Raw genomic sequence first — 54,942 nt, forward strand, 5'->3', positions numbered from 1 at the left:
ACGGCAAGCTGCTCACCAACCTGAGCGCGCGAGAAATCGACGACCTGTTCGCCGACGGCACGATCTCGGGCGGCATGCTGCCCAAGATCGAAGGCGCGCTCGACGCGGCCAAGAGCGGCGTGAACGCGGTGCACATCATCGACGGCCGGGTGCCGCACGCGATGCTGCTGGAGATCCTGACCGACCAGGCTTACGGGACGATGATTCGGGCGCGCTGAACGGGACGGCGCGTGCTCACAGCCCTGTGCGAGAATCAATTGATTACATCTTTGCACGCGCTCCCATGCAGAACGAAGAGACGACCAGTGCTTCCGGCGTAGAGACCTCTGCGGACACGCTTACCCCCCCGACGCGCAAGCGCCCCAAGCCGGGTGAGCGGCGCGTGCAGATCCTGCAGGCGCTCGCCGCCATGCTCGAGCAGCCCGGCGCCGAGCGGGTCACCACCGCTGCGCTGGCTGCGCGGCTCGAAGTGAGCGAGGCCGCGCTTTACCGCCACTTCGCCAGCAAGGCCCAGATGTTCGAGGGCCTGATCGACTTCATCGAGCAGAGCGTCTTCACGCTGGTCAACCAGATCCTGGAGCGCGAGGGCGCCACCGGCGCTCAGCAGGCCGCCAAGATCCTCGCGCTGCTGGTCCAGTTCGCCGAGCGCAACCCCGGCATGACCCGCGTCATGGTGGGCGATGCGCTGGTCTACGAAAACGAGCGCCTGCAGCAGCGCATGAACCAGTTCTTCGACAAGATCGAAGCCACGCTGCGCCAGGTGCTGCGCGGCGCCGCCGCGGCCGACGGCTCGGCCACGCCCAGCGTCGACGCCCAGGTGCGCGCCGCGGCGCTCACGGCCTTCGTGGTCGGGCAGCTCCAGCGCTTTGCGCGCTCGGGTTTCCGCCGTGCGCCGTCCGAGCACCTCGAAGCAACGATCGCCTTGATCGTTTGATTCGTCCCTGTCGGGGCGATGGCTGATCGAACTGCGAGCCCACAGGGTACCCAGGTGACGGCGCGGAGCCCGGCACCGCGCTCGACTTGCTTCGTTGCGAAGCGTAGGATCAGCGCCCCTTGCCGCCCCGTCGCGGCGACAAGTCCGTGTTCGTGTGGCTTCTTGAACGGAGGTTCGTATGAGCTATCACCTGGAAGGTCGCCTGCTCGAGGTATGCAACTGCAACGTCCTTTGTCCCTGCTGGATCGGCGAGGATCCTGACAACGGCACCTGCGACACGATCGTCGCGTGGCGCATCGACAAGGGAACGATCGACGGCATCGACGTCGGCGGCAATACCATCGCGGCCGTGGCGCATGTGCCCGGAAACATCCTGGAAGGCAACTGGACGGCGGCGATCTTCGTCGACGAAAGCGCCTCCAAGGAGCAGGAAGAAGCGCTGCTCAAGGTCTACACCGGGCAGGCCGGCGGACCGATCGCCGACCTGGCCAAGCTCATCGGCCAGGTCGTGTCGGTCGAGCGGGCGCCGATCCGCTTCACCGTGAACAACGGCAAGGGCGAGCTGGAGATCGGCAAGGACTACTACGCCGAACTCGAGCCCTACCGCGGCGCGACCGGCGGCCAGACCACCCTTTCCGACACCGTGTTCTCGACGGTTCCGGGCGCGCCGGTGTTCGTCGGCAAGGCCCCGACCTACCGTTCGAAGAATGCCGCGCTGGGCATCGACCTCGACATCAAGAACCACAACGCGCTGCAGAGCACCTTCGTCTTCGACGCATGAGCGCCGCGCGGGGCCGCCCCAAGCAAGTTCGCACCGCAGTGCGAAGCACGAAGGTTGCCCAATGAACCCGGCGGCCGGCTCGCCGCCGCGCAACGTCTCGCGCCACCGCCGTGTGTTCCTGCCGGTGCTTGCTGCGCTGATCACGCTCGCGTGGATGGCGTTGTGGGCCTGGGCGCGCAGTCCCTACGGACGCTATCTCGAACACGGCGACTGGACCGCCTCGGGGCCGGCCGCGTTCCTGTGCCAGGTCGTTCCCGCCGGCGACGTGGTCGTGCCCATGGTGCTCTACGCCGCTTCGTGGATTCTCATGACGGCGGCCATGATGCTGCCGACGACGCTTCCGTTGTTCAACGCCTTCGACCGGTTGACCGAGGGGCGCCCGGACCATGGACGCCTTCTCGTGCTGCTGGGGCTGGGCTACATGGCGGTGTGGGGCGCCTTCGGGTTGCTGGCGCACGCACTCCACAGTGCGGTGCTGGCCCTGCTCGCCAGCGCGCCGACCCTGGCCTGGCACGGCTGGGTGATCGGTGCCGCGACCATCGCGCTGGCTGGAGCCTTCCAGTTCAGCCGTCTCAAGCACCGGTGCCTGGAGAAGTGCCGCACGCCGCTGAGCTTCGTCGTCGAGCATTGGCGGGGGCAGGCGCAGGCCAGGCATGCGTTCGCGCTGGGCACGCACCACGGCCTGTTCTGCGTCGGCTGCTGCTGGGCGCTGATGTTGTTGATGTTCGCGCTCGGCACCGGCAGCCTCGGCTGGATGCTTCTGCTCGCGGCCGTCATGGCGGTAGAAAAGAACGTTCCCTGGGGCCATCGTCTCAGCGCGCCGCTTGGGTTCGCGTTGCTGGGCTGGGCCGCCTTCATGGTGGCGATGCATGTCTGAAGCCATGTCTGAAGGGCGCCGCGGCCCGTCCCTCCTGCAGACCATCGCCCTTACCGCTGTGGCCATGGTCGCGTTCGCAGCCAATTCGCTGTTGTGCAGGCTCGCGCTGCAGCAACGGGGCATCGATCCCGCCAGCTTCGGCAGCATCAGACTGGTTTCCGGGGCAATCACGCTCGCGCTCGTCGTGCGGCTCAGGGTACGGCCGTCTGTGGCCGGGCGGGCCGACTGGCTTGCCGCCGCCATGCTGTTCGCCTATGTCGCGTTCTTCTCTTTCGCCTACCTCAGCCTGCCCGCGGGAACGGGTGCGCTGATCCTGTTCGGTGCGGTTCAGCTCACGATGCTTGGTGCGGGTCTGGGCTCCGGCGAGCGCTTCGGGCCTGCTGCATGGTTCGGTTTCGCCCTGGCGGTGGTCGGACTCGTGTACCTGGTGTCACCGGGGATTTCCGCGCCGCCGCTCTTCGGCGCCGTGCTGATGGCGGTGGCGGGCGTGGCGTGGGGCCTGTATTCATTGCGCGGCCGCGGCGTGGCCGACCCGCTGGCCGCCACTGCGCGCAACTTCACGCGGGCGGTGCCGCTCGCGCTCGCGCTGAGCCTGGGCTTCGTGGCAAGCGCTCATGCGGACGCGACCGGCGTCGCCCTGGCCGTGGCTTCCGGTGCGCTGACCTCGGGTCTCGGCTATGTCGTCTGGTATGCGGTGCTGGGCCGCCTTTCGGCGATGCGGGCAGCCACCGTGCAGCTGTCGGTGCCGCTGCTGGCCGCATTTGGTGGCGTGCTGTTCCTGTCCGAGGCGATCACGCCGCGGCTGGCGGCCGCCTCCGTGGCGATCCTGGGAGGCATCGCGCTCGTGCTGAGCCAGAAGTCGCAAAGCGCGCGCCGTTAGCCGTCGTCAAGCCCTTACGCGATGGCAATGCCCACCTTGGCACCCGCCGCGACGATCTCCCCCCACGTCGCCTCATCGACCCAGATCCCGTCCCGCCGCCGCGCAGCCCGCGCCTTGCGCTCCGGTTCGCCGGCAATCTGCACCTCGTCGAAGCCCTGTCCCGGCGGGCTCTGCCGCAGCCATTCGACGAACTCCCGCGCCTCCTGGTCGAACGAAGTCTGCGTGCCCAGGCGTGCCGGGTCGATCAGCACCGTCAGCATGCCGTTGAGCACCGTGCGGGCCGTGTCGGCCGGCCGGTGCCATGTGCCACCGCCCGTGAGTGCACCGCCCAGCAGCTCGCACGCCACGGCCATGCCGTAGCCCTTGTGCTCGCCGAAGGTCATGAGCGCGCCGAACAGGCCGTTGCCCTGCGGCACGACCACCACGCCGGGGTCGTTGGTCGGTGCGCCGTTCTCGTCGATCAGGTAGCCGTCGGGTACGCGCTCGCCCTTGTTGTGCGCCACGCGCATCTTTCCCTGCGCGACGCGGCTGGTCGCGTAGTCGAGCACGAAGGGGGCCGCGCCCGCGAGCGGAATGCCGATGCAGCACGGGTTGGTGCCGAAGCGCCCGTCGCCGCCGCCCCAGGGCGCGACCACCGGACGCGACAGCACATTGACGAAGTGCATCGACACCAGTCCCTGCGCCGTCGCCATCTCGGCGAAATGCCCGATGCGCCCCAGGTGGTGCGCATGCGAGAGCGTGAAGATGCAACTGCCGTGCTGCTTCGCCCGCGCAATGCCGAGCTCCATCGCCTGCACGCCGACGATCTGGCCATAGCCGTGCTGGCCGTCCAGCCCCATCAGCGTGCCGATGTCGAGGTTGACGCGCACGGCGGCGTTCGGCTTCAGCCCGCCCTCGGCCACCGCGTCGACGTACCGTGGCAGCATGCCCACGCCGTGCGAGTCGTGGCCGCTGAGGTTCGCCAGCACGAGGTTGGCGGCCACCTGTTGTGCTTCGGCCGGCGTGCTGCCTGCGGCTTCGAGGATGCGGGCGACGGTGGCTTGCAGGCCATCGGCCTCCAGTGTTCTGGACATGGATCAGACTCCCTTCGCGTTCAGCGTGATGGCATAGAGCGACGTGGTCGCACAAATGAAAAGGCGATTGCGCTTCGGCCCGCCGAAGCAGACGTTGGCCACGCGTTCGGGCAGCAGGATCTTGCCGAGCAGCGTGCCGTCGGGGTGGTAGGCGTGCACGCCATCGAGCGCGCTGGTCCAGATGCGGCCTTCGGTGTCGAGGCGGAAGCCGTCGAACAGGCCGCTGGTGCATTCGGCAAACACTTCGCCGCCGCTCAGGGTGCGGCCGTCGGCGCCCACCTTGAAGCGGCGAATGTGCCGCGGCCCGTCCGCCGCATGGCTCGCGCCGGTGTCGGCGATGTACAGCAGCGATTCGTCGGGCGAGAACGCCAGCCCGTTGGGCTTCACGAAGTCGTCGGCCATGCGCTCGACCTCGCCGCTCGCGGGGTCGATGCGGTAGACGTGGCAGGCGCCGATCTCGCTGTCCGCCTTCAGGCCTTCGTAGTCGGAGAGGATGCCGTAGCTCGGGTCGGTGAACCACACGCCGCCGTCCGAATGCACGACCACGTCGTTCGGTGAATTGAGCCGCTTGCCCTGCCAGTGCGAAGCCAGCACGGTGATCGATCCGTCGTGCTCTGTGCGCGTCACGCGCCGCGTGAGGTGCTCGCAGCTCACGAGCCGGCCCTCGCGGTCGACCGTGTGGCCATTGGCGTTGTTCGACGGCTCGCGGAAGACGCCGACCGTGCCGTTGACCTCGTCGTAGCGCAGCATGCGGTTGTTGGGAATGTCGGACCACACCAGCGTGCGGTGCGCGCCGAACCAGGCGGGGCCTTCGCACCAGCGCGCACCGGTCCACAGGCGTTGCACCCGCTCGGGGCCGGGAATGCAGGTCTTGAAGCGAGGGTCCAGGTGTTCGAAGCCGGTGCCGTCGAGGAAGCCGAAGGGGAGTGTGGCCATGGGGTTCCTTGTCGATGGATTCACATCACGGCGCCGACCTGCCACGGAACGAACTCGTTCTGCCCGTAGCCGTGCTGCTCGCTTTTCGATTGCGCGCCCGAGGCGGTCGCGAGCACCAGTTCGAAGATTCGCTGGCCCATCTCCTGGATCGACGCGGCGCCGTCCACGATCTCGCCGCAGTTGATGTCCATGTCTTCTTCCTGCCGCTGCCACAGCGCCGAGTTGGTCGCGAGCTTGAGCGAGGGGGAGGGCGCGCAACCGTACGCCGAGCCACGCCCGGTCGTGAAGCAGATCAGGTTGGCGCCGCCGGCCACCTGGCCCGTGGCGCTCACCGGGTCGTAGCCCGGCGTGTCCATGTAGACGAAGCCGTGCGCGGTGACGGGCTCCGCGTATTCGTACACCGCTTCGAGGTTGCTCGTGCCGCCCTTGGCGACCGCGCCCAGCGACTTCTCGAGGATGGTGGTGAGCCCGCCTGCCTTGTTGCCCGGCGAAGGGTTGTTGTTCATCTCGCCCTCGTTGATGGCGGTGTAGTGCTCCCACCACTTGATGCGGTCCACCAGCTTCTGGCCGACTTCGCGCTTCACGGCACGGCGCGTCAGCAGGTGCTCGGCGCCATACACCTCGGGCGTTTCGCTGAGGATGGCGGTGCCGCCGTGCGCCACCAGCAGGTCGACCGCCGCGCCCAGCGCCGGGTTGGCGCTGATGCCCGAGTAACCGTCGGAGCCGCCGCACTGCAGCCCGATGGTGATGTGCGCAGCGCTGCATGGCTCGCGCTTCACCGCGTTGGCGCGCGGCAGCATCTCGTTGATGAGCGCCACGCCTTTCTCCACCGTCTTGCGCGTGCCGCCGGTGTCCTGGATGTTGAAGGTGCGGAAGTTCTCGCCCTCGGCCAGGTGGCCGGTCGCGAGCCAGGCGTTGATCTGGTTGGCCTCGCAGCCGAGCCCGACGACCAGCACGCCCGCGAAGTTCGGGTGCGTGGCGTATCCCGTGAGCGTGCGCTCCAAAATCTGCATGCCCATGCCCTCGGTGTCCATGCCGCAGCCGGTGCCGTGCGTGAGCGCGACCACGCCATCGACGTTCGGGAACGCCGCAAGTGCTTGCGGATTGGTCTTGCGCGAGAAGTGATCGGCAATGGCGCGCGCGGCCGTGGCCGAGCAGTTCACGCTGGTCAGCACGCCGATGTAGTTGCGCGTGGCCACGCGGCCGTCGGCGCGCTTGATGCCCATGAAGGTGGCCTCGCGCTTGGCGGGCGCGGGCTTCACGTCGGCGCCGAAGGCGTAGTCGCGTTCGAAATCTCCCTTGTCCGGACCCATGTCGAGGTTCTGCGTGTGCACGTGCTCGCCGGCGGCGATGGGCTTGCTCGCGAAACCGATGATCTGGTTGTAGCGGCGCACAGGCTCGCCCGGCGCGATGGCGCGCATGGCGATCTTGTGGCCCGGCGGGATCAGGCCGCGCACGGCCACGTTCTCGACGACGGTGCCGCCGAGCAGTTGCGAGCGCGCGATGACGACGTCATCGGCGGGGTGGAGTCGGATGTAGGGAGTCATCGTGAGTGTCTGCCGGCGCTTGTTTGTTTGTCAGGAGGCCTTGGTGCGGCGCCAGCTCGCGCTGAACCGCTGGTGGAACTTGTCCATGTGATGGTGCATTGCGTCGCGCGCCGCGGCCGGATCGTGCGCCGCGATGGCGTCGAGGATGGCTTCGTGCTCGCCGATGGCGGCCTGCCACGAGTCCATGGTCTCGAAGTAATCGATCATCCGGGCGAAGATCGGCCCATGCCGCGACTCCCAGAAGCCCTGCACCGTCTCGGTCAGCACCACGTTGTCGCACGCGTTGACGATGGCCAGGTGGAAGGCGCGGTCGCCCTCGTGCGGCACCTCGTTGCGTGCAGCCATCTCGCGCATCATGCGGATCGCGCGGCGCATGGCGTCCACGTCCTTGCGCTTGCCGTACTGGGCCGCGGTGGCGGCGGTCTCGCCTTCCACCAGGCGGCGCGCGCGGATGATTTCGAGCGGGCCCCATTCGACGCCGGCTGCGCCGTTGGCTGGCGGGGCCGCTCGGTGCGACCTGTCGAGCACGTACACGCCCGAGCCGGTGCGGATCTCGACCCAGCCTTCGACCTCCAGCGCAATCAGCGCCTCGCGCACCGAAGGCCGGCTCACGCCCAGCTGCGCGGCCAGGTCGCGCTCGGCGGGAATGCGCGCGCCCACCGCGAACTCGCCCTTGCCGATGAGCACGCGCAGCTGCTCGGCAATCTGGCGGTAGAGGCGCTGGGGTTCGAGGGTCTGGATCGGCACGGGAACGAAAAGAGGAAATCGAACGGGTTAAGGGTTGTCCTGAATTGGACAAGTGGTAAGGCCAATTCAGAATACGATACACCGCCCGGATCAACATCGGGCCTAACCCGAGGAGACACCCATGAGATTGAAGGGAAAGACCGCGCTGGTCACCGCCGCAGGCCAGGGCATCGGCCGTGCCAGCGTGCTCGCCATGGCGGCCGAAGGCGCGCAGGTCTGGGCCACCGACGTCAACGAAAAGCTGCTCGAACGCTACGCCGGCATGCCCAACGTCACGGCGCTCAAGCTCGACGTGCTCGACAAGGCCGCCATCGGCGCGCTGGTGGCGAAGCTGCCCGCGCTCGACGTTCTCTTCAACTGCGCGGGCGTGGTGCACAACGGCACCATCGAGCAGGCCACCGACGACGAGCTGCTGTTTGCCTTCAGCCTCAACGTGCGCGCGCAGATGTGGACCATCCAGGCCGTGCTGCCCGGCATGCTGGCGGCCGGGCGCGGCAGCATCATCAACATGGCGAGCGTGTGCTCCAGCATGAAGGGGCTGCCCAACCGCTTTGTCTACGGCACCACCAAGGCGGCGGTGCTGGGCCTTACCAAGAGCGTGGCGGCCGACTACGTGGCCCGGGGCATCCGCTGCAATGCCGTGTGCCCGGGCACGGTCGATACGCCTTCGCTCGGCGACCGTATCAACGCCAACGCCGACCCCGATGCCGCCCGCAAGGCCTTCATCGCGCGCCAGCCCATGGGCCGGCTCGCGCAGGCCGAGGAGATCGCGCCGGTGGTGGTGTTCCTTGCGAGCGACGAATCGATCTTCGCTACCGGACAGGCCTTCACGGTCGACGGCGGCATCACCATATGACCCGCTCGACTTCGCGGGCCACCGCTGCGGTCTTCGACCTCTCCAGTGGCCGCTCCACGTATTGATTCAATGCACTGAAAGGAAAGCATGAAACTCGTCCGCTATGGCAACCCCGGCAAGGAAAAGCCCGGCCTCATCGACGACAAGGGCCAGCTGCGCGACCTGAGCGCGGTCGTCAAGGACATCGGTCCCGACCAGCTCGGCGATGCCGCCATTGCCAAGCTGCGCAAGCAGAAGCTCGACAAGCTGCCGCTGGTCAAGGGCAAGCCTCGTTTCGGCAGCCCCGTGGCCAACGTCGGCAAGTTCATCGCCATCGGCCTCAACTACGCGGACCACGCGGCCGAGTCCGGCCTGCCGGTGCCCAAGGAGCCCGTGGTGTTCATGAAGGCCAACAGCTGCATCCAGGGGCCGAACGACCCCGTGATGCTGCCCAAGGGCTCTGTCAAGACCGACTGGGAAGTCGAGCTCGGCGTGGTCATCGGCACGCGCGCCCGCTATGTGTCGCAGAAGAGCGCGCTCGACTATGTGGCCGGCTACTGCACCATCAACGACGTCAGCGAGCGCGAATACCAGATCGAGCGCGGCGGCACCTGGGACAAGGGCAAGGGTTGCGACACCTTCGGCCCGCTCGGCCCCTGGCTCGTCACGCGCGACGAAATCGAGAACCCGCAGAAGCTCTCGATGTGGCTCGACCTGAACGGCCAGCGCGTGCAGACGGGCAGCACCAGGACCATGATCTTCAGCGTCGCCAAGATCGTGAGCTACGTAAGCCAGTTCATGACCCTGATGCCCGGCGACGTCATCACCACCGGCACGCCGCCCGGCGTGGGCATGGGCATGAAGCCGCCGTTGTTCCTGAAGAAGGGCGACGTGATGACGCTCGGCATCGAAGGCCTGGGCGAACAACGCCAGGAAGTGATTCCCTTCAAGCTCTGAGCACCGTTCTCTGAGATCATCCGGCGGATGAAGACGCCGCCGGACCATCGCTCGCAGGTCTTTGGAACGCCCTGGCAGGGCGTCCATGCCACCGCGATGGACAGTGCCCGCCACTACGGCCGGCACTGGCATTCGACCTACGGCGTCGGCCTGCTCGACCATGGCGCGCAAAGCTCGGCCAGCGGCCGCGGCAAGGTCGATGCCTATGCGGGCGACCTGATCACCACCAACCCCGGCGAAGTGCACGACGGCCGGCCGCTCGGCGGCCCGTCGCGCCGTTGGCGCATGGTGTATTTCGATGCGGCCGTGATGGCTGGCATGCGCGAAGGCGTTGTGGACGCCGGCATCGAATTCACGCGGCCCGTGCTCCAGGACGTGCGGCTGCTCCACACGCTGCGCCGCCTGTTCGCCCGCCTCGATGAGTGGCGCTGTGCCACGGCCAACGCCGCAGGCGCCGAGGCGCTGGCCTGCGAAGAATCGCTGGCCGAAGTCTGCGGCGTGTTGCTCGACGCCCATTCCACCGCCGTTGCGCTGCCCGAGATCGGTGGTGATGTGCGGCTGGTGCGCGAGCGCCTCGCCGACGACTTGCTCGCCGCGCCCACGCTCGACGAACTCGCCGCGATGACCGGCCTCGGCAAGTACCAGGTGCTGCGGCGCTTCGAGAAGGCCTATGGCGTGCCGCCCCACGCGTGGCTGCTGCTGCAGCGCGCCGAACGCGCACGCGGCCTGATCCGCCGCGGCACGGGCCTCGCGGACGCCGCTGCTGCAAGCGGCTTCGCGGACCAGAGCCACATGACGCGCATCTTCGCGCGCCAGTTCGGCTTCACGCCCGGTGCGTGGCAGAGGACGTGCGGCCTGCCGTAGCGTTCAGCGCAGCACGCGGATCAGTTCGTCGTACACCAGTCGCACGCGCGCCGGCACCGGCGCGCGCTGCGAGCGGTACACATAGATCGGCCACGGCTGCGGCGCGTCGGCTTCGAGCACCGGCACCAGCGCGCCCGATTCGAGCCAGGGCTCGGCCAGTGCCCCGATCAGCTGGGCGAAGCCCAATCCCGCGAGCACCGCGGCGCACTCGGTGTCGAAGTCGTCGGTAACGAAGGCCGGCGACGTCACCGTCAGTTGCCGGCCCTTGCTGAAGACCAGCGGCCAGGGGCGGCCCGACTTGCGGTCGATCAGTGCGGTGAGCGGCAGCGCCGCGAGCGCGTCCAGCTTCTTCGGCACGCCGGTGCGCGCGACGAGTGCGGGCGCGGCCACCACGTGCAGCGCCATCCTTCCCACCGGCCTCGCAACGAAGCGTGCGTCGCGCAGCGGGCCCACGCGCACGCCGATGTCGATCTGCTGGTCGACCACGTCGGCATGCTCCTCCGACACGCGCAGGTCCAGCACCAGCCCGGGGTGTGCCGCGAGCATCGGCGCCAGCGCCTGCGGAATGAGCCGGCGTCCGAAGATGCCCGGCGCAGTGACACGCACCGTGCCCGCATGTTGCGACAGCGCGCGCCTGTCGGCGCGGTGAAAGAGGTCGTCCACGCCGCCCACTGCCACGCGCGCCCGCTCTGCGAGCTGCCGGCCGAAGTCGGTGAGCTGTACGCCGCGCGTGCTGCGGTGGAACAGCGGTTCGCCCAGTTCGTCTTCGAGCTCGCGCACCGCGCGTGTCACCACCTGCGGCGACACCGACAGCCGCACCGCGGCGTCTCGGAAGTTGGCGGCATCGGCGGCGGTGCAGAACACGCGCAAGGCTTCGAGGCGGTTGGACATGGACTGTTCCTTATTGAGGAATTCTGAAGTCGGAAGAATTTCATATACGGGAACGAGAGGATTTTCCACACTGCATGCACTTCTTCAAAACACCCGAAAGGAATTTCCATGACCTCCGTTCAAGACAACATCAAGGGCAAAGTCGCCATCGTCACCGGCGCGAGCAGCGGGCTCGGCGAATCGACGGCGCGCCACCTTGCCGCGCGCGGCGCGAAGGTGGTGCTCGCGGCGCGCCGCACCGACCGGCTCGACAAGCTCGTCGCCGAGATCCGCGAAGCCGGCGGCGAGGCCATCGCCGTGGCGACCGACGTGTCGAAGCGCGCCGAACTCGACAAGCTCGCTACAGCCACCATCGAAGCCTTCGGCCGCATCGACGTGCTGGTCAACAACGCGGGCGTGATGCCGCTGTCGCCGCTCGAGAAACTCAAGGTCGACGAGTGGGACCGCACCATCGACGTCAACATCAAGGGCGTGCTTTACGGCATTGCCGCCGTGCTGCCGCGCATGCAGGCGCAGGGCGGCGGGCACATCGTCAACGTCGCTTCCATTGCGGGGCTGAAGGTGTTCACGCCCATCGGCACGGTGTACAGCGCCACCAAGCATGCGGTGCGCGCCATCTCCGAGGGCCTGCGTGTGGAGGTGGGCAACAGCGGCGTGCGCGTGACCATCGTGTCGCCCGGGGCGGTCGATTCGGAGCTGAAGTTCGGCAGCAGCGATGCCGAGAGCGCGGCTGGCGTGAAGGCGTTCTACGACGCCAACCAGATCCCCGCGGATTCGGTGGCGCGCGCCGTCGTCTACGCGGTGGAGCAGCCGGCGAACGTGGACATCAACGAAGTCGTGTTGCGGCCGGTGTCGCAGGAATTCTGAAAGGAAGTGGCCGGGACGGGGCCGCGACGGCCCCATTCCGCGTCAATTAACCTTCAACCGTTGAAGGTCTCTTGTGGCCGAAAGTGCAAAGCCCTGCAAAATAGAACGACCGTTCGTTTTTGCAGGGAAATTCCACGATGTCCGCCACAGCCGTTTCCGCCAAGCCCGTTCGCGCCGCCCAGAAGGGCCAGCAGACCAAGGCCGTCATCGTCGACGCCGCGCTGGCGCTGGCCGCGCAGATCGGGCTGGAGGGCCTGTCGATCGGCGCCGTGGCCGAAATCACCAAGATGAGCAAGTCGGGCGTGTTCGCCCACTTCGGCTCGCGCGAGGAACTGCAGATCTCGGTGGTGCGCGAATACCACGCGCGCTTCGAGCAGGAAGTGTTCTTTCCCGCCCTCCAGGCGCCGCGCGGCCTGCCGCGCCTGCGCGCCATGTTCGCCAACTGGATGAAGCGCACCTCGACCGAGATCGACTCGGGCTGTATCTACATCAGCGGCGCCTCCGAATTCGACGACCGCCCGGGTCCGGTGCGCGACGCGTTGGTCGAGTCGGTCAGCATCTGGCAGGCCGCCGTGCTGCGCGCCATCGTGCAGGCACAGAGCGAAGGCCACCTGCGCGCCGACGCCGACGAGCGCCAGGTGGCGTTCGAGATCCACGGCCTGATCCTCGCGCTGCACTACGAGGCGCGCTTTCTTCAGGTGCCCGGCTCCATCGGCCGCGCCAACGTCGGCTTCGACAACATCCTCGCGCGCAGCGCCACGCCCGACGCGCCGAAGGCCGGGGCCACTGCGCCGGCGAGCCGCCGCCTCAAGACCGTGCGCTGAGGCTCGCGGCCTGTCCTCTTTTCTGTTTTCCCCTTTTTCTTTTTTCTATCTAGCTTCGACCAGGAGAGTCCCGGATGCCTACCTACAACCCACCCGTGCGCGACATGCAGTTCGTGCTGCATGAAGTGCTCAACGTCGCCGAGGAACTCAAGGTGCTGCCGGCCCACGCCGAAACCGACGCCGACACCATCAACGCGGTGATCGAGGAGGCCGGCAAGTTCGCTGCCGAGGTGACCTTTCCGCTGAACATCAGCGGCGACGAAGAGGGCTGTGTGCTCGACAAGACCACGCACGAAGTGAAGACGCCCAAGGGCTTCAAGGACGCCTATGCCAAGTACGTCGAAGGCGGCTGGCCTGCGCTGTCGTGCGACCCGGCCTTCGGCGGCCAGGGCCTGCCCTTCGTGGTGAACCAGTGCCTGTTCGAGATGCTCAACAGCGCCAACCAGGCCTGGACCATGTACCCCGGCCTCTCGCACGGCGCGTACGAGGCGCTGGTGGCGCACGGCACCGACGAACAGAAGAAAACCTACCTGCCCAAGCTCACGAGCGGCGAGTGGACCGGCACCATGTGCCTCACCGAACCCCATTGCGGCACCGACCTCGGCCTGCTGCGCACCAAGGCCGAGCCGCAGCCCGACGGCACCTACCGCATCACCGGCAGCAAGATCTTCATCTCGGCCGGCGAGCACGACATGACCAGCAACATCATTCACCTGGTGCTGGCCCGCCTGCCCGATGCGCCCAAGGGCAGCAAGGGCATCAGCCTGTTCGTGGTGCCGAAGTTCAAGGTCAAGGCCGACGGCTCGCTCGGCGAGCGCAACCCGATCTTCTGCGCCGGCCTGGAGCACAAGATGGGCATCCACGGCAACGCCACCGCGCAGATCGTGATCGAAGGCGCCACCGGCACGCTGGTGGGCGAGCCCAACAAGGGCCTGGCCGCGATGTTCGTGATGATGAACGCCGCCCGCCTGGGCGTGGGCAACCAGTCGCTCGGCCTGACCGAAGTGGCCTACCAGAACGCACTGGCCTATGCGAAAGACCGCGTGCAGATGCGCTCGCTCTCCGGCGTGAAGGCCAAGGACAAGGAAGCCGACCCCATCATCGTGCACCCCGACGTGCGCAAGATGCTGCTCACGGCCAAGGCGTACGCCGAAGGCGGCCGCGCGCTGCAGATCTTCTGCACGCTGCTGCTCGACAAGGAACACAACCACCCTGACGAGAAGGTGCGCAAGGACTCGGGCGAACTGGTCGCGCTGCTGACCCCCATCGTCAAGGCCTTCATCACCGACAACGGCCACATTTCCACCAACGCCTGCATGCAGGTGTTCGGCGGCCATGGCTTCATCAAGGAATGGGGCATGGAGCAGTTCGTGCGCGACAACCGCATCAACATGATCTATGAAGGCACCAACACCATCCAGTCGCTGGACCTGCTGGGCCGCAAGGTGCTGGGCAACAACGGCGCGTCGCTGAAGAAGTTCGGCAAGCTCGTGGGCAAGCTGGTGGAAGAAGAGGGTGTGAACGAGAAGATGGCCGAGTTCATCAACCCGATCGCGATGCTGGGCGACCAGCTCACCAAGTTCACCACCGAGATCGGCTTCAAGGGCTTCCAGAACCCCGACGAAGTGGGCGCCGCCGCCGTCGACTACCTGCGCGTGGCCGGTCACTTCGTGTTCGGCTACCTGTTCGCCCGCATGGCGCAGGTCGCGCTGCGCGAGATCGCCGCCGGCAACACCGATCCGTTCTACGTCGCCAAGCTGCAGACCGCGCGCTTCTACTTCGCCAAGCTGTTCCCCGAGACCGCGACGCTGATGCGCACCGCGCGCGCCGGCAGCAAGGTGCTGATGGACACCGACGCGGCGCTGGCCTGAAGCAAGCCCTTTGCCTTTTCCTTCACTTCGCCGGGAGACACGCATGAAGAAAACATTCGCCGCCGTTCTGTTCGCAGTCACGGCAGCCTCGGCCATGGCCCAGGTCACGCCGGTCGGCCTGTGGCGCAACGTTGACGACAAGACCGGTGAGGTCAAGGCCGAGATCCGCATCGATGAACCCAACGGTGCGCTGCTCGGCCGCATCGAAAAGGCACTGGGCAAGGACGCCAAGCCCGGCGCCACCTGCGACGAATGCGGCGACGACCGCAAGGGCAAGCCCATGGTGGGCCTGGACATCATCCGCGGCGGCAAGAAGGCCGAAGGCAAGGAAGTCTGGGAAGGCGGCAAGATCCTCGACCCCGAGAACGGCAAGGAATACCGCGCGAGCTACACGCCCGTCGATGGCGGCAAGAAGCTCGAAGTGCGCGGCTACCTGGGCCCCTTCTGGCGCACTCAAACCTGGAACCGCGTTCCTTGACCCACCCCCGTAGCTGCTCACTTCGTGTAGCAGCCTCCCCCTCAAGGGGGCAACACCAGCGGCCCGGCAAAGCCGGTTCCGCGGTGTTCCCCGAACTGATTCAGAACTTCGAAACCCCGCTATGTCCCGATTTCAAGTGAAGAAGGTCGCCGTGCTCGGCGCCGGCGTGATGGGCGCGCAGATTGCGGCTCACCTCGTCAACGTGCGCGTGCCCGTCGTGCTGTTCGACCTGGCCGCAAAAGACGCGACCGGAGCTGTCGCTCAAGGTGCGGCGAAGAACGGCATCGTCACGCGTGCCATCGACAACCTCAAGAAGCTCAAGCCCGCGCCGCTCGGCGACGTGGCCGATGCGGGCCTGATCGAACAGGCCAACTACGAAGACGACCTTGCCAAGCTCGGCGAGTGCGACCTCGTCATCGAAGCCATTGCCGAGCGCATGGACTGGAAGCTCGATCTCTACAGGAAGATCGCGCCCCACGTTGCCAAGCATTCGATCCTGGCCTCGAACACCTCGGGCCTCTCGATCGCCAAGCTCAGCGAGGCACTGCCCGAAGCGCTGAAGCCGCGCTTCTGCGGCATCCACTTCTTCAACCCGCCGCGCTACATGTTCCTGGTGGAGCTGATCAACACGCCCACCACGCAGCCGCAGGTGCTCGACGACCTCGAAGCCTTCGTCACCAGCACGCTGGGCAAGGGTGTGGTGCGCGCGCACGACACGCCCAACTTCATCGCCAACCGTGTCGGCATCGCCGGCATGCTGGCCACGCTGAAGGAAGTCGAGAAGTTCGACTTGACGCCCGATGTGGTGGACGACCTCACCGGCAAGAAGCTGGGCCGTGCGAGCTCGGGCACCTTCCGCACCGCCGACGTGGTGGGCCTCGACACGATGGCCCACGTCGTGAAGACGCTGCAGGACAACCTGAACGCCGAGAGCGATCCGTTCTACGCCAACTTCGCGACGCCGCCGGTGCTCGCCAAGCTGCTGGAGCTGGGCAACCTGGGCCAGAAGACCAAGGCCGGCTTCTTCAAGAAGGCCGGCCGCGACATCCTGCGCTTCGACTTGAAGAGCGGTGAATACGTGCCCGCCGGCGCCAAGGCCGACGAGGTGTATGGCCGCATGCTGAAGAAGCCCGCGGGCGAACGCCTGAAGCTGCTGCGCGAGAGCGAAGGGCCCCAAGGCCAGTTCCTCTGGGCCATCCTGCGCGACGGCTTCCACTACGCCGCAGTGCACCTGGGCGACATCGCCGAGAGCGCGCGCGACATCGACTTCGCCATGCGCTGGGGCTTCGGCATGAAGCAGGGCCCGTTCGAGCTGTGGCAGGAAGCCGGCTGGGCGCAGGTCGCCAAGTGGGTGCAGGAAGACATCGACGCCGGCAAGGCGCTGAGCGGCGCACCGCTGCCCAAGTGGGTGTTCGAAGGCCCGGTGGCCGAGGCTGGCGGCGTGCACACGCCCGAAGGCTCGTGGAGCGCATCGCAGAACAAGTTCGTGCCGCAGCGCAGGCTGCCGGTGCATGACCGCCAGCTGTTCCCCGAGAGCGTGCTCGGCGCGAACGCAGCCGATGCCAACACCGCCGGCACCACCATCAGCGACGAAGGCGACGTGCGCGTGTGGACGCTGGACGGCGAAGTGCTCATCGCCAGCATCCATTCGAAGATGCACGCCATCAGCCCTGACGTGGCCGAGGCGCTGGGCGCCGCAGTCGACCTGGCCGAAGCCGAATACAAGGGCCTCGTGATCTGGTCGCCCGATGAGATGTTCTCGGTCGGCGCCGACCTGCAGGCGATGCTGCCGGCCTTCGTGGTCGCGGGCATCGGTGCAGTGGAGGGCGCCGAGCAGGAACTGCAGAACGTGATGCTCAAGATCCGCTACGCCAGCGTGCCGGTGATCTCCGCGGTGCGCGGCATGGCGCTGGGCGGCGGCTGCGAGCTGGCCATTCACTCGGCCAAACGGGTCGCAGCAATGGAGAGCTACATCGGCCTGGTCGAAGTCGGTGTGGGCCTGATCCCCGGCGCAGGCGGCCTGACCTACATCGCGCGCCGCGCGGCCGAGAACGCTTCGGCCTCCACCGGCACCGACCTGCTGCCCTTCCTCACCGAAGGCTTCACTGCTGCCGCAATGGCGAAGGTGGGCACTGGCGCGCTTGACTCGAAGAAGCTCGGGTATTTGCTCGACAGCGACGTGATCGTGCCGAACAAGGACGAGCTGCTGTACGTGGCGCTGCAGCAGGCCAAGGCCATGGCCGACGCCGGCTACCGCGCACCGCTGCGCCGCAGCTTCCGCGTGGCGGGCCGCAGCGGCGCCGCGACGATCAAGGGCCAGCTCGTGAACATGCGCGACGGCGGCTTCATCAGCGCGCACGACTTCCACATTGCCAGCCTGATCGCGAACGTGGTCACCGGCGGTGACGTGGACGCGGGCTCGCTCGTGACCGAGGAATACCTGATGACGCTGGAACGCAAGGCGTTCTGCTCGCTCATCGTGCATCCCAAGACGCAGGAGCGGATCATGGGGATGCTCAGCACCGGCAAGCCAGTGCGCAACTAAGGACAGATTTCATGAGCAAGCAAGTACAAGACGCCTACATCGTCTCCGCCACCCGCACCCCCATCGGCAAGTCGCACCGCGGCTATTTCCGCAACTACCGCCCCGACGACCTGCTGGCCACCACGCTGCGTGCCGCATTGGCCGCCGTGCCCAGCCTCGACCCCAAGGCCATCGAAGACATCATCTGCGGCTGCGCGATTCCCGAATCGCAGCAGGGCCTGAACGTCGCGCGCATCGGCGCGGTGCTGGCGGGCCTGCCGACCAGCGTGGGCGGCATCACCGTCAACCGCTTCTGCGCCTCGGGTCTGTCGGCCGTGCAGATGGCGGCCGACCGCATCCGCGTGGGCGAGGCCGACGTGATGATCGCAGCCGGTGTCGAAAGCATGAGCATGGTGCCGATGATGGGCAACTCGCCCTCGCTGTCGCCCTCGATCTTCGAGCGCGAAGGCGACGTGGGCATCGCCTACGGCATGGGCCTCACGGCCGAGAAGGTTGCGCAGCAGTGGAAGGTGAGCCGCGAGGCGCAGGACGAGTTCGCGCTCGCCTCGCACCAGAAGGCGCTGGCCGCGCAGAAGGCCGGCAAGTTCGCCGACGAGATCACGCCCATCGAAGTGACCGATCGCACGCCGAACCTGGAGACAGGCGAGTCGATTGCCAAGACCCGCACCGTGAACCTCGACGAAGGCGCGCGCCCCGACACCAGCCTCGAAGGCCTGGCCAAGCTGCGCACCGTGTTCGCCGCGCGCGGCACCGTCACGGCCGGCAACAGCTCGCAGACCTCGGACGGCGCCGGCGCGCTGATCCTCGCGAGCGAGAAGGCGGTGAAGCAGTACGGCCTCACGCCGCTCGCGCGCTTCGTGAGCTTCGCGAGCAAAGGTGTGCCGCCGCACATCATGGGCATCGGCCCGATCGAGGCGATTCCGGCCGCGCTGCGCTATGCCGGCCTGAAGCACGAGGACATCGACTGGTTCGAGCTCAACGAAGCCTTCGCCGCGCAATCGCTTGCGGTGATCAACACGCTGGGCCTCGATCCGTCGAAGGTCAACCCGATGGGCGGTGCGATTGCGCTGGGCCATCCGCTCGGTGCCACCGGCGCCATCCGTTCGGCGACCGTGGTGCATGCGCTGCGCCGCGAGAACCTGAAGTACGGCATGGTCACGATGTGCGTGGGCATGGGCCAGGGTGCCGCGGGAATCTTCGAGCGCGTCTGATCGGCAACGCGCAAGACACCGGGACGAGCGTCGAGGCAACGAAGGAGACAACCTCATGCAGATGCAGCAGCTTGCAACCGATGGTGGTCGTACGCAATTGGCCGTGCGAACGTACGAGCCGGTCGGCGCACCGCGCGCCAGCATCGTGATCGGTGGCGCGATGGGCGTGCGCCAGTCTTTCTACGAGCCCTTCGCGCGATGGCTCGCGCAGCAGGGCCTGCGCGTCTGGACCTTCGACTACCGGGGCTCGGGCGACTCGCGCGGCAATGCGCCGCTGCGCGGCTTCAAGGCCGACTTGCTCGACTGGGCTTGCGACTACGAATCGGTGATCGACGCAGCCAAGGCGGCGCTGCCCGGCCAGCCGCTCTACCTGCTGGGCCACAGCCTCGGCGCGCAGCTGCCGGGCTTCCTGCAGCGTCCCGGGCAGGTCGACGGCCTCGTCAGCATCGCCGCGGGCAGCGGCTACTGGCGCGAGAACGCGCCGAAGCTCAAGCGCAGCATCCTCTACTTCTGGTTCGTGCTCGTGCCGCTGGTCACGCGGCTGTGCGGCTACTTTCCGGGCCGCCGGCTGAAGAAGGTCGGCGACCTGCCGCGCGGCGTGATCCTGCAATGGCGGCGCTGGTGCCTGAACCCGCGCTACAGCGTCGGCGCGGAAGGCGAGGCGGCACTGCGCAGCTACGGCCGCGTGCGCTTCCCGGTGCTCGCGCTGTCGATGACCGACGACGAACTCATGACGCTCGCCGGCACCGAGAGCCTCGTGAGCTTCTATGCCGGCGCGCCAAGCGCGGTGGAGCGCATCGCGCCGGCTGACGTGCAGGCCCGGCGCATCGGCCACTTCGGCTTCTTCCGCGAGCAGTTCAGCCAGAGCCTCTGGCCGAGCACGCTCGACAAGCTGCATCGGCTGGCGTCGCTTACTGCGCTGCAGCACGCCAACGTCCCGCACACGACTGCGTGACGCCATCCACCGGAGGCACACTGCCGATCATGACGACGAGCACGCACCCCTTCGACAAGGCCCTGGCGATCCACCACAGCGACATCCGCGTGGGGCACTTCACGGGCATGACCAGCCCCGACTACTGGAACATGGTCGGCCCTTTCGGCGGCACCACCGCGGCGCTGGCGCTGCAGGCGGTGCTGAAGCATCCCGACCTGCTCGGCGTGCCGATCGCGCTCACGGTGAACTACGCGGCGGCGCTCGAAGCCGGCGCGTTCGACATCCAGGCCACCGCCGTGCGCACCAACCGCTCGACGCAGCACTGGACGGTGCAGATCACGCAGGCCGGCCCCGGCGCAGCGCCGAACATGACGACCACCGCCACCGTGGTGACCGCCGTGCGCCGCGAGACCTGGAACGGCAACGACCTGCCGATGCCCGAGGTGCCGCGGCCCGAGATGGTCGAGCGCATGAGCATTGGCCCGTCGGGCGTGGCGTGGATCGGCCAGTACGAGATGCGGCCGATCAGCGGCAGCATTCCTTCGAAATGGGACGGCAGCGGCCATCACAGCGAGAGCCGGCTCTGGGTGCGCGATGCGCAGCAACGCGCGCTCGACTTCGCCTCGCTCGCGGCCATGAGCGACCTGTTCTTCCCGCGTGTGTGGTTGCGCCGCGCCACGCGGGTGCCGGTGGGCACGGTGTCGATCACCACGTATTTCCATGCCGATGCGGCGCAGCTGGCCGAGGTCGGCACGGGTTACCTGCTCGGCAGCGCGACGGGGCAGCAGTTCAGCAGCGGCTTCTTCGACCAGGCTGCGCAGCTCTGGAGCGAAGGCGGCACGTTGCTCGCCACTTCCAACCAGATCGTTTACTACAAGGAATGACCGTCATGGCGCTCACCAAGGCTGCACTCATCGTGGGCGCGGGCGACGCTACCGGCGGCGCCATTGCCCGCCGCTTCGCGCGCGAAGGCTTCGCCACCTGCGTCACGCGGCGCAGCCTCGACAAGCTGCAGCCGCTGGTGGCGCAGATCGAGGCCGACGGCGGCCGCGCACATGCCTTCGCCTGCGATGCGCGCAAGGAAGAGGAGGTGGTTGCACTCGTCGAGCAGATCGAGTCGACGGTCGGGCCGATCGAGGTGATGGTGTTCAACATCGGGGCCAACGTGCCCGAGAGCATCCTGAGCGAGACCGCGCGCAAGTACTTCAAGGTGTGGGAGATGGCCTGCTTCTCGGGCTTTCTCAACGGGCGCGAGGTGGCGAAGCGGATGGTGGCGCGCGACATGCCGGAAGGCGGGCATCGCGGCACGATCATCTTCACGGGCGCGACGGCTTCGCTGCGTGGCGCGGCGAACTTCGGCGCCTTCTCGGGCGCCAAGATGGCATTGCGCGCGCTGGCCCAGTCGATGGCGCGGGAGCTGGGGCCGCAGGGCATTCATGTGGCGCATGTGGTGGTCGACGGCGCCATCGACACCGAGTTCATCCGCAGCAACTTCCCCGAGCGCTATGCACTGAAGGACAGTGACGGCATCCTGAACCCGGACCACATCGCCGACAGCTACTGGATGCTGCATTCGCAACCGCGCGATGCATGGACGCACGAGCTCGATCTGCGGCCCTGGTCCGAGAAATTCTGAGATGACGGGCGCAGGGGAGTACCCGGTGGCCGGTGCACGCGCCCCCGAACACAAGCGTCCGACAAGGAGACACCCATGACCAAATCCGTCGACTTCTACTTCGACTTCGGCAGCCCCGCCGCCTACCTCGCCGCAACGCAGCTGCCGCACGTATGTGCTGACGCAGGCGCCGAGCTGGTGTGGAAGCCCATGCTCCTGGGCGGCGTGTTCCAGGCCACGGGGAACCATTCGCCCGCCGAGATCAAGCCCAAGGGCCCGTACATGACCGTCGACCTGCAGCGCTTCGCGAAGCGCTACGGCGTGCCCTTCGTGCACAACCCGCATTTCCCCATCAACACGCTGCTGCTGATGCGCGGCGCCACCGGCATCCAGATGAAGGAGCCGGCGCGCTTCGGTGCGTATGTCGACGCGGTCTTCCACGCGATGTGGGTCGAGCCGAAGAATCTCAACGACCCGGCAATCGTCGGCGCCGTCTTGCAGAATGCGGGCTTCGACGCCGCGGGCCTGCTCGCGCTGGCCGGCGCGCAGGAAACCAAGGACCGCCTCAAGGCCGTCACCCAGGAAGCCGTGGAGCGCGGCGTGTTCGGCGCTCCCACCATGTTCGTCGGCAGCGAGATGTTCTGGGGGCAAGACCGCCTCGATTTCGTCCGCGAAGCCCTTTGCGCCTGATCGCGGCGCCAATCCCTTTATTCAAGGACCATTCCCATGAGCGACATCCTCGTCCACACCGAAGCCGGTGTGATGACCCTCACTTTCAACCGCGTCGACAAGAAGAACTCGATCACCAGCGGCATGTACGCCGAACTGGCCGATGCGCTGGCCGCCGCCGAGAGCGATGCGGCCGTGCGCTGCGTGCTGATCCAGGGCGATCCGACCATCTTCAGCGCGGGCAACGACATCGGCGACTTCCTCAACGGCCCGCCGTCGACGCAGGAATCGCCGGTGTTCCGCTTCCTGCGCGGCATCGCAACCTTCCCCAAGCCCATCGTCGCGGCCGTGTGCGGCCCGGCCGTGGGCATCGGCACCACGATGCTGTTCCACTGCGACCTCGTCTATGCGGGCGACAACGCCGCCTTCTCGATGCCCTTCGTGAACCTCGGCCTGTGCCCCGAAGCGGCGTCGAGCCTGCTGGTGCCGCAGATGCTGGGCTACCACCGCGCGGCCGAGGCGTTGCTGCTGGGCGAGCCCTTCATGGCCGAGGCCGCGCTGGAGGTGGGCCTGGTCAACCGCGTGGTGCCGCCGACCGAGGCCAACGCCATCGCGCAGACGCAGGCCCGCAAGCTCGCCGCCAAGCCGCTGAGCGCGCTGGTGGAAACCAAGCGCCTGCTGAAGAAGGCGCAGATGCCTGCCGTGCTGGAGCGCATGGGCGAAGAGGGTGCGAGCTTCGGTCGCATGCTGCGCGAACCGGCGGCGCGCGAGGCCTTCGGCGCGTTCATGGAGAAGCGCAAGCCGGACTTCTCCAAGGTCTGACGCGCTTCCCGGGCCGGGGCCTGCATACGTACACTGCGCGGCGTGCAAGAGAAAAGAACCCTCGCGACGCCCGGCCCGCAGGCAAACGACGCTACTGAAAAAGTAGCATTCCGCTTCTCGCGCCGGCGTACTTTCGGTTTGCTGGCAGGTGCCCTGGCGGCCCCTTCACTGGCCTTGGCGCGGGTGCGACCGCTGCGCATCGGCGTCATCGGTTCGTGGTCCGGCCCTTATGCGGGCGGTGGCCGGCAGTTCGATGCCGGCATGGCCGTCTGGCTGGCGGCGCACAACCAGAACATCGCGGGCCGGCCGGTCGAACTGCTGCGGCGCGACGTGCCCGGCAGCGCGCCCGACCAGGCGCGCCGCCATGCGCTGGACCTCGTGGAAAGCGAGCGTGTCGACCTGCTGGCGGGCCTGGATTTCAGCTCCAACGCCTATGCCGTGGGCAGCGTCGCCACGCAGGCGAAGCTGCCGCTGGTGGTGATGAACGCAGCCTCCTCGGGCATCACGGCGCGCTGCCCGTTCGCGGTGCGGGTGTCCTTCACCATCGGGCAGGTCACGCTGCCGCTGGCGCGCTGGGCGCTCCAGCAAGGCTTGCGCGACGTCTGCACCGTGGTGGCCGACTACGCCTCGGGCGTCGATGCCGAAAGCGCCTTCGTATCGGGCATCACCGCGGGTGGAGGCCGGGTCGGCGCGATGCTGCGGGTGCCGCTGGCCACGCTCGACTACTCGGCCTACATGCTGCGGCTGCGCGAACTCAAGCCACAGGCGGTGTTCTTCTTCCTGCCGTCGGGGCAGATGCCGGCCACCTTCCTGAAGTTCTGGCGCGACCGCGGCATGGCCGACGCCGGCATTCGCCTGCTCGCGACGGGCGACGCCACCGACGACCACTACCTTGAGGGTATCGGCGAGCTGGCCGATGGGCTCGTCACCAGCCACCACTATTCATTCGCGCACGAGTCGCCGGCCAACCGCCGGTTCACGTCGGCGTTCCAGGCGGAGTACGGCGATCACCTGCGTCCGGGATATTTCGCCGTCGCGGCCCACGATGCGCTCGCGGCCATCGACGCGGCGATGGCCTCGCCCGTGGCGCACGGTGGCGCGGTTGGCGAGCGGCTGGTGGACGCGTTCCGGGGCGTGCGGCTCGACAGCCCGCGCGGCCCGATAGAGATCGACGCGCACACGCGGGACATCGTGCAGACGGTGTACATCCGCCGCGTCGAGCGCCGCGAGGGGCGCTGGGTCAACCGCGAGTTCGAGCACTTCGAGCGCGTACGCGATCCGGGCGTCTGAACTCGTTCAGGGCTGCTGCTCGATCACTCGCGGACGGCCGTTGTCGTCGATGGCCACGTAGGTGAAGGTAGCCTGCGTGACCTTGATGTACTCGCCCTGGGCGCGGAAGCGCTCGGCGAAGACTTCGACGGTCACCGTGACGGAGGTGCGCCCGATGCGCACCAGCTTCGAATAGAACGAAAGAATGTCGCCCAGCCGCACCGGCTGCTTGAAGATGAATTCGTTGACCGCCACCGTCGCCTGCCGGCCCTTGGCGTAGCGCGCCGGAATCACCGAGCCGGCCAGGTCGCACTGCGCCATGACCCAGCCGCCGAAGATGTCGCCGTTGGCGTTGCAGTCCGCCGGCATCGGAATGACCTTGAGCACCAGCTCCATGTCGGTGGGCAGGCTTTTGAGGGTGGCCGCGGCGGCGGCACTGGAAGTATCTGACATGGGCACAATCTGGAACAAACAAGCAACCACGATTGTCCTCCATGCGCCGCAGCGGCGAAGCCCTTCCTTCCCCCCACACAGCCGGCGGCCACCCGCCGGCGCGCAGTGACCGTTCCGACTGGGCGACGCTGCGCCGCCTGTTTCCCTACCTCTGGCAGTACAAGTGGCGGGTGGCCGCGGCGCTGGCCTTCATGGTGGGCGCCAAGGTGGCCAACGTCGGCGTGCCGGTGCTGCTGAAGAACCTGGTCGACACGATGACGCCCAAGCCCGACATGGCACAGGCGCTGCTCATCGTGCCCGTCGGGCTGCTGCTGGCCTACGGGCTGCTGCGCTTCTCGACCTCGCTCTTCGGCGAGCTGCGCGAGCTGATCTTCGCCAAGGCCACCGAGGGCACGGCCCGGCAGATCGCGCTGGAGGTGTTCCGCCACCTGCACGCGCTGAGCCTGCGCTTCCACCTGGAGCGCCAGACCGGCGGCATGACGCGCGACATCGAGCGCGGCACGCGCGGCGTGCACTCGCTGATCTCGATGTCGCTCTACAGCATCGTGCCCACCATCATCGAGCTGGTGCTGGTGCTCACCATCCTGGGCGTGAAGTTCGATTCGCTCTTCGTCTGGATCACGGCGGCCGCGCTGGTGCTGTACATCACGTTCACCGTCACGGTGACCGAGTGGCGCACGCAGTTCCGCAAGACCATGAACGAGCTCGACTCGGTGGCGCAGAGTCGCGCGGTCGATTCGCTGCTGAACTACGAGACCGTCAAGTACTTCAACAACGAGGACTTCGAGGCCGGCCGCTACGACGCCAGCCTTGACCGCTACCGCAAGGCCGCCATCAAGAGCCAGCGCACGCTGAGCATGCTCAACACCGGCCAGCAGGCGCTGATCGCCATCAGCCTGGTGCTGATGCTGTGGCGCGCCACCTCGGGCGTGGTCGACGGGCGCATGACGCTGGGCGACCTGGTGATGGTCAACGCCTTCATGATCCAGCTCTACATTCCGCTGAATTTCCTCGGCGTGATCTACCGCGAGATCAAGCAGAGCCTGACCGACCTCGACAAGATGTTCGTGCTGATGGAAAAAGAGCGCGAGGTGCGCGATGCGCCCGGCTCGCAGCCGCTGGCCGGCGCCGACGCCACCGTGCGCTTCGAGGACGTGAGCTTCGCCTACGAGCCCGCGCGGCCCATCCTCAAGCACGTGAGCTTCGAGATTCCGGCCGGCAAGACGGTGGCCGTGGTCGGCCCCTCGGGCTCGGGCAAGTCGACGCTCGCGCGGCTGCTCTACCGCTTCTACGACGTGCAGCAGGGCCGCATCACCATCGGCGGCGAGGACATCCGCGCAGTCACGCAGTCGAGCGTGCGCCGCGCGATCGGCATCGTGCCGCAGGACACGGTGCTCTTCAACGACACGGTCGAATACAACATTGCCTACGGCCGCCCCGGCGCCACGCGCGAAGAGGTGGAGGCCGCGGCCCGCGCCGCGCGCATCCACGACTTCATCGTGGCCACGCCCAAGGGCTACGAAACGACGGTGGGCGAGCGCGGCCTCAAGCTCTCCGGCGGCGAGAAGCAGCGCGTGGCCATCGCGCGCACGCTGCTGAAGAACCCGCCGATCGTGATCTTCGACGAGGCCACCTCGGCGCTCGACTCGGCCAACGAGCGCGCCATCCAGTCGGAGCTCAAGAGCGCCGCGCAGGACAAGACCACGCTGGTCATCGCGCACCGGCTGTCGACGGTGGTTGACGCGCACGAGATCCTGGTGTTGGAGTCGGGCGTGATCGTCGAGCGCGGCACGCACGCCGAGCTGCTCGCGAAGCAGGGCCGCTACGCGCAGATGTGGGCCTTGCAGAAGAGCGAAGCGGCACCGCTGATGTAGCGCGATCATCCATTTCATTTTTTCGTTCAGGAGTTCCCACGTGTCGACCAAGATTCCCCTGCTGGTGCTCAACAGCCTGTCGAGCGCCCACCAGGCCCAGATTGCCGAGGTCTACGACATGACCTATGCCTTCGGCGACGCGCAGCGCGCGGCTGCCATTGCCGAGCACGGCAACAAGTTCCGCGCGGTGCTGACCATCGGCGTCATCGGCATCACGCCCGAGGAAATCGCGGCCATGCCGGCCGTGGAGCTGATCTGCTGCATGGGCGCGGGCTACGAGGGCGTGCCGCTCGAAGCCACGCGTGCACGCGGCATCGCCACGGCCAACGGCGCGGGCACCAACGACGACTGCGTGGCCGACCACGCCTTCGGCCTGCTGATCGGCATCGTGCGCGAGTTCCGCAAGCTCGACCGGCTGTGCCGCGAAGGCGTGTGGCGCGAGGCCATTCCGCAGCCGCCGAACGTGTCGGGGAAGAAGCTGGGCATCCTGGGGATGGGCACCATCGGGCAGAAGATCGCGAAGCGGGCGGCGGCGTTCGACATGGAGGTGGGCTATCACAACCGCAAGCCGAAGGAAGGCGCGACGCACCGCTACTTCGACGACCTGAAGTCGCTTGCCACATGGGCCGACTTCCTCGTACTGGCCGCGCCGGGCGGCCCGGCTACGAAGCACCTGGTCAATGCCGAAGTGCTCGACGCGCTCGGGCCGCAGGGCTACCTGGTGAGCATCGGGCGCGGCAGCGTGGTCGACACCGAGGCGCTGGCGGCCGCGCTGCGCGAGAACCGCATCGCCGGTGCCGGCCTCGACGTGTACGAGAGCGAGCCGAAGCGGCCCGAGCCGCTGATCGGCCTCGATAACGTGCTGCTGACACCGCACATGGCCGGCTGGTCGCCCGAGGCGACGCAGAAGTCGGTGGACCACTTCCTCGCGAATGCCGAAGGGCACTTCGCGGGGCGTGGCGTCCTCACCCCCATCTGATGCCTTGCTCCTTCCCCCTCTGGGGGAAGGTTGGGATGGGGGCGGGCAGGGCGCTCGATGGAGGCGCCGCTTGCCCCCACCCCAGCCCTCCCCCAGCGGGGGAGGGAGTCAAACCAATACTGGGGGGCGATGGGCGGCCCAGCCGCATGCCTGGTCGTACGCATGCCCAAGCCGCAGCACATCGAGGTCCGCATGGATAGGCCCCGCCAGCTGCAGCCCCATCGGCAGCCCGCCTTCGCCGAAGCCGGCGCGCACATTCAAGGTCGGCAGCCCGGCCAGCGTGAAAGGCGTGACGATCTCCATCCAGCGGTGGTACGTGTCGCTCGCCACGCCAGCGACTTCCTTCGGCCAGTGCATTTCCGCGTCGAACGGAAACACCTGCGCGGTCGGCGCCAGCACGAAGTCGAAGCGTTCGAACAGCTTCAGGAACGCGCGATACACGTTCGACCGGTACACCGAGGCCTGGTAGAGCGAGGCCGCATCCAGGTGACGGCTCTGCTCGATCTCCCATTGCGCCTCCGGCTTGAGCTGCGCGAACAGCTTCGGATCGCTCAGGTAGGCGCCCAGCTTGCCGCCCACCAGCAACTGCCGCAGGCGCAACCAGGCGCTCCAGTTGTGCTCGCGCGGCACGTCGAGCGTGCAGGGTTCGACCTCGCAGCCGATGTCGCGGAAGGTGCCGTGCGCTTTCTCGCCCAACTCGCGGATGCCCGGCTCCAGCGGCAGGTCGGGCCAGATGCTGCCCAGCCAGCCGATGCGCAGGCCTTTGCCGTCGCCTTCGAGTTGCAGTTCGTCGGCCGAGGGCAGGGCGTGCGGCGACGACAGCGGCACGCGTCCGTCGAAGCCCGCCTGCACGGCCAGCAGCCGCGCGGCGTCTTCCACGGTGCGCGCCATCGGGCCTTCGCAGCCCAGCTGCTGGAAGAACAGTTCCTCCTCGGGGTTGCCCGGCACGCGTCCGCGCGAGGGGCGCATGCCGATCACGTTGTTGAAGGCGGCAGGGTTGCGCAGCGAACCCATCATGTCGCTGCCGTCCGCCACGGGCAGCATGCCCAGGGCCAGCGCCACCGCGGCGCCGCCGCTGCTGCCGCCCGCGCTGCGATCGGGCGCGTAGGCGTTGCGGGTGATGCCGAACACGGTGTTGTAGGTGTGCGAGCCGAGCCCGAACTCGGGCGTGTTGGTCTTGCCGATGACCACGGCGCCGGCCGCCCTGGCGCGTGCCACGTGCAGGCTGTTGGCCCGCGCGGCGGAGCGCGGCGACAGCGGCGAGCCCATGGAGGTCGGCAGGCCGGCGGCGTGGCTGAGGTCCTTCACCGCCAGCGGAAAGCCGTCCATCCAGCCGCGGCGCTCGCCGCGCGCCAGCTCGGCGTCGCGCTCGTCGGCCTCGGCCAGCACCTGCTGCGGATCGCGCGACGACACGATGGCGTTGAAGCGCGGGTTCAGCGCTTCAATGCGGGCCAGCGAGGCCTGCATCAGCTCGCGGCAGGACACGTCGCGCGCGGCGATGCGGCGGGAGAGTTCGGTGGCGCTGAGTTCGAGCAGGTCGGCTGAAGGCATGGCGAGTGCGGGAAAAGGAGGGGGCGCCCAGTATGGCGCGGCGCTCGCATAATCGCCGCGTATGGAAACCAAGTGGCTCGAAGACTTCATCAGTTTGGCGGAAACCCGCAGCTTCAGCCGCTCGGCGCAATTGAGGCATGTGACGCAGCCGGCGTTCTCCCGCCGCATCCAGGCGCTCGAAGGCTGGGCCGGCACCGACCTGGTGGACCGCAGTTCGTACCCCACGCGGCTCACGCCAGCGGGCCAGACGCTCTACAGCCAGGCCATCGAGATGCTGCAGTCGCTGCAGAGCACCCGGGCCATGCTGCGCGGGCACTCGGCCGCCGGGCAGGATGTGATCGAAATTGCCGTGCCGCACACGCTGGCCTTCACCTTCTTTCCCTCGTGGGTGACCAGCCTCAGGGAGCATTTCGGGCCCATCAAGAGCCGCCTGATCGCGCTCAACGTGCATGACGCGGTGCTGCGGCTGGTCGAAGGCAGCTGCGACCTGCTGATCGCCTACCACCACCCCTCGCAGCCGCTGCAGCTCGACGCCAACAAGTACGAGATGGTCAGCCTCGGCGAGGAAACCGTCGCCCCCTGGGTCAAGGCCGATGCCGAGGGCGCGCCGCGCTACCGCCTGCCGGGCCGGCCCGGCCAGCCGCTGCCCTACCTGGGCTATGCGCCGGGCGCCTACCTGGGGCGCGTGGTCGACCAGTTGCTGAAGGAATCGGGCACCGCCATCCACCTCGACCGGGTCTACGAAACCGACATGGCCGAGGGCCTGAAGGTGATGGCGCTCGAAGGGCACGGTATCGCCTTCCTGCCGCAGAGCGCGGTGCGCAAGGAGATCAAGGCGCGCAAGCTCGTGAGCGCGCTGCCGCCCGAGATCGACAGCCTGGAGGCGACGATGGAGATCCGCGCCTACCGCGAGCGGCCTGGCATGGCGGCCCCGCTCAGGGCCGGTGGCGGCCGCACTGCGAAGGCTTCGACCTCCGAGGGCTTGCAGCCCAAACGCACTGCCGATGCGTTATGGTCTTACCTGGTCGGCACGCAGCCCCAGCGTCAATGACCGGATTTTGTGCAACGCACAATCTATAAATGCCACGCATAGGACCCCCCGCAAACGGCATTGGCGCCCTTGAACCGGCGCCACTACAGTCGCGGCAGTTTTTTTGCCGTTGCAAGCAGCACAGCCCGGCACGCGCCTTGCGCGTGCTTTTTTTTAAGCCGAGGAACCAGCATGAGCTCCAATTTCAGGACTGAACACGACTTCCTCGGCGACAAGCAGATCCCCGCCGTCGCCTACTGGGGCGTGCACACGGCCCGCGCGGTCGAGAACTTCCCCATCTCCGGCACCCGCATCTCGGCCATGCCCGACCTGGTGCGTGCACTGGCCTACGTGAAGAAGGCCGCCACGCGCGCCAACGCCGACTTGGGCGCCATCGACCGCGACCGCGCGGCGGCCATCATCCTGGCCTGCGAGGACATCGTCGACGGCAAGCTGCTCGACGAGTTCGTGGTCGACGTGATCCAGGGCGGCGCCGGCACCTCGACCAACATGAACGCCAACGAGGTCATCTGCAACCTCGCGCTCGAGAAGCTGGGCCACGAGAAGGCGCGCTACGACGTGCTGCATCCCAACGACCACGTCAACGCCTCGCAGAGCACCAACGACGTGTACCCCACGGCCGTGCGCCTGGCGCTGTGGTTCGCCATCGACCGGCTGCTCGAATCGATGGCGTCGCTGCGCCGCAGCTTCGAGGCCAAGGCGCTCGAATTCAAGGACATCCTCAAGATCGGCCGCACGCAGCTGCAAGATGCCGTGCCGATGACGCTGGGCCAGGAGTTCCTGACCTACGCGATCATGATCGGGGAAGACGAGGCCCGCCTGGGCGAGGCGCGCGCCCTCATCGAGGAAATCAACCTCGGCGCGACTGCCATCGGTACCGGCATCAACGCGCCCCACGGCTACGCGAACCTCGCCTGCCAGTACCTCGCAGAGCAGACTGGCGTGCCGCTCAAGCAGGCCGCCAACCTCATCGAGGCCACGCAGGACACGGGTGCCTTCGTGCAGCTGTCGGGCGTGCTCAAGCGCGTGGCGACCAAGCTCAGCAAGACCTGCAACGACCTGCGCCTGCTGTCCAGCGGCCCGCAGGCCGGCTTCGGCGAGATCCGGCTGCCGGCGCGGCAGGCGGGCTCGTCGATCATGCCGGGCAAGGTCAACCCCGTGATTCCCGAGGTGATGAACCAGGTGGCCTTCGAGGTCATCGGCAACGACGTCACAGTCACGATGGCGTCCGAGGCCGGCCAGCTGCAGCTCAACGCCTTCGAACCGATCATGGGCTGGAGCCTGTTCAAGAGCATCCAGCACCTGAGCCGGGCCTGCAACACGCTGGAGAAGAACTGCGTCGTCGGCATCGAGGCCAACCGCGAGTTCCTCGCCAAGCGGGTGCGCGAATCGGTCACGCTGGTCACGGCGCTCAACCCGCTCATCGGCTACGAGAAGGCCGCGCTCATTGCCAAGACCGCGCTCGCCACGGGCGGGCCGATCGACGTGGTGGCCGAGTCGCTGGGCATCATGACGCGCGCCGAGATGGACGCGCTGCTGGTGCCCGAGAACCTGACGCAGCCGGTGCGCCTGTCGGCCGCGCCGGTTCCACCGGCCGCCGAGCCTTCGGGCACAAAGGCTGCTTAGTGAAAGTCGGACAATGCCAGGAGGCAGGATCGCACCAGGCTGGCGCTGCAATGCGCATGGCCGGTGCAGCGTGGGTGTGAATGCACCGGGTTGGTCCGGGTATCACGCAAAATGTGAATGTCTAGAATTTAGTTGTATCTGTTTCAGTCACCCTCAGGAGTTTTCTGTATGAAAAAACAAGCAATGGCATTGGCAATCGCGGCGCTCGCCACCAGCGGCGTCTTCGCTCAGGCCAATGACACCCTGGCCAAGATCAAGGCTTCGGGCACCATCACCGAAGGCGTGCGTGAATCCTCGGGCCTGTCGTACACGCTGGGCAACGGCCAATACACCGGCTTCCACTACGACGTCTGCGCCAACATCATCAAGGACCTCGAGAAGGCCGTCGGCAAGAAGCTCGAAGTCAAGTACCAGCCCGTGACCTCGCAGAACCGCATTCCCCTGGTGCAGAACGGCACCGTGGACATCGAGTGCGGCTCCACCACCAACAACGCCACCCGCCAGAAGGACGTGGCCTTCGGCGTGACCACCTACGTCGAAGAAACCAAGATCGTCGTCAAGGCCAACTCGGGCATCCACTCGCTGGCCGACCTGAAGGACAAGACAGTTGCCACCACCACCGGCACCACGCCGCTGCAGACCGTGCGCAAGCAGAAGCGCGCCGAGAACCTGACCTTCAAGGAGGTCTACGGCAAGGACCACTCCGACAGCTTCCTGCTGCTCGAAACCGGCCGTGCCGACGCCTTCGTGATGGACGGCTCGATCCTGGCTGCCCTGGCCGCCAAGTCGAAGTCGCCGAAGGACTACAAGATCCTGCCGGACGTGCTGGCCGTCGAACCCATCGGCATCATGATCCGCAAGGATGACCCGGCCTTCAAGAAGGCCGTGGACGACAGCATCAAGGCGCAGGCCAAGTCGGGCGAGCTCGCCAAGCTGTACGACAAGTGGTTCCTGAAGCCGATCCCGCCGGCTGGCGTGACCATCGGCCTGCCGCTGGGCGAAGCCACCAAGAACGCCTGGGCCAACCCGAACGACAAGCCGGCCGAAGAGTACGTCACCAAGGAATAAGCGCGCGTCGCTGCGTGATGACGCCCACCTTTCGCGGTGGGCGTTTCTTTTCAAGGGACTGGTTTTCGAAGAGACGGTGAAGAAGGAGTAAATACAAATGGGCAACTGGGATTGGCAGGTGTTCCTGCAAGACCCCGGGGGGGAATATCCGAGCTACCTGCAATGGATGCTCTCGGCGTGGGGCTGGACGGTGTCGGTCGCGCTGCTGGCGCTGATCGTGGCACTGGTGCTGGGCTCGCTGATCGGCATCATCCGCACGCTGCCTGACAGCCCGTGGCTGGTGCGGCTGGGCAATGCGTGGGTGGAGCTGTTCCGCAACATCCCGCTGCTGGTGCAGATCTTCCTCTGGTACCACGTGATCCCGGCGCTGATCCCGGTGATGAAGGGCGTGCCCAGCTTCATCCTCGTGGTGCTGGCGCTGGGCTTCTTCACCTCGGCGCGCATCGCCGAGCAGGTGCGCTCGGGCATCCAGGCGCTGCCCAAGGGCCAGCGCTACGCGGGCATGGCGGTGGGCTTCACCACCGCGCAGTACTACCGCTACGTGATCCTGCCGATGGCCTACCGCATCATCATCCCGCCGCTCACGAGCGAGACGATGAACATCTTCAAGAACTCGTCCGTCGCGTTCGCCGTGTCGGTCGCCGAGCTCACCATGTTCGCGATGCAGGCGCAGGAAGAAACCTCGCGCGGCATCGAGGTCTACCTCGCGGTGACGGCGTGCTACGTGGTGTCGGCCCTGGTCATCAACCGGCTCATGGCATTCATCGAGAAGAAGACCCGCGTACCGGGCTTCATCGTCTCGGCCAGCAGCGGCGGCGGAGGACACTGACATGATGAATCTCGACCTGTCGTTCTACAACTGGGACGTCATCAGCAACTTCGTCGTCAAGGGCTTCTACTTCAGCATCATGCTGACGATAGTGGCCACCATCGGCGGCGTGATCTTCGGCACCCTGCTGGCGCTCATGCGTCTGTCGGGCAAGAAGTGGCTCGATGCGCCCGCGGCGCTGTACGTCAACGGCATGCGAAGCATCCCGCTGGTGATGGTGATCCTGTGGTTCTTCCTGCTGGTGCCGGCGTCGTTCTATTCGCTGTTCGGTTCGGTCGGTTCCAACTACCGCTCCGAAATCTCGGCCGTGATCACCTTCGTCGCGTTCGAGGCAGCGTACTTCAGCGAGATCATGCGCGCGGGCATCCAGTCGATCCCGCGCGGCCAGGTGAACGCGGGCCAGGCGGTGGGCATGACCTACGGCCAGAACATGCGTCTCGTGGTGCTGCCGCAGGCCTTCCGCAACATGCTGCCGGTGCTGCTCACGCAGACCATCATCCTGTTCCAGGACACCTCGCTGGTCTACGCCATCGGCGCCTACGACATGCTCAAGGGCTTCGAAACCGCGGGCAAGAACTTCGGCCGTCCGATCGAGGCGTACCTGCTCGCGGCCGTCGTTTACTTCGTCATGTGCTACGCCCTTTCTTGGCTGGTGAAACGCCTGCACAAGAAGATCGCCATCATTCGCTGACCGAGTGGCTGAACCGGAGAGAAAGAAATGTCCGAAAAAATGATTGAAATCAAGAACGTATCGAAGTGGTATGGCCCGGTGCAGGTGCTCAACGACTGCAACGTGAACATCTCCAAGGGCGACGTGGTGGTGGTGTGCGGGCCCTCGGGCTCGGGCAAGTCCACCCTCATCAAGACCGTGAACGCGCTCGAGCCCTTCCAGAAGGGCGAGATCACCGTCAACGGCATCCCGCTGCACGACCCCAAGACCAACCTGCCCAAGCTGCGCTCCAAGGTCGGCATGGTGTTCCAGCACTTCGAGCTGTTCCCGCACCTGTCGGTGACCGAGAACCTCACGATCGCGCAGATCAAGGTGCTGGGCCGCACGCCCGACGAAGCCAAGACCCGTGGCCTGAAGATGCTCGACCGCGTGGGCCTGATGGCGCACAAGGACAAGTTCCCGGGCCAGCTGTCGGGCGGCCAGCAGCAGCGCGTGGCGATCGCCCGTGCGCTGTCGATGGACCCGATCGTGATGCTGTTCGACGAACCCACCTCGGCGCTCGACCCCGAGATGGTCGGCGAAGTGCTCGACGTGATGGTGAGCCTGGCCAAGGAAGGCATGACCATGATGGTGGTCACGCACGAAATGGCCTTCGCCCGCAAGGTTGCAAGCCGCGTGATCTTCATCGACGTGGGCGGCAGGATCCTCGAAGACTGCCCGAAGGACGAGTTCTTCAACCACCCGGAGAACCGTCAGCCGCGCACCAAGGACTTCCTGAACAAGATCCTGCAGCACTGACAAGCCGCTGCCGGGTTCAGGCAAAAGGGGCCGCGCTTCGAGAGCGCGGCCCCTTTTTCATTGGCGGCTGGCCCTGTGCAAGCGATCTATTTCGTGCCAGGGCTCGCCGCAAACACCTTGTCGAAGAACGCCGGAATCTCGCTGCCCAGCCGCGCCAGCAGCGCCTTGCGGTCGAAGCCTGGCGGATCGGCCCGAACGTCCCCGTCGTCCGTCGGGATCGCACTCGAGGGGGTGTCCATGAAGGCGAAGTGCCAGGCGTCGGGGATCCGCTGGAGTTCGGCGCCCGGCATGTTCTGCGCGACCCATTCGGCATGGAAGCGCGGAACGAGGAAGCGGTCCAGCTGCGCCTCGTAGATCCGCGTGGGCACGCGGATGTCCGCGAGCGAAGCGGCCGTGAAGGGAGCGCCAGCCGGAGCCATCGCCACGACCGCGCGTACCCGAGGGTCGCGCAGTGAAGGCAGCAGCGGCGAAAGGCGGCGCGAGAGTGCTCAGGGCAGCCGCGCAATGTGTTCCGTCAGCAAATCGAAGAAGCCTTGCGCATCGCCGTCGACGATCCAGTTCACGTTGGGTGCGCGATGCAGGCTGCCGTACCAGTCGGCCACCGTCTGGCCGAAGCCCATGCCCTCGCGGCTGTCGACCTCCACGTGGATGCGCCTGCCCTTGAAGAGCGAAGGCTGCAGCAGGTAGGCCGTGACGGTGGCGTCGTGCACCGGGCCGCCCGGCATGTCGTAGTGCTTCATCTCCTGAGGGGCGTAGGCGTCGAGGATGTCCGCGACGATCGCGCCGGCCCGGTTGCCGAGGCCGCGCAGCCGCGCGATGCGTTCGTCGCTCGTGAGGATCTTGTGTGTCACGTCCAGCGGCAGCATGGTGATGGGCACGCCGCTCTTCAGCAGCACCGCCTCGGCCGCATGCGGGTCGGCGAACACGTTGAACTCGGCCACCGGCGTGATGTTGCCGCCGTTGAAATGTGCGCCGGCCATGAGCACCAGCTCGCGCAGGCCGCGCACGATGTCGGGGGCTTGCTCGAGCGCCAGTGCAAGGTTGGTCTGCGGGCCGAGCATCGCGAGCGTCACGCTCTTCTCGGGGGCGGCGCGCAGCGTGCGCACCAGGTAGTCGACCGCATGGCCATCGGCCAGCGGCGCGGCGGGCTCGTACACATCGACGCCCGTGAGGCCCTCCTTGCCGTGGATGTTGGCCGCGTAGATCGGCGTGCGCTGCAGGGGCCGCTCGGCGCCCGCGTACACCGGGATCTCCGGCCGCCCGGCCCATTCGCAGGCCAGCCGTGCGTTGCGCGAGGTCTTGGCCAGCGGCACGTTGCCGGCCACCGTCGTCAGCGCCTCGATGCGCAGCCGCTCGGGCGCCGCCATCGCGAACAGCAGCGCGATCACGTCATCGGCGCCGGGGTCGGTGTCGATGATGAGCGTGTGCACCGTGGCGTCGGTGGATGGCGTGGGTTGCATGACAAGGTTCCTCGGCGGGCGCGAAAGGTGCGCCCTGCCGGGCAAGTCTGCCAGAGCGCCGGTGCCTGTCAGGGCGCGTCGCCGGCGTTGGCTGGCGACTTTTTCGGGGCGGTGCACAGGGCACGCTGCTGGCTACAGCGCCTTCACCAGTTCCGGCACAGCCGTGAACAGGTCGGCCACGAGCCCGTAGTCGGCCACCGAGAAGATCGGCGCTTCCTCGTCCTTGTTGATCGCCACGATCACCTTGGAGTCCTTCATGCCGGCCAAGTGCTGGATCGCACCCGAGATGCCGGCAGCGATGTACAGCTGCGGCGCCACGATCTTGCCCGTCTGGCCCACCTGCCAGTCGTTCGGCGCGTAGCCCGCATCCACGGCTGCGCGGCTGGCGCCCAGGCCCGCGTTGAGCTTGTCGGCCAGCGGCGCCATCACCTCGGTGAACTTCTCGGCGCTGCCCAGGGCCCGGCCGCCCGAGACGATGATCTTGGCGGCCGTCAGCTCGGGGCGTTCGCTCTTCGTGACTTCCCGGCCCACGAAGCTGCTCTTGCCGCTGTCGGCCACGCCTTCGGCCGTTTCGACCGTGGCGCTGCCACCGGTCGCAGCTGCGGCGTCGAAGCCGGTCGTGCGCACCGTGATCACCTTGATCGGGTCTGCGCTCTGCACGGTGGCGATGGCATTGCCTGCATAGATCGGACGCTCGAAGGTGTCGGGGCTGTCGACCTTGGTGATGTCGCTGATCTGCGCCACGTCGAGCTTGGCGGCCACGCGCGGCGCGACGTTCTTGCCGTTGGCGGTCGAGGGGAACAGGATGTGGCTGTAGCTGGATGCGATCGCCAGCACCTGGGCTGCGACGTTCTCGGCCAGGTTCTCGGCCAGGCTCGGGCTGTCGGCCACGATGACCTTGGCCACGCCGGCGATCTGCGCGGCGGCCTTGCCGGCTTCGGCAGCATTGGCTCCGGCCACGAGCACGTGGACGTCGCCGCCGCAGGCCAGCGCTGCGGTCACGGTGTTCAGGGTCGCGGGCTTGACGCTCGCGTGGTCGTGTTCGGCAATAACAAGTGCGGTCATGTTCAGATCACCTTCGCTTCGTTCTTCAGTTTGTCCACCAGCGTTGCAACGTCAGGCACCTTGATGCCGGCACCGCGCTTGGGCGGCTCGCTGACCTTGAGGGTCTTCAGGCGCGGCTTGACATCCACGCCCAGGTCCTCGGGCTTGAAGACGTCGAGCTGCTTCTTCTTGGCCTTCATGATGTTGGGCAGCGTCACGTAGCGCGGCTCGTTCAGGCGCAGGTCGGTGGTGATGACCGCGGGCAGCGTGAGAGCAACAGTCTCCAGGCCGCCGTCGACTTCGCGGGTGACCGTGGCCTTGCCGTCGGCGACTTCGACCTTGGAGGCGAAGGTGGCCTGGGGAAGGTCAGCCAGGGCTGCCAGCATCTGGCCGGTCTGGTTGGCGTCGTCGTCGATGGCCTGCTTGCCCAGGATGATGAGCTGGGGCTGTTCCTTGTCGACCAGGGCCTTGAGCAGCTTGGCCACGGCCAGGGGCTGCAGTTCTTCGGTGGTCTCGACCAGGATGCCGCGGTCGGCGCCGATGGCCATGGCGGTGCGCAGGGTTTCCTGGCACTTGGCGTCACCGCAGGACACGGCGATGACCTCGGTGACCACGCCCTTTTCCTTCAGGCGAACCGCTTCTTCCACCGCGATCTCGTCGAAGGGGTTCATGCTCATCTTGACGTTGGCAATGTCCACCCCGGTGCCGTCGCTCTTCACGCGCACCTTGACGTTGTAATCGACGACCCGTTTGACAGGTACGAGAACCTTCATGGCTGTTCCTCTTGAATGACAAAGAAATGGATTACTCGAGCTTGGCGCCCGACTGCTTGATCAGCCGCTCCCACACCGGGCGTTCCTGCTTCCAGGCTGCGGCGAAGAGCTCGGGCGAGCTGTCCTTGATCTCGAAGCCCATGGCCGCCACGCGCTCGCGCACGTCGGGCTGCTGCGTGGCCTTGCGCACTTCTTCGGCGATGCGGTCCACGATGGGCTTCGGCGTCTTCGCGGGCATGGCGACGGCGAGCCAGCCGGTCACGCGATAGGCCTCGTCCTTCATGCCCTGCTCGGCCAGCGTGGGCACGTTGGGCAGCGTGCTCATGCGGCGCTCGCCGGTCACGCCCAGCGCGCGGATCTTTCCGGAATCGATGTGCGGCTTGGCCACCAGCGCGCTCGCGTAGGCCATCTGGATCTGGCCGCCGATCAGGTCCTGCATCATCGGCGCCTCGCCCTTGTAGGCGACGTGGCTCATGTCGGACTGTGTCGCCAGGCTCATGTGCGCGCCGGCCAGGTGCGGATAAGCGCCCACGCCGTACGAGCCGTAGGCCACCTTGCCCTTGTTGGCGACGACGTACTTCAGCAGCTCCGGCCCGGTCTTCGCCGGCACGCTGGGGTGCACCACCAGCACCAGCGGCGCCATCGCGATCTGATAGACCAGCGTAAGGTCGCGCTGCGTGTCGTAGGGCAGCTTCTCGTAGAGGAACTCGTTGGTCATGAGCGAATTGCTCAGGCCCAGCACGATGGTGTAGCCGTCGGGCGCCGACTTAGCGACCGCGTCGGTGCCGATGATGCCGGCCGCGCCGGGCTTGTTGTCGATGATGATGGGCTGGCCCAGGCCGGCCGACATCTTCTGGCCCAGCACGCGCGCCAGCACGTCGGTGGCGCCACCCGCGGCGAAGGGCACGACCATGCGGATCGGCTTGTTCGGGTAGGCGTTCTGCGCCTGTGCCTGCATGCACAGCGCGGCGACGGAAGCAGTGGCGCACAGCAGCAGCGCGCGCCGGGTCGGAAGGCGGAAGGTCATGGCTTGTCTCTGTCTATGGTTTCTGAAAAAGATCATTGCGCCGCGATGCGCGTCTTGAACGGCAGCGGCTCCAGCGCCTTCTGCAGCCGTTCCTGCAGCGGCGCGGCGAGCGAGCCTGCCGCGGCGCTGTCGATCTGCACGCGTACGAGGCTCTCGCCTTCAGTCTTCACGACGGGCAGCGCGGCCTCTGGCACGCCGAGTTCGGCGCAGGCTTCGGCGACGGCCGCGTTCACCACCTGCAGCGCGGCCATCGCGCGCAGCTCGGGCTTGTAGATCTTGCCCACGTTGGTCATCGGCATGGCCCCGATCACCGACACCCACTTGGGCCGCGCCGGCGCCTCGTCGACGCGCGCGGCGGTGAAGGCCAGCAGCTCTTCTTCCGTTGCCGATGCACCGGGCACCAGGGTCGCGAAGATCACGGGCAGTTCGCCCGCATAGGCATCGGGCGCGCCCACCGCGGCGCACAGCTGCACAGCCGGGTGCGCACCCAGCGCGTCCTCGATGGTCTTGGGGTCGATGTTGTGGCCGCTGCGGATGATCAGGTCTTTCGAGCGGCCCGTGAGGTTGAGCCGCTCTTCGCTGTCGATCCAGCCGAGGTCGCCGGTGGCGAGCCAGCCGTCGGCCGTGAAGGCCTTGGCATTGTCGGCCGGGTCCACGAAGCCCGAGAACAGGTTCGGCGACTTGAACAGCACCATGCCGGTTTCGCCCGGCGCCAACTCGCGGTCGCTGGCATTGCCGTTCTCGTCGAGCGCCACCACGCGCATCTGCATGTACGGCAGCCGAAAGCCCACGCAGCCCGCGGGCCCGTCCACACCCGGCGGCGTGATGGTCGAGATGCCGGCCATCTCCGTCATGCCCAGGCTCTCGTGCACGTGCAGGCCGAACAGGCGCTCGAAGCGCGCGGCCAGCTCGGGCGCAAGCACGGCGGCGCCGGTGCGGCAGTAGGTGATCGATGAAATGTCCGCGCCGTTCAGCGGCACGTTGGCCAGCGCCGCGAGCACGGTGGGCACGGCCGAGAGCGAGGTCGGGCGGTACTTCTCCACCAGCTTCCAGTAGTTGGCCAGCACCTCCTTGTTGCGCAGCAGCGAGGTCGTCGGGATGATCACCTCCACGCCCGCCGACAGCGCCGCCAGCGAGGCCGGCAGCACGCCCGCCACATGGAACAGCGGGTAGCCGTTGATGGAGATGCCGTTCTCGTTCATGCCCGCGACCTGCACGCTGGCCCAGGCGGTGAACACCTGCGCGCCGTGGCTGTGGCGCGCGAGCTTCGGCGCGCCCGTGGTGCCGCCGGTGTGGAAGTACGCAGCGATGTCGGTGGGTGCGATGTCCCGCCCGCTCACGAGCCGATCAGATGGTTGTGCCGCACGCAGCACATCGAACTCCGCCACGCCCGGCAGCGCGGTCGCGCTGTCCGATCCTGCTCCAGGCAGCGTGCCGGCCGTGCCCGGCACCTCGTCGTGCGGCGCCACGCGCAGCACGGTGGTCAGCGTGGGCACCTGGCCGCGCAGGCGCATGGCCTTCGACCACATGCCCGATTCGGCGTCCGAGCCGTAGGCGATCAGCACCTTGGCGCGGCCGGCGGTCATCAGCGCGACCAGCTTCTCGTCGGTCAGCAGCGGGTTCAGCGGCTGCACGATGCCGGCCGCCTCTCCACCCCACAGCGCGAGGTGGTACTCCAGGCAACCGGGCAAAAGCACCGCGACCGCATCGTGGGGCCCGACGCCCAGCGCGTGCAGCATGTTCGCGGTCTGGTGGATGCGCGCGAGCAGTTCGGCGTACGACCAGCGGATCGGCTCGTCGGCCGGGTTGCCGGTGCGCAGGAAGGTCAGCGCGGTCTTGCCGCCGAAGGCAAGGCCCGCGTTGCGGAAGATCTCGTAGGTGCTGCGCACCGTGAGCGCCTGTTCCAGCGGTGTCTCTTCGAGCCGGTGGATGTCCGCCAGGCTGCGGACGGGAAATGCGGGGCGGAACGGCGCGCCGACCGGCGTCTTGTGGTTCTTGTTTTCGTTGTTTGTCATGTCTGTCTCCTTGATGCCGGTCGTCGGCCGCCTGCCGTTTTACTGGGCCGTGATGTGGTTGTCGCGAATGACCTTGCCCCAGCGCTCGAAATCCTCGCGCATGCGCGCGCCGGTCTGCTCGGGCGTGCGGTAGGCCGCGAAGGAGCCGACGCCCTGGAGCCTGTCCTGCACTTCCTTGTCGGCCAGCGCCGCCTTCAGTTCGGCACTCATGCGGTCGACCACGTCCTTGGGCGTGCCGGCGGGCGCCAGCAGGCCGCCCCACGAGGTCGCATCGAAGCCCGGGAAGCCCTGCTCGGCCACCGTCTTCACGTCGGGCAGCAGGCTCACGCGCTGGCCGGAGCCGACCGCGATGGCGCGCAGCTTGCCGGCCTTGACGTGCGGCAGCACGCCCACGAGGTCGGAGAACATCGCGGGCACCTGGCCGCCTATCAGGTCGGTCACTGCCGGCGCGCTGCCGCGATAGGGCACGTGCTGCATGTCGAACTTGCCGATGGTCTTGAGCTGCTCGGTCGTCAGGTGGCCGAAGCTGCCGGCGCCGGCCGTCGTGTAGTTGAGCTTGCCGCCTTCGGCCTTGGCCTTCGCGATCAGGCCCTGCAGGCTGTTCACCTCGGGCAGCGACTTGGGGTTGACCACCAGCACGATCGGCAGGTCGTACACCGAGCCCACGGGCGTGAAGTTCTTGAAGATGTCGTAGCCGGTCGGGCCGTACAGGTGCGCGGCCAGCAGCGTCGGCGTGGCCAGCATCACGAAGGTGTAGCCGTCGGGCGCGGCGCGGGCCGCGGCGGCGGCGCCCACGGTGCCCGAGGCGCCGCTGCGGTTGTCGATCACGATGTTCTGCTTGAGCGCGGCCGACATCTTCTGCGCCACGATGCGCGAGGCCACGTCGGTCGGGCCACCGGGCGGGAAGGGCACGATCAGCGTGATGGGCTTTGCAGGCCACGCTTGGGCGAAGGCGCTGCCAGCGATGAGCGGCAGGGCGAGTGCGAGAAGGGCGCGGCGAATGGGACTGGGGAGGGAAAGGGAGGCCATTGGGTCTTGTCTACTTTGGAAATGCGGGCGCCTGTCTTCTTCAGACGACGCCACTCGTTTTCAGGGCCGCCAGCTTTTCGTCCGACAGGCCGAGCAGCGACTGCAGCACGTCGTGCGTGCCTTCGCCCAGGGTGGGCGGCGCGCTGCGCACGGGCAGGCGCTCGCCGTCGAAACGGTAGGGGGGCGCCAGCACGTTGACCGTGCCGGCCACCGGATGCGGCTGCGTGGTGACGAGGCCGGCGTCGGTGGCGCGCTTCGATTGCAGCGCCTCCAGCAGGCCCAGCACCTCGCCGCACGGAATGCCCGAAGCCGTGAGCCTGGCGAGCAGGTCGGCGCGCTGGCGCTTCGCCAGTTCGGCATGCAGTTCGGGCAGCAGCACCGCGCGGTTCGCGGAACGCAGGATGTTGGTCTTGAAGCGCTCGTCGGCTGCGAGGTCGGGCCGTTCGATCACATCGGTGCAGAAGCGCGCGAACTGCGCGTTGTTGCCCACGGTGATGACGAGCGGGCCGTCGGCCGCGTCGAACACGCCGTACGGCACGATCGAGGGATGCGAGTTGCCGTAGCGTGGCGGGTCTTCGCCCATCAGCAGCGCCTCGAGGCCGTAGTAGGCGGTGATCATCAGGCCGCAGTCGAACAGCGCCATCTCCACGTGCCGGCCCTTGCCGGTCTTCTCGCGCTGGTAGAGCGCGGCCAGGATGGCCTGCGCCGAGTACATGCCGGTGAACAGGTCGACCGCGGCCACGCCGAACTTCAGCGGCGGTTGGTTCGCTTCGCCATTGAGCGCCATCAGCCCGGCCTCGCCTTGAACGACGAGGTCGTAGCCCGGCCGCGCGGCTTCGGGCCCGGTGCGGTCGTAGCCCGAGATCGAGCAGTAGATGAGACCCGGCTGCTCCTTGCTCAACTGCTCGTAGCCGAGGCCCAGCTTGTCGATGCCGCCGAACTTGAAGTTCTGGATCACCACGTCGCACTGCTTGGCGAGATCGCGCGCGAGCTGCTGGCCTTCGGGCGTCTGCAGGTCGAGCGTGACCGAGCGCTTGTTGCGGTTCACGCTGTTGAAGTAGGCCGTCTCGGTCTTGCCGACGCGCAGGCCCCAGTCGCGCGTGTCGTCGCCGCGGCCCGGGTGCTCGACCTTGATGACCTCGGCGCCCATGTCGGCCAGCACCATGCCGCACCAGGGCCCCGCGAGGATGCGGGACAGATCGAGGACGCGCACGCCGGCCAGCGGCAGCGAGGAATTCAGCGAGGACATGGCAACTCCGGAAAGATTGAAAACCCCCGCACCCGCGCGCAAGGGTCTGGAGGAAGGGGCACGGCGCGCGTCAGGACGCGGCCTGCTTGCGGCGGCGCAGCGCGACGAAATCGGCGCTGCGCTTGCCGAGGAACGCACCGATGCCTTCGGCCGATTCGGCGTCGCCTTGCGACTCGACCATGAACACGGCCTCGGCGTCGAGCTGCTCTTCGAGCGTGGCGTGGTGCGCCTGGCGGCACAGCGTCTTGATGCGTGCGCTCGCGCGCTGCGGACCGGTCGCGACCTTGGCCGCGAGCGCGATGGCCTCGGCCAGCGCGGCGCCCTTGTCGGTGAGGCGGTTGACGGCGCCCAGCGCATGCAGGCGCTCGGCCGGCATGCGGTCGCCGGTCAGGCACATCTCGGTCAGCACCTGGCGCGAGACGAACTCCGCGAGGAAGGCCGTGGCGCCGCCGTCCGGCGTGAGGCCGACCTTCACATAGGCGACTGTGTAGAACGCATCGCGCGCCGACACGAGCATGTCGCAGGCCAGCGCCATCGACAGGCCCGCGCCGGCCGCGCCGCCTTCCACGGCCGCGATCACGGGCTTGCTGCAGTCGCGCAGCGCGCGGATCAGGTTGTTGAGGCCTTCGAGAATCTCGCGGCGCTCGGCCGCCGGCAGTTCGCGCCGCTTGGCCAGCAGGTTGAGGTCGCCGCCGGAGCAGAAGAAATCGCCCGCGCCGGTGAAGACAATGGCGCCGACCTCGGGGTCGTCCTGCGCATCGACGAGCGCGGCCGAGAGCTCGGCATACAGCGTCGGCGTGATCGCGTTGCGCGCGGCGGGGTTGCTGTTGGTCAGGATGCGGACGGCGCCTTCCTGCGAGATCAACACGGTCTTGCCGCTCATGCCGCCAGCTCCTTGCCGAGCGCGATATAGCGCTGCAAGTGGTGATCTTCGTCGCCCAGTTGGTGGTCGATCATCACGAGGCGCTTGGCGTAGTGCGGCAGCGGCAGCTCCCAGGTCATGCCGATGCCGCCGTGCATCTGGATGCTTTCTTCCGCCACCAGCGCACCGATGCGGCCGATGCTGAACTTGGCGGCCGAGAGCGCGCGCTCGCGCGCCACGCGGTCCGTGCCGTCGATGGCGGCCGCGGCGTTGATCACGGCCGAGCGGGCCTGCTCGATCTCGAGCAGCAGGTCGGCCATGCGGTGCTGCAGCGCCTGGAAGCTGCCGATGAGAATGCCGAACTGCTTGCGCGTGCGCAGGTATTCCAGCGTGGCGGCCTTGGCGGCTTCCATCGCGCCCAGCGCTTCGGCGCACAGCGCGAGCACGCCGCGGCCGATGGCGCGTTCCAGCGTGGCGTGGCCCTGGCCTTCGGCGCCGAGCAGCGCGCCGGCGCCCAGCTTGACGCCGTCGAACGCGAGCTCGGCGACCCGGCCGCCGTCGATCGAGGGGCAGCCGCGCACCGCGAGGCCCGCAGTCTTGGCGGGCACGAGGAACAGCGAGATGCCGGTTTCGTCGTCCACGTTGCCCGAGGTGCGCGCGGAAACCAGGAACAGGTCGGCCTGCTCGCCCTGCGGCACCACGGCCTTGGCGCCGTGCAGCACCCAGCCGTCGCCGCTGCGTTCGGCCCTGGTCTGTACGCGCGTGCGCTCGTAGTGCGTGTCGGCTTCGTCGTGCGCGAAGGCCGCGACGGTCACGCCGTTGATGATGTCGCCGAGCTTCTTTTTCTGCGCGTCGCTGCCGGCGGCGCTGATCGCCTCGCCGACCATCACCGCGCCCAGCAGCGGCTCGACCACGAGGCCGCGGCCCAGTGCCTCGAAGACCACGGCAATGTCGAAGCCGCCGCCGCCGAAGCCGCCATCGGCCTCGCCGAACAGCGCGCCGATCACGCCCAGTTCGGCGAACTGCTGGAAGATTTCCTTGCTGAACCCGTGCTGCGACTTCGCGATGCGGTCGCGCGCATCGAAGGCGTACTGCTCGGCGATGAAGCGGTTCAGGCTGTCGGCGAGCATGCGCCGGTCTTCGGTGTGTTCGAAGTTCATTGCATGTCTCCTTACAGGCCCAGGATCATCTTGCTGATGATGTTCTTCTGGATTTCGTTCGAGCCGCCGAAGATCGACAGCTTGCGGTTGTTGAAGTAGCGCGATGCGGCTGCCTTCGCGTAGGCCGGGCCGAAGGTCTCGCCGTCGAAGCCGTCGTGCAGCGCTTCCTCGATGAAGGGCCGGCCGTAGACGCCCATCGCGCGGCGCGCGAGCGACGAGATCTCCTGCCGGATCTCGGTGCCGCGGATCTTGAGCATCGAGCTTTCCGCGCCCGGCACGCCGCCGCCGGCCACCGCCGCGATCACGCGCAGGTTGGTGGTCTTCATGTTCTCCAGGTCGATCTCGACGCGTGCCATGCGTGCCGCGAACGCAGGGTCTTCGTTCAATGGCTTGCCGTTCTTCGTTTGCGTCGCGGCGATGCCCTTGAGCTGCTCCAGCGCGGCCACCGAGAAGCCCACGCCCGCGATGTTGGTGCGCTCGTACGTCAGCAGGTACTTGGCGCAGGTCCAGCCCTTATTCTCTTCGCCGACCAGGTTCTCGGCCGGCACGCGCACGTCGGAGAAGAACACCTCGTTCACTTCATGCTCGCCGTCGAGCGTGATGATCGGGCGCACTTCCACGCCGGGCGAAGTCATGTCGATCAGCAGGAAGCTGATGCCTTCCTGCTTCTTCGCCTCGCGGTTCGTGCGCACCAGGCAGAAGATCATGTTGGCGTGCTGGCCCAGCGTGGTCCAGGTCTTCTGGCCGTTCACGATGAAGTGGTCGCCCTGCGCGTCGAGGCCGCGCACGGACGAGGTCTTCACGGCCGCGAGGTCGGAGCCCGCGCCGGGTTCCGAGTAGCCCTGGCACCACCAGTCGTCGCCGTTCAGGATGCGCGGCAGCCAGCGGCGCTTCTGCGCCTCGTTGCCGTACTTGATGAGCACCGGACCCAGCATGTTCACGCCGAAGGGCACGATGCGCGGCGCAAAAGCCAGCGCGCATTCGTGCTCGAAGATGAATTTCTCGACCGCCGTCCAGCCGGGGCCGCCGTACTGCTCGGGCCAGTGGTTGGCGAGCCAGCCGCGCTCGTTGAGGATGGTGTGCCATTCCTCCATGTCGGCCTTCTCGAGGATCTTGCCGCTGCGCACTTTCTCGGACAGCCGCACCGGCAGCTTGGCGGCCAGAAAGGCGCGCACTTCGCTGCGGAAGGCTTCTTCTTCGGAGGTGAAGTTCAGGTCCATCGCGGGCTCCTCAATAAATCTCGAACAGGCCGGCAGCGCCCATGCCACCGGCGATGCACATCGTGACCACGGCGTATTTGGCGCCGCGGCGCTTGCCTTCGATGAGCACATGGCCCGTGAGGCGGGCGCCGGTCATGCCGAAAGGATGGCCGATGGAGATCGCGCCGCCGTTCACGTTCAGGCGCTCCGAGGGAATGCCCAGCCTGTCCTGGCAGTAGATCGACTGCGAGGCGAAGGCTTCGTTGAGTTCCCACAGGCCGATGTCCTCGACCTTCAGGCCGTGGCGCGCGAGCAGCTTGGGCACCGCGAAGACCGGGCCGATGCCCATCTCGTCGGGCTCGCAGCCGGCCAGCGCGAGGCCGCGGAAGGCGCCCAGCGGCTTGATGTTGGCGCGCTCCGCGTCCCTGGCCTCCATCAGCACGCAGGCCGATGCGCCGTCGGACAGCTGCGAGGCGTTGCCGGCGGTGATGAACTTGTCCTCGCCCATCACCGGCTTCAGCTTGGCGAGCGCTTCGTAGGTGGTGCCGCGGCGGTTGCAGTTGTCCTCGGTGGCGGTGACTTCGCGATAAGTGACTTCCTTGGTCTCCTTGTCGGTCACGGCCATCGTGGTGGTGCAGGCCACGATCTCGTCCTTGTAGCGGCCGGCCAGTTGCGCCTCTTCGGTCTTGCGCTGGCTCTCGGCGGAGAAGCGGTCCTGCGCTTCGCGGCTGATGTTGTAGCGCTTGGCGACGATGTCGGCCGTGTCGATCATGGCCATGTAGAGATCGGGCTTGTGCTCGACGATCCACGGGTCCAGGCTGAGGTCGCCACCGTCGCCGGGGCTGCGGCCGCGGATCTGCGAGATGCTCTCCACGCCGCCCGCGATCATGGCCGGCGCGCCGTCCACGACGATGCGGCCGGCGGCCATCGCGATGGCCTGAAGGCCCGAGGCGCAGAAGCGGTTCACCGTGGTGCCGGCGATGCTGATGGGCAGGCCCGAGCGGATGATGCTCTGGCGCGCGATGTTGCGGCCGGTGGTGCCCTCGGGATAGCCGCAGCCGAGGATCGCGTCCTCGATCAGCGCCGGGTCCAGGCCCGAGCGCTCGACCGCGGCCTTCACCGCGAAGGAGGCCAGCGTGGCGCCGGGGGTGATGTTGAATTCGCCGCGATGCGCCTTGGTGAGAGGGGTGCGGGCGGTGGAAACGATGACGGCTTCACGCATGGAAATGGCTCCTGTACGGCGGACGGTGTGGATTACTCGGATTGATTGAGGCTCGCGAAATCGGCACCGCGTTCGACCAGCTCCACCAGCAGTGGCGACGGCTTCCAGAAGAGCGGGTCATCCTTCGCGAACTCGCGGATGTCGGCCAGCACCTTCGGCAGGCCCACGGTGTCGGCGTACTTCATCGGGCCGCCGCGATGGCGCGGGAAGCCGTAGCCGTAGAGGAAGGTCACGTCCACGTCGAGCGGGCGCAGCGCGATGCGCTGGAGCACGACGTTGGCGCCTTCGTTGATCATCGCGGCCATGTAGCGGCGCATGATTTCTTCCTCGGTGAACTGGCGCGGCGTGATGCCCGCGCGCACGCGTTCGGCGTCGATGATGGCCAGCACCTCCGGATCGGGCACGCCGGTGCGCGCGCCTTCGGGGTACAGGTAGTAGCCGCGCTGCGTCTTCTGGCCGAACCAGCCGCGCTCGCAGATGCGGTCGGCCACCTGCACGTAGCGCGCCTGCGGGTCGCGCGTGGCGGCCTTGCGCTTGCGCGTGGCCCAGCCGATGTCACCGCCCGCGAGGTCGGACACCTGGAACGGGCCCATCGGGTAGCCGAAGTTGCGAACGGCCGCGTCGATCTCGTAGGGCGAGGCGCCGTCTTCCATCATGTGGTCGGCGGCCTGGCGGTACACCGCGAGAATGCGGTTGCCGATGAAGCCATCGCACACGCCCGCGCGCACGGGCACTTTCTTCAGCTTCTTCGCAAGCTCGAAACCGGTGGCGACCACGTCGGCGCTCACCTTGGCAGGCACCACGATCTCGAGCAGCTTCATGATGTTGGCGGGCGAGAAGAAGTGCAGGCCCACCACGTCCTGCGGCCGCGAGATGCTGTCGGCGATTTCGTCGATGTCGAGGTACGAGGTGTTGGTGGCGAGCACGGCGCCGCGCTTGCACACGCGGTCGAGCTCGGCGAACACTGCCTTCTTGACGCCCATCTCTTCGAACACGGCCTCGACCACGATGTCGACGTTGGCGAGTGCGTCATAGGAGGTCGAACCGCTGAAGCGCGCCATCACGGCGGCCTTGCTTTCGGGCGTCATGCGGCCCTTGGCGATGAGGCCGTCGTACACCTTCTCCACATGCTGGCGGCCGCGCGCGAGGCTGGGCTCGTCGCGCTCGATCATGGTCACGGGCAGCCCCGCGTCCAGCATCGCTACCGCGATGCCCGCGCCCATGGTGCCCCCGCCGACGATGCCGGCCGACTCCAGCGCGCGCGGCTTGGCGGCCTTGGTCTCGGGCGCCTTCAGCACTTCGCGCTCGGCGAAGAAGGCGTGGATCAGGCCGGCGCGCTGCGGGCTGTCGATGCACTGCAGGAACAGCTTGCGCTCCAGCGCCATGCCTTCGTCGAAGGGCAGGGTGAGCGCGGCCTCGACGGCTTCGATGATCTTCATCGGCGAGAACAGGCCGCGGCTCTTCTTGGCGGTGTCGGCGCGCGCGGCTTCGAGGGCGGCGCGGCTGGCTTCGGTGTCGGCGAGGCCGGCGGCTTCGCGCGTGCGGCGCACCGGGGCCTTGGCGGCAACCAGTTCCTGCGCATAGGCGAGGCCTTCGGCCAGCGCGTCGGCGTCGTTGCCGAGCCGGTCGACGAGGCCGAGCGACAGCGCTTCCTTGGCGCCGGCGTGGCGGCCGCTGAGCATCAGCTCGAGCGCGGGCTTCGCGCCGATCAGGCGCGGCGCGCGCTGCGTGCCGCCCGAGCCGGGCAGCAGGCCCAGCGCCACTTCGGGCAGGCCGAGCTTCGCGGTGGGCGAGGCGATGCGGTAGTGCGCCGACAGCGCCACTTCGAGCCCGCCGCCGAGCGCGGCACCGTGGATGGCGGCGACGACCGGCTTCGTGCAGTTCTCGATCTTCAGGCAGGCCTCGGGCAGCGACGGCGGCTGCGGCGTCTTGCCGAATTCGCGGATGTCGGCGCCCGCGATGAAGTTGCGGCCCGCGCCGACGATCAGCACCGCCCTGGCGGCGCTGTCGGCCTCGGCCGCATCGATGGCGGCCACGAGGCCGCGGCGCACATCCACGCCCAGGGCATTGACGGGCGGGTTGTCGATGGTCACCACGAACACGTCGCCTCGACGCTCGAAGGTGACGGGACCGGTGGACGTGGAGGGGCTGGGAGTGCTGGTGGCCATGTGCGTGTCGCTTGTCTCTTGCGTTGCGGGCCGGCGGGCCCGAGGCTCTGGGGTGAACCCCGCATTCTTGGACCGCGCCGCCTCTTTGACAATTGCATAGACGGTTGACAGACTGTCAAAGAATTTTTGACACAATCGCCGCATGGACCTCCAATCGCTCACCCTGCTGGTGGAAATCCTCGACGCCGGCAACCTGAGCGCCGCCGCCCGCCGGCTCAAGATGAGCCGTGCCAACGTCAGCTACCACCTGAACCAGCTGGAGCGCTCGGTGGGTGCGCAGCTGGTGCGGCGCACCACGCGGCGCGCCGAGCCGACCGAAATCGGCCTGCGGCTCTACCAGCACGGCATCGCCATCCAGGGCGAGCTGCTGGCCGCGCGCGAATCGGTCACCACGCTGGGCCAGGAGCTGCAGGGCCGCGTGCGGCTCAGCGTGCCCAGCGGCTACGGCCAGCTCGTGATGGCCGGCTGGCTGATCGACTTCAAGCGCCAGTACCCCGGCATCGTGCTCGACGTGGTGTTCGAGAACCGCATCGAGGACCTGCTGCGCGACGAGGTCGACATCGCGATCCGCGTGATTCCCGAGCCGCCGCAGAACCTCGTGGCGCGCGAGATGGGGCCGGTGCGCTACGTGGCCTGTGCCTCGACCGACTATGCGGCGAAGCATCCGCTGCCCGTGCAGCTCGACGCGCTGCAGGGCGCGCCGGTGGTCACGGCTGCCGTCATCGGCCGCCAACTGCGTGTGTCGGCCTACCAGGGCGAGACACGGCGCGAGGTGATCCTGGAGCCGACGCTGATCTCGGAAAACTTCCTGTTCCTGCGCCAGGCCATCCTCGCCGGCCTGGGCATCGGCCTCGTGCCCGACTATGTGGTGCAGGAAGACGTGCGCAAGGGCGACGTCGTGACCACGCTCGACGACTGGCGCCTGAGCATCTTCGGCACGCAGATGTTCATGCTCTACATGCCGAACCGCCAGCACACGCGCGCGATCCGGACCTTCATCGATTTCATTCTGCAGCGGGTGCGGCCGGTGCCCGGTCAGACGCCGGAGGCGCGATAGCCGGCGGCTACGCCTGCCGCCGCTCCACCCCGGCGCCCTCGTAGTGCCGCGCCTTGTCCGCGTACATCGCCCGGTCCGCCCGCTGCAGCGCAGTTTCCAGCGACTCCTCCCCGTGGCAGGTCGCCAGCCCGATGGCCAGGCTCAGCGCATGGCCGCTCTGGCCCGCATGGAACTGGTTGTTCATTTCGAGCAGCGTAAGAATGCGCTCGCGCATCGCCTCGGCGCCGCGCTCGTCGGTCATGGGCAGCAGCACCGCGAACTCGTCGCCGCCGATGCGCGCGGGCCAGGCCGGCGGGTCGACGGCCTTGTCGAGCACTTCGCCCATGCGGCGCAGCAGCGAGTCGCCGGCGGCATGGCCTTCGTGGTCGTTGATCTGCTTCAGCCCGTTGAGGTCGATCGCCACGATCGACACCGGCCAAGGCCCCTTGCGCGACAGGCGGTTGAGCTCCTCGGTGTAGTAGGTGCGGTTGCACAGCTGCGTGAGCACGTCGTGCTTGCCGAGGTATTCGAGGTAGGCCTCGGCCTTCTTGCGCGCGGTGATGTCGACCAGCGACACCAGCACCAGGTCCCAGGTGTCGAGCCGGTCGTCCTGCACCGCGAACTGCATGTGGATGTTCAGCGCCTCGCCCGACAGCGAATAGTTGAGCACCTCGCGCTGCTGCACCGTCTTGCCGTTCCACAGGTCCTGCAGCTGCTCGGCGAAGGAGTCGCGCATCTCGTCGCGGAAGACGCGCGAGATATTGCCCAGCAGGGTCTGCAGGTCGGGCGCGCCGAACATGCGCAGCGTTTCGTGGTTCACGTCGATGACGCGGATCTCCTGCATGCAGCGCGTGACGAATTCGGGGTGCACCTTGATGAAGGTGGCGAAGTCGGTGATGCCGCGCGTGCGGATGCTCTCGAGCAGCGAGCGCACCGCGCTGAAGTCTTCCACCCATAGCGACACGGGCGAGCGGTCGAACAGGCTGCGCGCGTGCTTCGCGCTCTCGTCGCGCAGGCGCTGCGCGGCCACGCGCTCGGTCACGTCGTCGAGCGACACCAGCACGCGGCTCCAGGAGTCTTCGTGGCCGGGCAGCACGCGGGCGCGAACGCGCACGTCGAGCCGCCGGCCGTCGAGCGCGTAGTTGACGGTTTCGCTCTCGAAGGTGAGCTGGCCGCGCCACAGCTGGTCGAGCTCGTGCACCACGGTGGCCGACATGTCGCCGCGGAACACGCGGTCCAGCGCGCCCAGCAGGGTCTGCTGGCTGTCGGCGGCAAAGAGCCGCAGCGTGTGCTGGTTGACCCGCAGCACCTTCAGCAGCGCCATGCAGTCGCTCACCCGCTGCGGGTCCGCCGACAGGTGCGCCACCAGGTCGGTGACGCCCTCGGCGCGCCAGCCGTCGAGCTTGCGCTTCAGGTCGCCGTAGTCCTCGATCCAGAGCGAGACGGGCGCCAGGTCGAACATGCCGTCGAGGTCGTCGCTGGTCGACGAAACCGAAGAGGGGGCGAACGCGGCTGCGGGCAGGGCCATCGATGAAGCTTTCGAGGAAGCGGCTGTGGATGTCGGTGAAATGAAGACTTAATTATTACATTTATTAACGTGAGATCAGCGGCTGTAGAGGCCCACCACGCTCTGGCCGCCCAGCGCATGGCCCTTGAGCGCGGCCAGCAGCGCATCGCGCGCGAGGCCGGCCGGCAGGCTGCCCGGTGCGAGGTCGGTGGCAATCACGGTCAGCACGTAGTGGTGCGGCCGGTCGCCCACCGGCGGGCACACGCCGCGGTAGGCGGGCGCGCCGGCCACGTTCGGGCCCATGGTGAAGTTGAAGTTCGAGCCCGCCTGTCCTTCGCCCGCCTTGAGTTCGCCGCGCTCGGCCGCGATGTTGTAGGCCACCCAATGCGACACGCCGAGGCCGGCGGCGCCGTCTGGATCGAGCACCAGCACGGCGACCGATTTCGTCTTGGCCGGCAGGTTGCTCCACGCCACGGGCAGCGAGACGTTCCTGCCGCCGCAGTCGCCCGCGCCGGCGTGGTCGGACGGAATGACGCCGTTGTCGCCGAAAGCGCTCGACGTGACTCTCATCCCCGTGAAGGCCTTGCCGGTGCCGGGCGACATGCCCGTGCAGCCCGCCACGAGGCCGGTGAACGCGAGGGCCGCGATCGAGAGTGCAAGAGGATTGTTGTTGCGCATTTCTTTTCTCCTGGAGGGTTGTCTTCACCCGGCCCGGCCGAGCCACACGCTGCCGTCCGCTCTTTCGTGCACCGCCAGCGGCGTGAGCCGCGCACCGCGGCAGGGACCGCCGACGCACTTGCCGGTGTCGGGCTCGAAGATGGCGCCGTGCCGCGCGCACATCAGAAAGCGGCCTGAACTCTCCAGCACCTGGCCCTCGAAATCAAGCGGGCCGCCCGCGTGAGGGCATTGGTTGAGATAGCCGTGCACGCTGCCTTGCCAGCGCACGGCGAAGGCCTGGGTGCCGCCGGGCGCGGTGAACAGGGCGGCGGGGCCGTTGTCGGCGAGTACCGGGGAGATCAGCTGGGGCTCTGTCGTGCTCATCATTCTTTTGACTGCATTTCGCAAGGAAGCCTGGGCCTGAGCGAAGGAAACAGTATCTCCTGCGAGGTGGGGCGAGGCAAAGCAGTCTGCATGGCCGATCTCGCGTAGGAGCGCATGAACGATGCCGCTCCCGTCGACCCGCAAGGCTAGGTGCCCTTGCCGGCCGGCTTCTTCAGGCTTTGCGCCACCAGAACAGCTTCCCTTGCCAGGGCCGCCAACGCTTCATGATCTTCGATGATCTCGATGGGGACCTCGAAGTACTTCTTGACTTGTACCCGCCGCGCCTTCGTGTCGTAGGCAAAGCACTTGCTGCCCAGCTTCTCGTACTTCGGCCGGGTGTTCTTGTCCACGACGAAGTACACGGTGCTGCCCATGATCATCGCGAACTGCGTGGCGTCGGCCGACAGCCCCGTGCCGCCGAAGAATCGGGTCTTGGCGATGCGCGGGATTCCGCGGAGACGGTCAACGATGAAGTCGACGAACTGCGACGAGGCTTCCGACATGATGCTGCTGGCGTCTGGCGCGCGATGGAAAGAGCGCAGTGTCGCCGAGTCCGGCCACGCTGCGTCGGCTCCCGGCAGTGGAAAATTTGTGGATTCCCGCGAACCGTTCGGCGGGTTCGACGCCTCCTTGTTTCCGAGGGTCTTCCTCATGCACCCAAGGATCGAAGGAGTCACCATGGTCTACGTCAAGAATGTCCCCGGTTGGGAACGCGCGCTGCGCATCGTCATGGGCCTCGCCGGCCTGCTTTTCGCCGCCATGAGCTGGGGCACGGCCGGCTTCGGGCTCGGCGCGATCGCCGGGCTCACGGGCGCGACGCT

54 protein-coding genes (2 of these 54 running past the window's edge) are annotated in these 54,942 nt (G+C 67.6%); 30 read left to right on the forward strand and 24 right to left on the reverse strand.

Features of this window, described 5'->3' with window-relative positions:
- From argB to ACEN9N_RS28405, 5 genes are all read left to right on the forward strand, one after another.
- Positions 1-218, forward strand: partial view of an acetylglutamate kinase gene (gene argB / locus ACEN9N_RS28385; protein WP_007838986.1) — the 3' end only. 676 nt of this gene lie to the left of the window's left edge; the window shows 218 of its 894 coding nt (coding positions 677-894); its start codon lies off the left edge, out of view; its stop codon occupies positions 216-218.
- A 65-nt stretch (positions 219-283) separates the two neighbouring features.
- Positions 284-934, forward strand: coding sequence for a nucleoid occlusion factor SlmA (gene slmA / locus ACEN9N_RS28390; RefSeq protein ID WP_413316089.1), 651 nt, complete (start codon positions 284-286; stop codon positions 932-934).
- A gap of 178 nt (positions 935-1,112) precedes the next feature.
- Positions 1,113-1,715, forward strand: coding sequence for a DUF1326 domain-containing protein (locus ACEN9N_RS28395; protein WP_007838991.1), 603 nt, complete (start codon positions 1,113-1,115; stop codon positions 1,713-1,715).
- Between the two features lie 61 nt (positions 1,716-1,776).
- Positions 1,777-2,592, forward strand: coding sequence for a DUF2182 domain-containing protein (locus ACEN9N_RS28400; protein WP_413316090.1), 816 nt, complete (start codon positions 1,777-1,779; stop codon positions 2,590-2,592).
- Positions 2,593-2,596: 4 nt separating this feature from the next.
- A complete protein-coding gene (locus tag ACEN9N_RS28405) occupies positions 2,597-3,472 on the forward strand; it encodes a DMT family transporter (protein ID WP_413316106.1) in 876 nt (291 codons plus the stop codon).
- A 14-nt stretch (positions 3,473-3,486) separates the two neighbouring features.
- Here the strand turns inward: ACEN9N_RS28405 and ACEN9N_RS28410 are convergent, their stop codons facing one another.
- Genes ACEN9N_RS28410 through ACEN9N_RS28425 form a run of 4 tightly spaced genes read right to left on the reverse strand, consistent with a single transcriptional unit; the run spans position 3,487 to position 7,775 of the window.
- A complete protein-coding gene (locus tag ACEN9N_RS28410) occupies positions 3,487-4,545 on the reverse strand; it encodes a malate/lactate/ureidoglycolate dehydrogenase (protein ID WP_495655057.1) in 1,059 nt (352 codons plus the stop codon).
- 3 nt (positions 4,546-4,548) lie between these two features.
- Positions 4,549-5,481: an SMP-30/gluconolactonase/LRE family protein gene (locus ACEN9N_RS28415; RefSeq protein WP_495655058.1), complete on the reverse strand. Its 933-nt coding sequence runs from the start codon at positions 5,479-5,481 to the stop codon at positions 4,549-4,551.
- A gap of 20 nt (positions 5,482-5,501) precedes the next feature.
- Positions 5,502-7,028, reverse strand: coding sequence for a UxaA family hydrolase (locus ACEN9N_RS28420; RefSeq protein WP_495655059.1), 1,527 nt, complete (start codon positions 7,026-7,028; stop codon positions 5,502-5,504).
- A 30-nt stretch (positions 7,029-7,058) separates the two neighbouring features.
- The gene (locus ACEN9N_RS28425; RefSeq protein WP_007839003.1) at positions 7,059-7,775 is read right to left on the reverse strand and encodes a FadR/GntR family transcriptional regulator; all 717 of its coding nucleotides are present in this window, start codon (positions 7,773-7,775) and stop codon (positions 7,059-7,061) included.
- A 121-nt stretch (positions 7,776-7,896) separates the two neighbouring features.
- On the opposite strand from ACEN9N_RS28425, the gene ACEN9N_RS28430 reads away from it, so the two are divergent.
- From ACEN9N_RS28430 to ACEN9N_RS28440, 3 genes are all read left to right on the forward strand, one after another.
- On the forward strand, positions 7,897-8,631 hold the full coding sequence (locus ACEN9N_RS28430; RefSeq protein WP_007839005.1) for an SDR family oxidoreductase: 735 nt from the start codon (positions 7,897-7,899) through the stop codon (positions 8,629-8,631).
- Between the two features lie 87 nt (positions 8,632-8,718).
- Entirely contained in the window at positions 8,719-9,567 is an 849-nt protein-coding gene (locus ACEN9N_RS28435) for a fumarylacetoacetate hydrolase family protein (RefSeq protein ID WP_007839007.1), read from the forward strand.
- 27 nt (positions 9,568-9,594) lie between these two features.
- Positions 9,595-10,431 carry an AraC family transcriptional regulator gene (locus ACEN9N_RS28440; RefSeq protein ID WP_495655060.1) on the forward strand — a complete coding sequence of 279 codons (837 nt, stop codon included), beginning with the start codon at positions 9,595-9,597 and terminating at the stop codon, positions 10,429-10,431.
- Between the two features lie 3 nt (positions 10,432-10,434).
- On the opposite strand, the gene ACEN9N_RS28445 is transcribed toward ACEN9N_RS28440, so the two are convergent.
- Positions 10,435-11,322, reverse strand: a complete 888-nt coding sequence (locus ACEN9N_RS28445) for a LysR family transcriptional regulator (RefSeq protein ID WP_413316094.1) — start codon at positions 11,320-11,322, stop codon at positions 10,435-10,437.
- A gap of 108 nt (positions 11,323-11,430) precedes the next feature.
- Between ACEN9N_RS28445 and ACEN9N_RS28450 the strand changes: the two genes are divergently transcribed.
- From ACEN9N_RS28450 to ACEN9N_RS28505, 12 genes are all read left to right on the forward strand, one after another.
- Entirely contained in the window at positions 11,431-12,189 is a 759-nt protein-coding gene (locus ACEN9N_RS28450; RefSeq protein WP_495655061.1) for an SDR family oxidoreductase, read from the forward strand.
- A gap of 137 nt (positions 12,190-12,326) precedes the next feature.
- Complete coding sequence (locus tag ACEN9N_RS28455; RefSeq protein WP_495655062.1) at positions 12,327-13,013, forward strand: TetR/AcrR family transcriptional regulator; 687 nt, start codon at positions 12,327-12,329, stop codon at positions 13,011-13,013.
- Positions 13,014-13,087: 74 nt separating this feature from the next.
- Positions 13,088-14,884, forward strand: a complete 1,797-nt coding sequence (locus ACEN9N_RS28460; RefSeq protein WP_495655063.1) for an acyl-CoA dehydrogenase C-terminal domain-containing protein — start codon at positions 13,088-13,090, stop codon at positions 14,882-14,884.
- 43 nt (positions 14,885-14,927) lie between these two features.
- The gene (locus tag ACEN9N_RS28465; protein WP_495655064.1) at positions 14,928-15,362 is read left to right on the forward strand and encodes a DUF2147 domain-containing protein; all 435 of its coding nucleotides are present in this window, start codon (positions 14,928-14,930) and stop codon (positions 15,360-15,362) included.
- A gap of 121 nt (positions 15,363-15,483) precedes the next feature.
- Complete coding sequence (locus ACEN9N_RS28470) at positions 15,484-17,907, forward strand: 3-hydroxyacyl-CoA dehydrogenase/enoyl-CoA hydratase family protein (protein WP_495655065.1); 2,424 nt, start codon at positions 15,484-15,486, stop codon at positions 17,905-17,907.
- A gap of 11 nt (positions 17,908-17,918) precedes the next feature.
- Positions 17,919-19,118 (forward strand): acetyl-CoA C-acyltransferase, encoded by a 1,200-nt coding sequence (locus ACEN9N_RS28475; RefSeq protein ID WP_495655066.1) that lies wholly within the window; start codon positions 17,919-17,921, stop codon positions 19,116-19,118.
- A 55-nt stretch (positions 19,119-19,173) separates the two neighbouring features.
- Positions 19,174-20,073: an alpha/beta hydrolase family protein gene (locus ACEN9N_RS28480; protein WP_495655067.1), complete on the forward strand. Its 900-nt coding sequence runs from the start codon at positions 19,174-19,176 to the stop codon at positions 20,071-20,073.
- 29 nt (positions 20,074-20,102) lie between these two features.
- The gene (locus ACEN9N_RS28485) at positions 20,103-20,939 is read left to right on the forward strand and encodes an acyl-CoA thioesterase (RefSeq protein WP_007834081.1); all 837 of its coding nucleotides are present in this window, start codon (positions 20,103-20,105) and stop codon (positions 20,937-20,939) included.
- Between the two features lie 5 nt (positions 20,940-20,944).
- Positions 20,945-21,691: an SDR family oxidoreductase gene (locus ACEN9N_RS28490; protein ID WP_495655068.1), complete on the forward strand. Its 747-nt coding sequence runs from the start codon at positions 20,945-20,947 to the stop codon at positions 21,689-21,691.
- A gap of 75 nt (positions 21,692-21,766) precedes the next feature.
- The gene (locus tag ACEN9N_RS28495; RefSeq protein WP_413316101.1) at positions 21,767-22,360 is read left to right on the forward strand and encodes a 2-hydroxychromene-2-carboxylate isomerase; all 594 of its coding nucleotides are present in this window, start codon (positions 21,767-21,769) and stop codon (positions 22,358-22,360) included.
- A 36-nt stretch (positions 22,361-22,396) separates the two neighbouring features.
- Positions 22,397-23,161: an enoyl-CoA hydratase gene (locus ACEN9N_RS28500; RefSeq protein ID WP_413316102.1), complete on the forward strand. Its 765-nt coding sequence runs from the start codon at positions 22,397-22,399 to the stop codon at positions 23,159-23,161.
- A gap of 183 nt (positions 23,162-23,344) precedes the next feature.
- Complete coding sequence (locus ACEN9N_RS28505; protein ID WP_042673490.1) at positions 23,345-24,451, forward strand: ABC transporter substrate-binding protein; 1,107 nt, start codon at positions 23,345-23,347, stop codon at positions 24,449-24,451.
- A 6-nt stretch (positions 24,452-24,457) separates the two neighbouring features.
- Here the strand turns inward: ACEN9N_RS28505 and ACEN9N_RS28510 are convergent, their stop codons facing one another.
- The gene (locus ACEN9N_RS28510) at positions 24,458-24,883 is read right to left on the reverse strand and encodes an acyl-CoA thioesterase (RefSeq protein ID WP_007834091.1); all 426 of its coding nucleotides are present in this window, start codon (positions 24,881-24,883) and stop codon (positions 24,458-24,460) included.
- Between the two features lie 41 nt (positions 24,884-24,924).
- On the opposite strand from ACEN9N_RS28510, the gene ACEN9N_RS28515 reads away from it, so the two are divergent.
- Both ACEN9N_RS28515 and ACEN9N_RS28520 read left to right on the forward strand, forming a co-directional pair.
- On the forward strand, positions 24,925-26,757 hold the full coding sequence (locus ACEN9N_RS28515; RefSeq protein ID WP_495655069.1) for an ABCB family ABC transporter ATP-binding protein/permease: 1,833 nt from the start codon (positions 24,925-24,927) through the stop codon (positions 26,755-26,757).
- 40 nt (positions 26,758-26,797) lie between these two features.
- Positions 26,798-27,736, forward strand: a complete 939-nt coding sequence (locus ACEN9N_RS28520; RefSeq protein ID WP_413316105.1) for a 2-hydroxyacid dehydrogenase — start codon at positions 26,798-26,800, stop codon at positions 27,734-27,736.
- A gap of 108 nt (positions 27,737-27,844) precedes the next feature.
- Here ACEN9N_RS28520 and ACEN9N_RS28525 read toward each other — a convergent pair whose 3' ends face one another.
- Positions 27,845-29,287, reverse strand: coding sequence for an amidase (locus ACEN9N_RS28525; RefSeq protein WP_495655070.1), 1,443 nt, complete (start codon positions 29,285-29,287; stop codon positions 27,845-27,847).
- Between the two features lie 61 nt (positions 29,288-29,348).
- Between ACEN9N_RS28525 and ACEN9N_RS28530 the strand changes: the two genes are divergently transcribed.
- From ACEN9N_RS28530 to ACEN9N_RS28555, 6 genes are all read left to right on the forward strand, one after another.
- Positions 29,349-30,338: a LysR substrate-binding domain-containing protein gene (locus tag ACEN9N_RS28530; protein ID WP_007838238.1), complete on the forward strand. Its 990-nt coding sequence runs from the start codon at positions 29,349-29,351 to the stop codon at positions 30,336-30,338.
- A 171-nt stretch (positions 30,339-30,509) separates the two neighbouring features.
- Positions 30,510-31,964, forward strand: a complete 1,455-nt coding sequence (locus ACEN9N_RS28535; RefSeq protein ID WP_007838240.1) for an aspartate ammonia-lyase — start codon at positions 30,510-30,512, stop codon at positions 31,962-31,964.
- A 168-nt stretch (positions 31,965-32,132) separates the two neighbouring features.
- Positions 32,133-33,032, forward strand: coding sequence for an amino acid ABC transporter substrate-binding protein (locus ACEN9N_RS28540; RefSeq protein ID WP_007838242.1), 900 nt, complete (start codon positions 32,133-32,135; stop codon positions 33,030-33,032).
- Positions 33,033-33,129: 97 nt separating this feature from the next.
- Complete coding sequence (locus ACEN9N_RS28545; protein ID WP_007838244.1) at positions 33,130-33,861, forward strand: amino acid ABC transporter permease; 732 nt, start codon at positions 33,130-33,132, stop codon at positions 33,859-33,861.
- Position 33,862: 1 nt separating this feature from the next.
- The gene (locus tag ACEN9N_RS28550) at positions 33,863-34,552 is read left to right on the forward strand and encodes an amino acid ABC transporter permease (RefSeq protein WP_007838246.1); all 690 of its coding nucleotides are present in this window, start codon (positions 33,863-33,865) and stop codon (positions 34,550-34,552) included.
- A 39-nt stretch (positions 34,553-34,591) separates the two neighbouring features.
- The gene (locus ACEN9N_RS28555; protein ID WP_056513337.1) at positions 34,592-35,329 is read left to right on the forward strand and encodes an amino acid ABC transporter ATP-binding protein; all 738 of its coding nucleotides are present in this window, start codon (positions 34,592-34,594) and stop codon (positions 35,327-35,329) included.
- A gap of 86 nt (positions 35,330-35,415) precedes the next feature.
- Here the strand turns inward: ACEN9N_RS28555 and ACEN9N_RS28560 are convergent, their stop codons facing one another.
- The 13 genes from ACEN9N_RS28560 to ACEN9N_RS28620 all read right to left on the reverse strand — a co-directional run bounded on the left by ACEN9N_RS28560 (position 35,416) and on the right by ACEN9N_RS28620 (position 50,537).
- Entirely contained in the window at positions 35,416-35,748 is a 333-nt protein-coding gene (locus ACEN9N_RS28560; RefSeq protein ID WP_495655071.1) for a hypothetical protein, read from the reverse strand.
- 69 nt (positions 35,749-35,817) lie between these two features.
- A complete protein-coding gene (locus ACEN9N_RS28565; RefSeq protein ID WP_495655072.1) occupies positions 35,818-36,789 on the reverse strand; it encodes a nucleoside hydrolase in 972 nt (323 codons plus the stop codon).
- Between the two features lie 132 nt (positions 36,790-36,921).
- On the reverse strand, positions 36,922-37,854 hold the full coding sequence (locus tag ACEN9N_RS28570; RefSeq protein WP_495655073.1) for an electron transfer flavoprotein subunit alpha/FixB family protein: 933 nt from the start codon (positions 37,852-37,854) through the stop codon (positions 36,922-36,924).
- Positions 37,855-37,856: 2 nt separating this feature from the next.
- Positions 37,857-38,606 (reverse strand): electron transfer flavoprotein subunit beta/FixA family protein, encoded by a 750-nt coding sequence (locus ACEN9N_RS28575; protein ID WP_413315489.1) that lies wholly within the window; start codon positions 38,604-38,606, stop codon positions 37,857-37,859.
- Positions 38,607-38,637: 31 nt separating this feature from the next.
- Complete coding sequence (locus ACEN9N_RS28580; RefSeq protein WP_495655074.1) at positions 38,638-39,633, reverse strand: Bug family tripartite tricarboxylate transporter substrate binding protein; 996 nt, start codon at positions 39,631-39,633, stop codon at positions 38,638-38,640.
- Positions 39,634-39,665: 32 nt separating this feature from the next.
- Positions 39,666-41,573: an acyl-CoA synthetase gene (locus tag ACEN9N_RS28585; RefSeq protein ID WP_495656432.1), complete on the reverse strand. Its 1,908-nt coding sequence runs from the start codon at positions 41,571-41,573 to the stop codon at positions 39,666-39,668.
- A gap of 114 nt (positions 41,574-41,687) precedes the next feature.
- On the reverse strand, positions 41,688-42,677 hold the full coding sequence (locus tag ACEN9N_RS28590) for a Bug family tripartite tricarboxylate transporter substrate binding protein (protein WP_495655075.1): 990 nt from the start codon (positions 42,675-42,677) through the stop codon (positions 41,688-41,690).
- 40 nt (positions 42,678-42,717) lie between these two features.
- Positions 42,718-43,926 (reverse strand): CaiB/BaiF CoA transferase family protein, encoded by a 1,209-nt coding sequence (locus ACEN9N_RS28595; protein WP_413316074.1) that lies wholly within the window; start codon positions 43,924-43,926, stop codon positions 42,718-42,720.
- A gap of 70 nt (positions 43,927-43,996) precedes the next feature.
- Positions 43,997-44,809, reverse strand: coding sequence for an oxepin-CoA hydrolase, alternative type (locus tag ACEN9N_RS28600; RefSeq protein ID WP_495655076.1), 813 nt, complete (start codon positions 44,807-44,809; stop codon positions 43,997-43,999).
- Positions 44,806-45,948: an acyl-CoA dehydrogenase family protein gene (locus ACEN9N_RS28605; RefSeq protein ID WP_495655077.1), complete on the reverse strand. Its 1,143-nt coding sequence runs from the start codon at positions 45,946-45,948 to the stop codon at positions 44,806-44,808. The genes ACEN9N_RS28600 and ACEN9N_RS28605 overlap by 4 nt, the downstream gene beginning before the upstream one ends.
- Before the next feature lie 11 nt (positions 45,949-45,959).
- Positions 45,960-47,168 (reverse strand): acyl-CoA dehydrogenase family protein, encoded by a 1,209-nt coding sequence (locus ACEN9N_RS28610; protein ID WP_495655078.1) that lies wholly within the window; start codon positions 47,166-47,168, stop codon positions 45,960-45,962.
- 10 nt (positions 47,169-47,178) lie between these two features.
- The gene (locus tag ACEN9N_RS28615; RefSeq protein WP_007837540.1) at positions 47,179-48,369 is read right to left on the reverse strand and encodes an acetyl-CoA C-acyltransferase; all 1,191 of its coding nucleotides are present in this window, start codon (positions 48,367-48,369) and stop codon (positions 47,179-47,181) included.
- Between the two features lie 32 nt (positions 48,370-48,401).
- Positions 48,402-50,537 (reverse strand): 3-hydroxyacyl-CoA dehydrogenase NAD-binding domain-containing protein, encoded by a 2,136-nt coding sequence (locus ACEN9N_RS28620; protein ID WP_495655079.1) that lies wholly within the window; start codon positions 50,535-50,537, stop codon positions 48,402-48,404.
- 142 nt (positions 50,538-50,679) lie between these two features.
- Here ACEN9N_RS28620 and ACEN9N_RS28625 point away from each other — a divergent pair, with 142 nt between their 5' ends.
- Positions 50,680-51,594, forward strand: a complete 915-nt coding sequence (locus tag ACEN9N_RS28625; protein WP_413335459.1) for a LysR family transcriptional regulator — start codon at positions 50,680-50,682, stop codon at positions 51,592-51,594.
- A gap of 7 nt (positions 51,595-51,601) precedes the next feature.
- Here the strand turns inward: ACEN9N_RS28625 and ACEN9N_RS28630 are convergent, their stop codons facing one another.
- The 4 genes from ACEN9N_RS28630 to ACEN9N_RS28645 form a co-directional block, all read right to left on the reverse strand.
- The gene (locus ACEN9N_RS28630; protein ID WP_495655080.1) at positions 51,602-53,101 is read right to left on the reverse strand and encodes a sensor domain-containing diguanylate cyclase; all 1,500 of its coding nucleotides are present in this window, start codon (positions 53,099-53,101) and stop codon (positions 51,602-51,604) included.
- A gap of 75 nt (positions 53,102-53,176) precedes the next feature.
- The gene (locus tag ACEN9N_RS28635; protein ID WP_007837532.1) at positions 53,177-53,758 is read right to left on the reverse strand and encodes a YbhB/YbcL family Raf kinase inhibitor-like protein; all 582 of its coding nucleotides are present in this window, start codon (positions 53,756-53,758) and stop codon (positions 53,177-53,179) included.
- Between the two features lie 24 nt (positions 53,759-53,782).
- The gene (locus ACEN9N_RS28640; protein WP_413316082.1) at positions 53,783-54,124 is read right to left on the reverse strand and encodes a Rieske (2Fe-2S) protein; all 342 of its coding nucleotides are present in this window, start codon (positions 54,122-54,124) and stop codon (positions 53,783-53,785) included.
- A 143-nt stretch (positions 54,125-54,267) separates the two neighbouring features.
- The gene (locus tag ACEN9N_RS28645; protein WP_495655081.1) at positions 54,268-54,774 is read right to left on the reverse strand and encodes a TfoX/Sxy family protein; all 507 of its coding nucleotides are present in this window, start codon (positions 54,772-54,774) and stop codon (positions 54,268-54,270) included.
- 25 nt (positions 54,775-54,799) lie between these two features.
- On the opposite strand from ACEN9N_RS28645, the gene ACEN9N_RS28650 reads away from it, so the two are divergent.
- Positions 54,800-54,942 carry the 5' portion of a YgaP family membrane protein gene (locus ACEN9N_RS28650; RefSeq protein WP_495655082.1) on the forward strand. It continues 73 nt past the right edge of the window, so the window shows 143 of its 216 coding nt (coding positions 1-143); the start codon lies at positions 54,800-54,802; its stop codon lies off the right edge, out of view.

This window comes from Variovorax sp. Varisp46 (assembly GCF_059491885.1).

Excerpts from the sequence above, each read along its gene's own strand:
- ACEN9N_RS28450 (WP_495655061.1), top strand. The coding sequence starts at position 11,431 with ATGACCTCCGTTCAAGACAACATCAAGGGCAAAGTCGCCATCGTCACC.
- ACEN9N_RS28510 (WP_007834091.1), bottom strand. The coding sequence starts at position 24,883 with ATGTCAGATACTTCCAGTGCCGCCGCCGCGGCCACCCTCAAAAGCCTG.
- ACEN9N_RS28595 (WP_413316074.1), bottom strand. The coding sequence starts at position 43,926 with ATGTCCTCGCTGAATTCCTCGCTGCCGCTGGCCGGCGTGCGCGTCCTC.
- ACEN9N_RS28575 (WP_413315489.1), bottom strand. The coding sequence starts at position 38,606 with ATGAAGGTTCTCGTACCTGTCAAACGGGTCGTCGATTACAACGTCAAG.
- ACEN9N_RS28570 (WP_495655073.1), bottom strand. The coding sequence starts at position 37,854 with ATGACCGCACTTGTTATTGCCGAACACGACCACGCGAGCGTCAAGCCC.
- ACEN9N_RS28500 (WP_413316102.1), top strand. The coding sequence starts at position 22,397 with ATGAGCGACATCCTCGTCCACACCGAAGCCGGTGTGATGACCCTCACT.
- ACEN9N_RS28475 (WP_495655066.1), top strand. The coding sequence starts at position 17,919 with ATGAGCAAGCAAGTACAAGACGCCTACATCGTCTCCGCCACCCGCACC.
- ACEN9N_RS28615 (WP_007837540.1), bottom strand. The coding sequence starts at position 48,369 with ATGCGTGAAGCCGTCATCGTTTCCACCGCCCGCACCCCTCTCACCAAG.
- ACEN9N_RS28530 (WP_007838238.1), top strand. The coding sequence starts at position 29,349 with ATGGAAACCAAGTGGCTCGAAGACTTCATCAGTTTGGCGGAAACCCGC.
- ACEN9N_RS28600 (WP_495655076.1), bottom strand. The coding sequence starts at position 44,809 with ATGAGCGGCAAGACCGTGTTGATCTCGCAGGAAGGCGCCGTCCGCATC.
- ACEN9N_RS28640 (WP_413316082.1), bottom strand. The coding sequence starts at position 54,124 with ATGATGAGCACGACAGAGCCCCAGCTGATCTCCCCGGTACTCGCCGAC.
- ACEN9N_RS28415 (WP_495655058.1), bottom strand. The coding sequence starts at position 5,481 with ATGGCCACACTCCCCTTCGGCTTCCTCGACGGCACCGGCTTCGAACAC.
- ACEN9N_RS28465 (WP_495655064.1), top strand. The coding sequence starts at position 14,928 with ATGAAGAAAACATTCGCCGCCGTTCTGTTCGCAGTCACGGCAGCCTCG.
- ACEN9N_RS28420 (WP_495655059.1), bottom strand. The coding sequence starts at position 7,028 with ATGACTCCCTACATCCGACTCCACCCCGCCGATGACGTCGTCATCGCG.
- ACEN9N_RS28590 (WP_495655075.1), bottom strand. The coding sequence starts at position 42,677 with ATGGCCTCCCTTTCCCTCCCCAGTCCCATTCGCCGCGCCCTTCTCGCA.
- ACEN9N_RS28485 (WP_007834081.1), top strand. The coding sequence starts at position 20,103 with ATGACGACGAGCACGCACCCCTTCGACAAGGCCCTGGCGATCCACCAC.
- ACEN9N_RS28430 (WP_007839005.1), top strand. The coding sequence starts at position 7,897 with ATGAGATTGAAGGGAAAGACCGCGCTGGTCACCGCCGCAGGCCAGGGC.
- ACEN9N_RS28545 (WP_007838244.1), top strand. The coding sequence starts at position 33,130 with ATGGGCAACTGGGATTGGCAGGTGTTCCTGCAAGACCCCGGGGGGGAA.
- ACEN9N_RS28635 (WP_007837532.1), bottom strand. The coding sequence starts at position 53,758 with ATGCGCAACAACAATCCTCTTGCACTCTCGATCGCGGCCCTCGCGTTC.
- ACEN9N_RS28490 (WP_495655068.1), top strand. The coding sequence starts at position 20,945 with ATGGCGCTCACCAAGGCTGCACTCATCGTGGGCGCGGGCGACGCTACC.
- ACEN9N_RS28625 (WP_413335459.1), top strand. The coding sequence starts at position 50,680 with ATGGACCTCCAATCGCTCACCCTGCTGGTGGAAATCCTCGACGCCGGC.
- ACEN9N_RS28455 (WP_495655062.1), top strand. The coding sequence starts at position 12,327 with ATGTCCGCCACAGCCGTTTCCGCCAAGCCCGTTCGCGCCGCCCAGAAG.
- ACEN9N_RS28630 (WP_495655080.1), bottom strand. The coding sequence starts at position 53,101 with ATGGCCCTGCCCGCAGCCGCGTTCGCCCCCTCTTCGGTTTCGTCGACC.
- ACEN9N_RS28410 (WP_495655057.1), bottom strand. The coding sequence starts at position 4,545 with ATGTCCAGAACACTGGAGGCCGATGGCCTGCAAGCCACCGTCGCCCGC.
- ACEN9N_RS28535 (WP_007838240.1), top strand. The coding sequence starts at position 30,510 with ATGAGCTCCAATTTCAGGACTGAACACGACTTCCTCGGCGACAAGCAG.
- ACEN9N_RS28645 (WP_495655081.1), bottom strand. The coding sequence starts at position 54,774 with ATGAGGAAGACCCTCGGAAACAAGGAGGCGTCGAACCCGCCGAACGGT.
- ACEN9N_RS28610 (WP_495655078.1), bottom strand. The coding sequence starts at position 47,168 with ATGGACCTGAACTTCACCTCCGAAGAAGAAGCCTTCCGCAGCGAAGTG.
- ACEN9N_RS28395 (WP_007838991.1), top strand. The coding sequence starts at position 1,113 with ATGAGCTATCACCTGGAAGGTCGCCTGCTCGAGGTATGCAACTGCAAC.
- ACEN9N_RS28515 (WP_495655069.1), top strand. The coding sequence starts at position 24,925 with ATGCGCCGCAGCGGCGAAGCCCTTCCTTCCCCCCACACAGCCGGCGGC.
- ACEN9N_RS28445 (WP_413316094.1), bottom strand. The coding sequence starts at position 11,322 with ATGTCCAACCGCCTCGAAGCCTTGCGCGTGTTCTGCACCGCCGCCGAT.
- ACEN9N_RS28495 (WP_413316101.1), top strand. The coding sequence starts at position 21,767 with ATGACCAAATCCGTCGACTTCTACTTCGACTTCGGCAGCCCCGCCGCC.
- ACEN9N_RS28565 (WP_495655072.1), bottom strand. The coding sequence starts at position 36,789 with ATGCAACCCACGCCATCCACCGACGCCACGGTGCACACGCTCATCATC.
- ACEN9N_RS28605 (WP_495655077.1), bottom strand. The coding sequence starts at position 45,948 with ATGAACTTCGAACACACCGAAGACCGGCGCATGCTCGCCGACAGCCTG.
- ACEN9N_RS28550 (WP_007838246.1), top strand. The coding sequence starts at position 33,863 with ATGATGAATCTCGACCTGTCGTTCTACAACTGGGACGTCATCAGCAAC.
- ACEN9N_RS28555 (WP_056513337.1), top strand. The coding sequence starts at position 34,592 with ATGATTGAAATCAAGAACGTATCGAAGTGGTATGGCCCGGTGCAGGTG.
- ACEN9N_RS28560 (WP_495655071.1), bottom strand. The coding sequence starts at position 35,748 with ATGGCTCCGGCTGGCGCTCCCTTCACGGCCGCTTCGCTCGCGGACATC.
- ACEN9N_RS28620 (WP_495655079.1), bottom strand. The coding sequence starts at position 50,537 with ATGGCCACCAGCACTCCCAGCCCCTCCACGTCCACCGGTCCCGTCACC.
- ACEN9N_RS28480 (WP_495655067.1), top strand. The coding sequence starts at position 19,174 with ATGCAGATGCAGCAGCTTGCAACCGATGGTGGTCGTACGCAATTGGCC.
- ACEN9N_RS28440 (WP_495655060.1), top strand. The coding sequence starts at position 9,595 with ATGAAGACGCCGCCGGACCATCGCTCGCAGGTCTTTGGAACGCCCTGG.
- ACEN9N_RS28540 (WP_007838242.1), top strand. The coding sequence starts at position 32,133 with ATGAAAAAACAAGCAATGGCATTGGCAATCGCGGCGCTCGCCACCAGC.
- ACEN9N_RS28435 (WP_007839007.1), top strand. The coding sequence starts at position 8,719 with ATGAAACTCGTCCGCTATGGCAACCCCGGCAAGGAAAAGCCCGGCCTC.
- ACEN9N_RS28405 (WP_413316106.1), top strand. The coding sequence starts at position 2,597 with ATGTCTGAAGGGCGCCGCGGCCCGTCCCTCCTGCAGACCATCGCCCTT.
- ACEN9N_RS28400 (WP_413316090.1), top strand. The coding sequence starts at position 1,777 with ATGAACCCGGCGGCCGGCTCGCCGCCGCGCAACGTCTCGCGCCACCGC.
- slmA (WP_413316089.1), top strand. The coding sequence starts at position 284 with ATGCAGAACGAAGAGACGACCAGTGCTTCCGGCGTAGAGACCTCTGCG.
- ACEN9N_RS28580 (WP_495655074.1), bottom strand. The coding sequence starts at position 39,633 with ATGACCTTCCGCCTTCCGACCCGGCGCGCGCTGCTGCTGTGCGCCACT.
- ACEN9N_RS28460 (WP_495655063.1), top strand. The coding sequence starts at position 13,088 with ATGCCTACCTACAACCCACCCGTGCGCGACATGCAGTTCGTGCTGCAT.
- ACEN9N_RS28470 (WP_495655065.1), top strand. The coding sequence starts at position 15,484 with ATGTCCCGATTTCAAGTGAAGAAGGTCGCCGTGCTCGGCGCCGGCGTG.
- ACEN9N_RS28525 (WP_495655070.1), bottom strand. The coding sequence starts at position 29,287 with ATGCCTTCAGCCGACCTGCTCGAACTCAGCGCCACCGAACTCTCCCGC.